Annotated in this window: 55 protein-coding genes (2 of these 55 cut by a window edge); 29 read left to right on the top strand and 26 right to left on the bottom strand. The window is 58.6% G+C overall.

The features are described from left to right. The 3 genes from cysM to ACP7BO_RS03535 all read right to left on the bottom strand — a co-directional run. On the bottom strand, nt 1–822 hold the 5' portion of the coding sequence (gene cysM, locus ACP7BO_RS03545) for a cysteine synthase CysM (protein WP_060691027.1). 81 nt of this gene lie to the left of the window's left edge; only the first 822 of its 903 coding nucleotides appear in the window; its start codon is at nt 820–822; the stop codon falls past the left edge of the window. Nucleotides 823–962: 140 nt separating this feature from the next. Then, nucleotides 963–2,327: a histidine kinase sensor domain-containing protein gene (locus ACP7BO_RS03540; RefSeq protein ID WP_426208637.1), complete on the bottom strand. Its 1,365-nt coding sequence runs from the start codon at nt 2,325–2,327 to the stop codon at nt 963–965. Then, entirely contained in the window at nt 2,317–3,045 is a 729-nt protein-coding gene (locus ACP7BO_RS03535; protein WP_397455954.1) for a response regulator transcription factor, read from the bottom strand. The genes ACP7BO_RS03540 and ACP7BO_RS03535 overlap by 11 nt, the downstream gene beginning before the upstream one ends. 212 nt (nt 3,046–3,257) lie before the next feature. Here ACP7BO_RS03535 and ACP7BO_RS03530 point away from each other — a divergent pair, with 212 nt between their 5' ends. The 4 genes from ACP7BO_RS03530 to ACP7BO_RS03515 are packed head-to-tail and all read left to right on the top strand — an operon-like array spanning nt 3,258 to nt 7,960. Then, entirely contained in the window at nt 3,258–6,023 is a 2,766-nt protein-coding gene (locus ACP7BO_RS03530) for a response regulator (protein WP_397455952.1), read from the top strand. A 58-nt stretch (nt 6,024–6,081) separates the two neighbouring features. Further along, complete coding sequence (locus tag ACP7BO_RS03525; RefSeq protein ID WP_397455950.1) at nt 6,082–7,071, top strand: 2-hydroxyacid dehydrogenase; 990 nt, start codon at nt 6,082–6,084, stop codon at nt 7,069–7,071. 50 nt (nt 7,072–7,121) lie between these two features. Continuing rightward, the gene (locus tag ACP7BO_RS03520) at nt 7,122–7,559 is read left to right on the top strand and encodes a hypothetical protein (protein WP_060691022.1); all 438 of its coding nucleotides are present in this window, start codon (nt 7,122–7,124) and stop codon (nt 7,557–7,559) included. After that, on the top strand, nt 7,556–7,960 hold the full coding sequence (locus ACP7BO_RS03515) for an META domain-containing protein (protein ID WP_060691021.1): 405 nt from the start codon (nt 7,556–7,558) through the stop codon (nt 7,958–7,960). Before ACP7BO_RS03520 ends, ACP7BO_RS03515 begins: the two co-directional genes overlap by 4 nt. Nucleotides 7,961–8,054: 94 nt before the next feature. Here ACP7BO_RS03515 and ACP7BO_RS03510 read toward each other — a convergent pair whose 3' ends face one another. After that, on the bottom strand, nt 8,055–8,519 hold the full coding sequence (locus ACP7BO_RS03510) for a TlpA family protein disulfide reductase (RefSeq protein WP_060691020.1): 465 nt from the start codon (nt 8,517–8,519) through the stop codon (nt 8,055–8,057). 127 nt (nt 8,520–8,646) lie between these two features. On the opposite strand from ACP7BO_RS03510, the gene arsC reads away from it, so the two are divergent. From arsC to ACP7BO_RS03495, 3 genes are read left to right on the top strand one after another with little or no spacing between them, the layout of a single operon-like run. Continuing rightward, nucleotides 8,647–9,000, top strand: a complete 354-nt coding sequence (gene arsC / locus ACP7BO_RS03505; RefSeq protein ID WP_060691019.1) for an arsenate reductase (glutaredoxin) — start codon at nt 8,647–8,649, stop codon at nt 8,998–9,000. Further along, complete coding sequence (gene wrbA, locus ACP7BO_RS03500; protein WP_426208632.1) at nt 8,997–9,602, top strand: NAD(P)H:quinone oxidoreductase; 606 nt, start codon at nt 8,997–8,999, stop codon at nt 9,600–9,602. Before arsC ends, wrbA begins: the two co-directional genes overlap by 4 nt. Continuing rightward, nucleotides 9,595–10,008 carry a DUF2069 domain-containing protein gene (locus ACP7BO_RS03495; protein WP_426208630.1) on the top strand — a complete coding sequence of 138 codons (414 nt, stop codon included), beginning with the start codon at nt 9,595–9,597 and terminating at the stop codon, nt 10,006–10,008. Before wrbA ends, ACP7BO_RS03495 begins: the two co-directional genes overlap by 8 nt. An 83-nt stretch (nt 10,009–10,091) precedes the next feature. Here ACP7BO_RS03495 and ACP7BO_RS03490 read toward each other — a convergent pair whose 3' ends face one another. Then, entirely contained in the window at nt 10,092–10,763 is a 672-nt protein-coding gene (locus ACP7BO_RS03490; protein ID WP_397455946.1) for a DNA-3-methyladenine glycosylase I, read from the bottom strand. A 25-nt stretch (nt 10,764–10,788) separates the two neighbouring features. Beyond that, complete coding sequence (gene ttcA, locus ACP7BO_RS03485; RefSeq protein WP_426208628.1) at nt 10,789–11,613, bottom strand: tRNA 2-thiocytidine(32) synthetase TtcA; 825 nt, start codon at nt 11,611–11,613, stop codon at nt 10,789–10,791. A 268-nt stretch (nt 11,614–11,881) separates the two neighbouring features. On the opposite strand from ttcA, the gene ACP7BO_RS03480 reads away from it, so the two are divergent. After that, nucleotides 11,882–12,484 carry a Yip1 family protein gene (locus ACP7BO_RS03480; RefSeq protein WP_060691014.1) on the top strand — a complete coding sequence of 201 codons (603 nt, stop codon included), beginning with the start codon at nt 11,882–11,884 and terminating at the stop codon, nt 12,482–12,484. 125 nt (nt 12,485–12,609) lie between these two features. Next, a complete protein-coding gene (locus ACP7BO_RS03475; protein ID WP_060691013.1) occupies nt 12,610–13,104 on the top strand; it encodes a SprT family zinc-dependent metalloprotease in 495 nt (164 codons plus the stop codon). Between the two features lie 48 nt (nt 13,105–13,152). On the opposite strand, the gene ACP7BO_RS03470 is transcribed toward ACP7BO_RS03475, so the two are convergent. The 3 genes from ACP7BO_RS03470 to ACP7BO_RS03460 form a co-directional block, all read right to left on the bottom strand. Then, nucleotides 13,153–14,487: a dicarboxylate/amino acid:cation symporter gene (locus ACP7BO_RS03470; RefSeq protein WP_060691012.1), complete on the bottom strand. Its 1,335-nt coding sequence runs from the start codon at nt 14,485–14,487 to the stop codon at nt 13,153–13,155. A 369-nt stretch (nt 14,488–14,856) separates the two neighbouring features. Next, the gene (locus ACP7BO_RS03465; RefSeq protein ID WP_397455945.1) at nt 14,857–16,203 is read right to left on the bottom strand and encodes an ATP-binding protein; all 1,347 of its coding nucleotides are present in this window, start codon (nt 16,201–16,203) and stop codon (nt 14,857–14,859) included. After that, on the bottom strand, nt 16,200–16,877 hold the full coding sequence (locus ACP7BO_RS03460; RefSeq protein WP_060691010.1) for a response regulator: 678 nt from the start codon (nt 16,875–16,877) through the stop codon (nt 16,200–16,202). The genes ACP7BO_RS03465 and ACP7BO_RS03460 overlap by 4 nt, the downstream gene beginning before the upstream one ends. A 135-nt stretch (nt 16,878–17,012) precedes the next feature. On the opposite strand from ACP7BO_RS03460, the gene ACP7BO_RS03455 reads away from it, so the two are divergent. The 4 genes from ACP7BO_RS03455 (at nt 17,013) to ACP7BO_RS03440 (ending at nt 22,405) form a co-directional block, all read left to right on the top strand. Further along, a complete protein-coding gene (locus tag ACP7BO_RS03455; RefSeq protein ID WP_426208624.1) occupies nt 17,013–17,762 on the top strand; it encodes a 4'-phosphopantetheinyl transferase family protein in 750 nt (249 codons plus the stop codon). Further along, nucleotides 17,753–19,507, top strand: coding sequence for an ATP-binding protein (locus ACP7BO_RS03450; protein WP_426208622.1), 1,755 nt, complete (start codon nt 17,753–17,755; stop codon nt 19,505–19,507). The genes ACP7BO_RS03455 and ACP7BO_RS03450 overlap by 10 nt, the downstream gene beginning before the upstream one ends. Before the next feature lie 3 nt (nt 19,508–19,510). Continuing rightward, a complete protein-coding gene (locus ACP7BO_RS03445) occupies nt 19,511–20,845 on the top strand; it encodes a sigma-54-dependent transcriptional regulator (RefSeq protein ID WP_426208621.1) in 1,335 nt (444 codons plus the stop codon). Between the two features lie 237 nt (nt 20,846–21,082). Further along, nucleotides 21,083–22,405 (top strand): MFS transporter, encoded by a 1,323-nt coding sequence (locus ACP7BO_RS03440; protein ID WP_397455941.1) that lies wholly within the window; start codon nt 21,083–21,085, stop codon nt 22,403–22,405. 69 nt (nt 22,406–22,474) lie between these two features. On the opposite strand, the gene ACP7BO_RS03435 is transcribed toward ACP7BO_RS03440, so the two are convergent. Next, a complete protein-coding gene (locus ACP7BO_RS03435; protein WP_426208619.1) occupies nt 22,475–23,230 on the bottom strand; it encodes a hypothetical protein in 756 nt (251 codons plus the stop codon). A gap of 390 nt (nt 23,231–23,620) precedes the next feature. On the opposite strand from ACP7BO_RS03435, the gene ACP7BO_RS03430 reads away from it, so the two are divergent. Together ACP7BO_RS03430 and ACP7BO_RS03425 are read left to right on the top strand one after the other, a co-directional pair. Next, nucleotides 23,621–23,878, top strand: a complete 258-nt coding sequence (locus ACP7BO_RS03430; protein ID WP_426208617.1) for a hypothetical protein — start codon at nt 23,621–23,623, stop codon at nt 23,876–23,878. A gap of 280 nt (nt 23,879–24,158) precedes the next feature. Continuing rightward, a complete protein-coding gene (locus ACP7BO_RS03425; RefSeq protein ID WP_426208615.1) occupies nt 24,159–24,779 on the top strand; it encodes a flavin reductase family protein in 621 nt (206 codons plus the stop codon). A gap of 3 nt (nt 24,780–24,782) precedes the next feature. Here the strand turns inward: ACP7BO_RS03425 and ACP7BO_RS03420 are convergent, their stop codons facing one another. Both ACP7BO_RS03420 and ACP7BO_RS03415 read right to left on the bottom strand, forming a co-directional pair. Continuing rightward, nucleotides 24,783–25,016: a hypothetical protein gene (locus ACP7BO_RS03420; RefSeq protein ID WP_426208613.1), complete on the bottom strand. Its 234-nt coding sequence runs from the start codon at nt 25,014–25,016 to the stop codon at nt 24,783–24,785. 32 nt (nt 25,017–25,048) lie between these two features. Next, nucleotides 25,049–25,363 carry a putative quinol monooxygenase gene (locus ACP7BO_RS03415; protein WP_426208611.1) on the bottom strand — a complete coding sequence of 105 codons (315 nt, stop codon included), beginning with the start codon at nt 25,361–25,363 and terminating at the stop codon, nt 25,049–25,051. A 318-nt stretch (nt 25,364–25,681) separates the two neighbouring features. On the opposite strand from ACP7BO_RS03415, the gene ACP7BO_RS03410 reads away from it, so the two are divergent. Beyond that, entirely contained in the window at nt 25,682–26,611 is a 930-nt protein-coding gene (locus tag ACP7BO_RS03410) for an AraC family transcriptional regulator (RefSeq protein WP_397455936.1), read from the top strand. Here the strand turns inward: ACP7BO_RS03410 and ACP7BO_RS03405 are convergent. Continuing rightward, the gene (locus ACP7BO_RS03405) at nt 26,606–28,237 is read right to left on the bottom strand and encodes a 5-guanidino-2-oxopentanoate decarboxylase (RefSeq protein WP_426208609.1); all 1,632 of its coding nucleotides are present in this window, start codon (nt 28,235–28,237) and stop codon (nt 26,606–26,608) included. The two genes, ACP7BO_RS03410 and ACP7BO_RS03405, sit on opposite strands and share 6 nt — an antisense overlap. Nucleotides 28,238–28,349: 112 nt before the next feature. Here ACP7BO_RS03405 and ACP7BO_RS03400 point away from each other — a divergent pair, with 112 nt between their 5' ends. Next, the gene (locus ACP7BO_RS03400; RefSeq protein ID WP_397455934.1) at nt 28,350–29,234 is read left to right on the top strand and encodes a LysR substrate-binding domain-containing protein; all 885 of its coding nucleotides are present in this window, start codon (nt 28,350–28,352) and stop codon (nt 29,232–29,234) included. Between the two features lie 62 nt (nt 29,235–29,296). Here ACP7BO_RS03400 and ACP7BO_RS03395 read toward each other — a convergent pair whose 3' ends face one another. Beyond that, nucleotides 29,297–29,911 (bottom strand): NAD(P)-dependent oxidoreductase, encoded by a 615-nt coding sequence (locus ACP7BO_RS03395; protein WP_426208606.1) that lies wholly within the window; start codon nt 29,909–29,911, stop codon nt 29,297–29,299. 43 nt (nt 29,912–29,954) lie between these two features. Then, nucleotides 29,955–30,839: an MBL fold metallo-hydrolase gene (locus ACP7BO_RS03390; RefSeq protein ID WP_426208604.1), complete on the bottom strand. Its 885-nt coding sequence runs from the start codon at nt 30,837–30,839 to the stop codon at nt 29,955–29,957. Between the two features lie 112 nt (nt 30,840–30,951). Between ACP7BO_RS03390 and ACP7BO_RS03385 the strand changes: the two genes are divergently transcribed. After that, nucleotides 30,952–31,851 carry a LysR family transcriptional regulator gene (locus ACP7BO_RS03385; RefSeq protein ID WP_426208602.1) on the top strand — a complete coding sequence of 300 codons (900 nt, stop codon included), beginning with the start codon at nt 30,952–30,954 and terminating at the stop codon, nt 31,849–31,851. Nucleotides 31,852–32,228: 377 nt separating this feature from the next. Here the strand turns inward: ACP7BO_RS03385 and ACP7BO_RS03380 are convergent, their stop codons facing one another. Then, nucleotides 32,229–33,122, bottom strand: a complete 894-nt coding sequence (locus ACP7BO_RS03380) for a helix-turn-helix domain-containing protein (RefSeq protein ID WP_073508868.1) — start codon at nt 33,120–33,122, stop codon at nt 32,229–32,231. Between the two features lie 175 nt (nt 33,123–33,297). On the opposite strand from ACP7BO_RS03380, the gene pobA reads away from it, so the two are divergent. Continuing rightward, nucleotides 33,298–34,482, top strand: a complete 1,185-nt coding sequence (pobA, locus tag ACP7BO_RS03375; RefSeq protein ID WP_426208600.1) for a 4-hydroxybenzoate 3-monooxygenase — start codon at nt 33,298–33,300, stop codon at nt 34,480–34,482. Nucleotides 34,483–34,542: 60 nt separating this feature from the next. Next, a complete protein-coding gene (locus ACP7BO_RS03370) occupies nt 34,543–36,060 on the top strand; it encodes an MDR family MFS transporter (protein ID WP_426208598.1) in 1,518 nt (505 codons plus the stop codon). A gap of 74 nt (nt 36,061–36,134) precedes the next feature. Here the strand turns inward: ACP7BO_RS03370 and ACP7BO_RS03365 are convergent, their stop codons facing one another. The 3 genes from ACP7BO_RS03365 to ACP7BO_RS03355 form a co-directional block, all read right to left on the bottom strand. Next, a complete protein-coding gene (locus tag ACP7BO_RS03365; protein WP_426208596.1) occupies nt 36,135–36,956 on the bottom strand; it encodes an ATPase in 822 nt (273 codons plus the stop codon). A gap of 62 nt (nt 36,957–37,018) precedes the next feature. After that, nucleotides 37,019–38,017, bottom strand: a complete 999-nt coding sequence (locus ACP7BO_RS03360; protein WP_397455927.1) for an NAD-dependent epimerase/dehydratase family protein — start codon at nt 38,015–38,017, stop codon at nt 37,019–37,021. 52 nt (nt 38,018–38,069) lie between these two features. Further along, a complete protein-coding gene (locus ACP7BO_RS03355; protein ID WP_060690991.1) occupies nt 38,070–38,963 on the bottom strand; it encodes a LysR family transcriptional regulator ArgP in 894 nt (297 codons plus the stop codon). Between the two features lie 98 nt (nt 38,964–39,061). Between ACP7BO_RS03355 and ACP7BO_RS03350 the strand changes: the two genes are divergently transcribed. The 8 genes from ACP7BO_RS03350 (at nt 39,062) to ACP7BO_RS03315 (ending at nt 48,605) form a co-directional block, all read left to right on the top strand. After that, nucleotides 39,062–39,463 (top strand): ACT domain-containing protein, encoded by a 402-nt coding sequence (locus ACP7BO_RS03350; protein WP_060690990.1) that lies wholly within the window; start codon nt 39,062–39,064, stop codon nt 39,461–39,463. Between the two features lie 5 nt (nt 39,464–39,468). Further along, nucleotides 39,469–40,071 carry a LysE/ArgO family amino acid transporter gene (locus ACP7BO_RS03345; protein ID WP_397455925.1) on the top strand — a complete coding sequence of 201 codons (603 nt, stop codon included), beginning with the start codon at nt 39,469–39,471 and terminating at the stop codon, nt 40,069–40,071. Nucleotides 40,072–40,257: 186 nt separating this feature from the next. Continuing rightward, the gene (locus ACP7BO_RS03340; RefSeq protein WP_060690988.1) at nt 40,258–40,854 is read left to right on the top strand and encodes a superoxide dismutase; all 597 of its coding nucleotides are present in this window, start codon (nt 40,258–40,260) and stop codon (nt 40,852–40,854) included. A 303-nt stretch (nt 40,855–41,157) separates the two neighbouring features. After that, nucleotides 41,158–43,176 (top strand): putative bifunctional diguanylate cyclase/phosphodiesterase, encoded by a 2,019-nt coding sequence (locus tag ACP7BO_RS03335; protein WP_426208917.1) that lies wholly within the window; start codon nt 41,158–41,160, stop codon nt 43,174–43,176. A 147-nt stretch (nt 43,177–43,323) separates the two neighbouring features. After that, nucleotides 43,324–44,670 (top strand): imelysin family protein, encoded by a 1,347-nt coding sequence (locus ACP7BO_RS03330; RefSeq protein ID WP_397455924.1) that lies wholly within the window; start codon nt 43,324–43,326, stop codon nt 44,668–44,670. A 316-nt stretch (nt 44,671–44,986) separates the two neighbouring features. Further along, entirely contained in the window at nt 44,987–46,402 is a 1,416-nt protein-coding gene (locus ACP7BO_RS03325) for a di-heme oxidoredictase family protein (RefSeq protein WP_426208592.1), read from the top strand. Nucleotides 46,403–46,428: 26 nt separating this feature from the next. Then, nucleotides 46,429–47,493 (top strand): imelysin family protein, encoded by a 1,065-nt coding sequence (locus ACP7BO_RS03320; RefSeq protein WP_060690984.1) that lies wholly within the window; start codon nt 46,429–46,431, stop codon nt 47,491–47,493. A gap of 14 nt (nt 47,494–47,507) precedes the next feature. Then, nucleotides 47,508–48,605: a DUF1513 domain-containing protein gene (locus ACP7BO_RS03315; protein ID WP_426208590.1), complete on the top strand. Its 1,098-nt coding sequence runs from the start codon at nt 47,508–47,510 to the stop codon at nt 48,603–48,605. Between the two features lie 79 nt (nt 48,606–48,684). Here the strand turns inward: ACP7BO_RS03315 and ACP7BO_RS03310 are convergent, their stop codons facing one another. The 5 genes from ACP7BO_RS03310 to colR all read right to left on the bottom strand — a co-directional run bounded on the left by ACP7BO_RS03310 (nt 48,685) and on the right by colR (nt 52,466). After that, a complete protein-coding gene (locus ACP7BO_RS03310) occupies nt 48,685–48,912 on the bottom strand; it encodes a hypothetical protein (RefSeq protein ID WP_060690982.1) in 228 nt (75 codons plus the stop codon). Then, the gene (locus tag ACP7BO_RS03305; protein WP_426208588.1) at nt 48,912–49,628 is read right to left on the bottom strand and encodes a lipopolysaccharide kinase InaA family protein; all 717 of its coding nucleotides are present in this window, start codon (nt 49,626–49,628) and stop codon (nt 48,912–48,914) included. The genes ACP7BO_RS03310 and ACP7BO_RS03305 overlap by 1 nt, the downstream gene beginning before the upstream one ends. Before the next feature lie 3 nt (nt 49,629–49,631). Next, entirely contained in the window at nt 49,632–50,312 is a 681-nt protein-coding gene (locus tag ACP7BO_RS03300) for a class I SAM-dependent methyltransferase (RefSeq protein WP_397455920.1), read from the bottom strand. 200 nt (nt 50,313–50,512) lie between these two features. Continuing rightward, nucleotides 50,513–51,793, bottom strand: coding sequence for a sensor histidine kinase (locus tag ACP7BO_RS03295; RefSeq protein WP_060690979.1), 1,281 nt, complete (start codon nt 51,791–51,793; stop codon nt 50,513–50,515). Next, complete coding sequence (gene colR, locus ACP7BO_RS03290) at nt 51,783–52,466, bottom strand: two-component system response regulator ColR (protein ID WP_060690978.1); 684 nt, start codon at nt 52,464–52,466, stop codon at nt 51,783–51,785. The genes ACP7BO_RS03295 and colR overlap by 11 nt, the downstream gene beginning before the upstream one ends. A gap of 203 nt (nt 52,467–52,669) precedes the next feature. Here colR and ACP7BO_RS03285 point away from each other — a divergent pair, with 203 nt between their 5' ends. Then, nucleotides 52,670–54,619: an LTA synthase family protein gene (locus ACP7BO_RS03285; RefSeq protein ID WP_426208585.1), complete on the top strand. Its 1,950-nt coding sequence runs from the start codon at nt 52,670–52,672 to the stop codon at nt 54,617–54,619. Between the two features lie 125 nt (nt 54,620–54,744). Here ACP7BO_RS03285 and groL read toward each other — a convergent pair whose 3' ends face one another. Next, nucleotides 54,745–56,388: a chaperonin GroEL gene (gene groL / locus ACP7BO_RS03280; protein WP_426208583.1), complete on the bottom strand. Its 1,644-nt coding sequence runs from the start codon at nt 56,386–56,388 to the stop codon at nt 54,745–54,747. A 49-nt stretch (nt 56,389–56,437) separates the two neighbouring features. Then, nucleotides 56,438–56,453, bottom strand: the end of a protein-coding gene (locus ACP7BO_RS03275) for a co-chaperone GroES (protein WP_003442977.1). 278 nt of this gene lie beyond the right edge of the window; the window shows 16 of its 294 coding nt (coding positions 279–294); the start codon falls outside the window, past its right edge; its stop codon occupies nt 56,438–56,440.

The following is a 56,453-nucleotide window of genomic DNA, read 5'->3' as shown; positions in this document are numbered from 1 at the left end:
GACTTCTTGCGACAAGCGCAGCATCGCTGCCACTGCCCCGCCGGAAGACACACCGCAGAAAATGCCTTCTTCGCGGGCCAGACGACGCATCACGTCTTCGGCTTCGCGCTGGGCCATATCGACGATCCGGTCAACCCGGTCGGCCTGATAGATCTTCGGCAGATATTCGTGCGGCCACCGACGGATGCCCGGAATGGCAGCGCCTTCCATCGGCTGTAAACCGACGATCTGCACATCCGGGTTTTGTTCTTTGAGGTAGCGCGAAACACCCATGATGGTACCGGTGGTGCCCATCGAACTGATGAAGTGGGTAATCGTGCCTTGGGTCTGACGCCAGATTTCCGGGCCGGTGCTGGTGTAATGCGCCTCGGGGTTATCACCGTTGGCGAACTGGTCGAGCACCTTGCCGCGGCCTTCGGCCTGCATCTTGTCGGCCAGGTCGCGGGCCCCTTCCATGCCCTCCTCCTGACTGACCAGAATCAACTCGGCGCCATACGCGGTCATGGCAGCCTTGCGCTCGGCACTGGAGTTGTCGGGCATGATCAGGATCATCTTATAGCCCTTGATTGCGGCAGCCATGGCCAGCGCAATCCCGGTATTGCCCGAGGTGGCTTCAATCAAGGTATCGCCGGCCTGGATCTGGCCGCGCGTTTCGGCGCGACTGATCATCGACAGAGCCGGGCGATCCTTGACCGAACCCGCAGGGTTATTCCCTTCGAGCTTGAGCAACAAGGTGTTGGTGGTGTCTCCGGCAAGGCGCTGCAGGCGCACCAGGGGAGTGTTGCCGACGCAATCGGCGATAGTGGGGTACTGCAATATCATGGCGTATTCGCAATCCAGACCGCGGGGCCGCACATCATACCGACAAACGCCCACAGCCCATATCACGCAAAGTGCGGTGCTTATGGCTAAAGGCTATAAGACGCTAGGGCAAACCCTGGAAAGCCGGCCCCCACGCGTAATCAGGGATGCCCGGGGCAAGCCGGTAACCGGATGTGCACGCGTAATCCCTGGCCGACATTTTCCGCCCACAAACTGCCGCCTTGCAGCCGCAGCGCATTACGCGCAATGCTCAAGCCCAGGCCAAAGCCGCCGTCGCCGGGGCGCGAGCCGTCCAGTCGGGTAAAGGGAGCAAATATCCGCTCCAGCTCCTCAGGTGCCACACCGCCGCCCTGATCGTCGAGCCATAAGTGCCACTCCTCGCCTTCACGTCGACCATTCAGACTGACCGTTCCTTGAGCCGGTGAATGACGGATGGCATTGCGCAGAATGTTCTCCAGCGCCTGCGCCAGGCTATTGAGATGCCCTTGCACCCAGCAATCGGCAGTGACAAAGCATGGCAACCGCGATTCAGGCCAGCCGCTTTCGAACCGGGCGTTTTCAGTCAGCATCTCCCACAACGCCTGGATCTGAATGTCTTCCACCGGTAGCGGCCCGCGCTCGGCATCCAGCCAGGCCAGTTGCAGGGTGTCTTCAACCAGGCGCTGCATGCCGTCAACTTCACGGCTCAAGCGTTCGCGCAGGGCTTGGAGGTCCTGCTCGCTGTCACACGCCACCCGCAGCCGGCTCAGGGGTGTACGCAGTTCATGGGACAAATCGCGCAGTAATTGTTGCTGCTGGTTCACAGTGCTTTGCAGACGCTCGGACATCTGATCGAAAGCCCGCCCCAGATCGCCGAGCTCGTCCTGGCGACTGGTGGTCTGGCTCGACAGGCGGGCTCCCAGCTGATCGGCACGCCAGGCATTGGCCTGTTGACGCAGATGGTTCAGCGGCACGATCAGCAAACGGTACAGGCCCACGCACAGCAACAAGGTGAACAAGCCCGGAATCAAGCCGTTGGTGACGATGCGCCAGATCAATTGTGAACGCCCCGGCATGAATCGCTGCGGCAGCTCGATCACCAGATAGCCGGCCGACGGATCCTTGGGGAACGGAACCTTGATCCATGGCCGGGCTGTTTTGATATGGCTGACGGGCCAGTCCAGCCCGCGCAAAAAAGTCATGCGCTGGCTTTCACGGTCACTCAGCGGATAACTGCTCAACGCTTGCAGATCCTGACCTATGACCCCGATCCAGCCCGGCTCCCGGGGGCCCATTTGCGCCAGCCACTGATCAACACCCGCTTGCTGGCCGGTGTCCCAGGCGCGCTCGGCCTCCCCGGCATAGCGCACCAGCGTGTTGTGCGCCAGCTCGCTCAAAAAGCCGGTGCGTTTGTCCATGTAGCGGCCCCACGACCAACTGAGCCAGATCATCAGCAAACAAAAGGCCACCAGCAAACAGGCCAGCTTCCAGAACACCGAATGTTTGCCGGGCACTTTATAGGGCATCACTGGCGCTCAAAACGTAACCCTTGCCCCAAACCGTGCGCACTTCATGCGTGTGGTAACCGATGGTCTTGAGTTTTCGCCGGATCTGGCTGACGTGCATGTCCAGGCTACGGTCATGGGCCGCATAGCCTCGCTGCAGCACTTGTTGATAGAGGAACGCTTTGCTCAACACTTCATCAGGATTGCGCTGCAGCGTCTCGAGCAAACGGTATTCGCTGCGGGTCAAACCGGCCCATTGCAGGCCATAGCGGACATCGCCAGCGTCCTCATCGACAAACAGCCCGGAGTCGGCCGGGGCTGAATCCGCGACAGGGGTTGGCCGTGGCATACGGTCCAGGGCGACCCGGCGCAGGATGGCCTGAATCCGCACCCGCAGTTCAGCCATGCTGAAAGGCTTGGGCAGATAGTCATCAGCCCCAAGCTGAAAGCCACTGATACGGTCTGCCTCGGCCCCCAGTGCCGACATTAGAATCACTGGCAGCGCGTGGGTCTGGCGCAATTGCGTGAGGACCTGCAGGCCATTCATGCCCGGCAGCAGAATATCCATCAGCACCACGTCAAACGGCTCTTGCCGGGCAAGCGCCAATCCTTCCTGACCGTTTTGACACCAAACGACATCGAACCCGCAGCGCAGCAACTGCTCATGCAGGTAGGCGCCCAGTACGGGGTCGTCTTCAATCGCCAGCAAGCGGGACGGGGTAACAGCTACGGGATTCATTAGCGTCTGCAAGTCATTCTCAATCGTGGATTATTCAAGATTGAGTCACCACGAGCAACCGCCACAGGGTCAACAAAGTCTGATATCGATCAAGCACCTGGCCTTGACGGCAAATTTTCAGGGATTTGCCGAGCGGCAAATGGCTACACTGGCATCTGACCTGCGCCGCGAGCTCAGGAAACACTTATAAGAATGTAGGGCTGGAGAGTTGCGTGCTTAAGAACCTGGGGATCAAAGGTCGTGTGTTGTTGCTCACGTTATTGCCCGTCACGCTGATGGCGATGGTACTGGGGGGTTACTTCACATGGTTGCAACAGTCGGAGTTGCAATCGCAGCTGTTACAGCGCGGCGAAATGATCGCAGAACAGCTAGCCCCGCTGGTGGCTCCAGCAATGGGCCGCCATGACATCCCGCTACTGACCCGCATCGCCAACGAGTCTCTGGAACAACAAGATGTGCGGTCCGTGGCATTCCTGGACGCCAACCACGAGCTTCTGGTCCATGCCGGCCCGACCATGATCAACCAGCCGCCACTGGGCAGCGGCACTCAATTGCAGCAGCGCTCCGACAACGATGCCACCCGTTATCTGTTGCCCGTGTTTGGCCGGCATCGCAATCTGGCCGGCGATGTCATCCCCAATGAAGCCCATCGCCTGCTGGGCTGGGTAGAACTCGAACTGTCCCATAACAACATGCTGCTGCGCGGTTACCGCAGCCTGTTTGCCAGCTTGTTGCTGATCGCCGGCGGGCTGGTATTTACCACTCTGCTGGCATTGCGCATGAGCCGCACGATCAATGCTCCCCTGGACCAGATCAAGCATGCGGTGTCGCAACTCAAGGACGGCCAGTTGCAAACCCGCTTGCCGCCCCTTGGCAGCCATGAACTGGACGAACTGGCCTCGGGTATCAATCGCATGGCCGAAACCCTGCAAAATGCCCAGGAAGAACTGCAAAACAGCGTCGACCAGGCCACCGAAGACGTTCGTCAAAACCTCGAGACCATTGAGATCCAGAACCTGGAGCTCGACCTGGCCCGCAAGGAAGCCCTTGAGGCAAGTCGCATCAAGTCCGAGTTTCTGGCCAACATGAGCCACGAAATCCGCACCCCGCTCAATGGCATCCTGGGCTTCACCCACTTGCTGCAAAAAAGCGAGTTGACGCCCCGCCAGTTCGATTACCTGAACACCATAGAAAAATCAGCCGACAGCCTGCTCGGAATCATCAACGAAATTCTGGATTTCTCGAAAATCGAAGCGGGCAAGCTGGTACTCGACAGCATCCCGTTCAACCTGCGCGACTTGTTGCAGGACACCTTGACCATCCTCGCGCCCTCCGCCCACGAAAAAAACCTGGAGCTGGTCAGCCTGGTCTACCGCGACACACCGTTATCACTGATCGGCGACCCGCTTCGGCTCAAACAGATCCTCACCAACTTGGTGAACAACGCCATCAAGTTCACCCGTGAGGGAACGATCGCGGTGCGGGCCATGCTCGAAGATGAAGATGACAACACGACCGATGGCTGCGTGCAGTTGCGCATCAGCGTGCAAGACACCGGAATCGGCCTGACCAGCCAAGATGTGCGGGCCTTGTTCCAGGCCTTTAGTCAGGCTGATAACTCCCTGTCGCGCCAGCCCGGCGGTACCGGTCTGGGCCTGGTAATTTCCAAACGGCTGGTCGAACAGATGGGCGGCGAAATTGGCGTTGAAAGCACACCCGGCGAAGGCTCGGTGTTCTGGATCAGCGTCAAGCTGCCCAAGGCCCGTGATGACGCAGAAGATTTGCCTGGCGCAGTGTTGTCGGGCCATCGCGTGGCGTTGCTGGAAAAACACGACCTGGCGCGCCAGGCGTTGCAACACCAACTGGAAGACTGCGGACTTGATGTCACGCCATTTACTACCCTGGAAAAGCTCACCAATTGCGTGACCGGTGCCCATCAGACACCTCTGGCCATTGATCTGGCGGTGCTCGGGGTCACGGCCAACGACATGCCTCCCGAGCGTCTCAACCAGCACATCTGGGACCTCGAACATATGGGCTGTAAAGTCCTGGTGCTGTGCCCGACGACCGAACAGGCGCTGTTCAATACCTCGGTGCCCAACCCCCATAGCCAGTTGCAATCCAAACCCGCCTGCACCCGCAAACTGCGGCGGGCGCTGGCTGATCTGATCAACCCTCGACAAACGCGTACCGAGCCCGGCGAACTGCTGGCCAGCCGCGCGCCACGGATCCTGTGTGTCGATGACAACCCGGCCAACCTGTTGCTGGTGCAAACCCTGCTGGAAGACATGGGCTCCAGGGTAACGGCCGTAGACAGTGGCTATGCCGCCATTGAGGCGGTCAAGACCGAAGCCTTCGATCTGGTGCTGATGGACGTACAGATGCCCGGCATGGACGGTCGTGAAACCACCGAGGTCCTGCGCCAGTGGGAAAGCGGGCAGCACAATGCACCGCTGCCCATCGTCGCGCTGACCGCCCATGCCATGGCTAACGAAAAACGGGCCCTGTTACAGAGCGGTATGGACGACTACCTGACCAAACCCATCAGCGAGCGGCAATTGGCGCAAGTGGTGTTGAAGTGGACCGGGCTGGCGTTGCGCAACCAGGTCCAGGAAAGCGGCTACGAAGCCTCCCGCCCCAACGCCAAGTTGCCGATACTTGATCACGAAGAGGGCCTGCGCCTTGCCGCCGGCAAGGCCGATCTGGCTGTCGACATGCTGGCCATGCTGCTGGCCTCGCTGGAAGCAGACCGTGAAGCGATCCAGCAGGCTCGTAAAGAGCAGGACAACAATGCATTGATCGAACGTGTTCACCGCTTGCACGGTGCTACCCGTTATTGCGGAGTCCCGCAATTGCGCGCCGCCTGCCAACGCAGTGAAACCCTGCTCAAACAGGAAAGCCCGCACGCCTACGCGGCCCTCAACGAACTGGACGAGGCCATTATCCGCCTGGCCAAAGAAGCGCGCAGTACGGCGTAAACAAGATGGTTAAACAACTGAAACTGACCACCCGGCACGCCACTCCAAGGAAGATCTCATGCGCACGATTTTGTTCAGCAGCCAGACCTACGACCGCGACAGTTTTACGGCCGCGGTACGACCCGAGAGTGTCCAGTTGCACTTTCAACCGGCGCGACTGAGCCTCGATACCGCAGCCCTTGCCCACGGTTACGAGGTGGTCTGCCCGTTTATCAACGACGATTTGAGCGCCCCGGTGCTGGAGCAACTGGCTGACGGCGGTACGCAACTGATTGCTCTGCGTTCGGCCGGCTTTAACCATGTCGACCTGCCAGCCGCCAAGCGCCTTGGCTTGAGCGTTGTACGGGTCCCCGCCTACTCGCCCCATGCCGTGGCCGAGCATGCCGTAGCCCTGATTCTGGCGTTGAATCGTCGTCTGCACCGGGCCTATAACCGGACCCGCGAAGGCGACTTCACGCTGCATGGCCTCACCGGTTTTGATCTGGTCGGCAAAACCGTCGGCGTGGTCGGTACCGGCCAGATCGGCGCGACCTTCGGCAAAATAATGGCCGGCTTCGGCTGCAAGCTGCTGTGCTTTGATCCGTATCCAAATGCACAACTGCTGGCGCTGGGTGCACAGTATGTAAGCTTGCCCGAGCTGCTGGCAGGCTCGCATATCATTAGCCTGCACTGTCCGCTGACTGCGGATAACAAGCATCTGATCAACAGCCAGTCGCTGGCGACACTCAAACATGGCGCCATGCTGATCAATACCGGGCGCGGCGCACTGGTTAACACTCCGGCACTGATCGAAGCGCTGAAAAGTGGTCAGTTGGGGTACCTGGGGCTGGATGTATACGAGGAGGAAGCCCAGCTGTTCTTTGAGGATCGCTCCGATTTACCGTTGCAGGATGACGTGCTGGCGCGGCTGCTGACCTTCCCCAACGTGATCATTACTGCGCACCAGGCGTTTCTGACCCGCGAAGCACTCAGCGCGATTGCCAGCACCACGCTGGACAATATCGTGGCCTGGAGAAACGGTACGCCACAAAACCTGATCGAAGGTTGAAAGGCCATACCTCGGCTGCGTGCTAGCATAGCGGCCTATTTGGAGGACCCATGGTCGAACACGATTTCCGCTACAGCCTGCTTAACCCGCAGCACACCCTGATTGAATGCCGCGCCCTGGCGCCAGGCCTGTATCAAGTCACCGGCAACGGTGGCTCGATCCAGACCAGTGACGTACTGATCGTGACGCTCAAGGGCAGCAAGGACTTGTCCATGCGCCTGACGGTCGACAAAGTGCGTCACCTGATCAACCCGCGCGGCCAGTGGGTTGCCGTAACCAAAGGACCGGTTTTCGGTGAATTGGCGATTCATCAATGGCAAGTCAACTGCGATGCCTGTGGCAAAGAGCTGAAGTTCGAGTTCGCGGTCGACGCCAAGCTCGGAACCAAGGCACAAAAACCTGCCGCCAGCGCGCGCATTGCCGAGCTGGGCTGGAGCACAGAAGGCAGCAAGCACCTGTGCCCTCAATGCCAAAAGGCTGCGCTATGAAACACCTGACCCTGTTGGCACTGCTGGGCGCAAGCCTGGCGGGCTGCGCAGGTGATCCGGTGCAATTGCAACACAACCGGGCATACGTTGTGGAATGGATCGGCGAACGTCCATTGATGGACTACAGCCACCTGACCGTGACCTTTGATGAAGGTGGCCGGGCCTATGGCAACGGCGGTTGTAATCATTGGTTTGCGCCCTACACCCTGGACGGCGACAAGCTGAGCTTTGGTGGCGTGGGCAGTACTCGCAAAGCCTGCGCGCCGGCGCTGATGGAGCAGGAGCAGCGGTTCTTCGAAGCCCTGCAAACCGTACAGCGCTGGGACATTTCGCCAATCGAACAGGTGCGTTTCTGGCCTGCAGAAGGCAAGCCTTTGCGGCTGTGGCCTGAAGAAGGCTGATTCGGGCCCGACTGCGGGAGCGAGCTTGCGCGCGGTCTTTTAAGATCAAAAGATCGCGCGCAGGCTTGCCCCTACAGGGAACAGGAAACCGGGCTTAACTGCCGCGTAATTCCTTGATCTTGGCCAAAACCCCGGCGGCGGTCTGCTCGCCCATCATCTGTGCCAGAACCTTGCCCTTTTCATCAATGATGTAAGTCACCGGCAGCGCTTCGCTGCGCGGCAGATCAAAGTGCTCGGCCGGATCTTGTGCCAGCACAGTGAAGGTGATGCCCATTGCAGAACTGGCATCGCTCAGCTCCTTGCCCTGCAAGCCATCGTAGTTCACCCCGAACACGCCCACCGACTGCCCCTGCAACTGCTTCTCCAGCGCGTTGAGTTCCGGTATTTCAATACGGCACGGGCCGCACCACTCAGCCCAGTAATTAATGACCTTCCATTGCTTGTCCAGACGCTCGGAAGCGACCTTCTGCCCATGTTGGTCGACCCCGTAATCATTACCGCAACCCGTCAGCAGTAACGAGGTGGCGACGGCAACTACCGCCAAAAGCCGCTTAAACATGTGTTGATCCTTCTGGGTAAATAGTGTCAAAAAAGTCTTTAGACGGCGGCCAATTAGCGCACACGGTTCAGACACGCCCGTCAGACGGGTAGAATAGCCGCCACCTTACGCAAGATGCGACCCGCACATGACCGATCTGACGCTTTATCACAACCCGCGCTGCTCGAAATCCCGCGGTGCGCTCGAAATCCTTGAAGCCCGCGGCCTGACGCCAACCGTGGTGCGCTACCTCGATAACCCGCTGGACGCCGCGCAACTGCACAGTCTGCTGGTCAAACTCGACATCAGCCCGCGCCAGCTATTGCGCACCGGCGAAGAGGAATACAAAACCCTCAACCTGGGCGATGCCGGCCTCAGCGACGAACAATTGATCGGCGCAATGGCCGCACACCCCAAGTTGATCGAACGCCCGATTCTGGTGGCAGGTGACAAAGCGGTCATTGGCCGTCCACCTGAAAAGATTCTGGAGATACTGCCGTGAGCACACCCTACGTTCTGGTGCTGTATTACAGCCGTAATGGTTCGACCAGCGAAATGGCCCGGCAAATTGCCCGTGGCATCGAGCAAGGCGGCCTTGAAGCACGCCTGCGCACCGTGCCTGCCGTCTCCAGCGAATGCGAAGCCGTCGCTGCGGACATTCCGGCCGAGGGCGCGCTGTATGCCAGCCTGGATGACCTGAAAAACTGCGCCGGCCTGGCACTCGGCAGCCCGACCCGTTTCGGCAACATGGCTGCCCCGCTCAAGTACTTTCTGGATGGCACCAGCAACCTGTGGCTGACGGGCGCCCTGGTCGGCAAGCCGGCTGGTGTCTTCACGTCCACCGCCAGCCTGCACGGCGGCCAGGAAACCACCCTGCTGTCGATGATGATGCCGTTGCTGCACCACGGCATGCTGGTCACCGGCCTGCCGTACAGCGAAACATCCCTGCTCAATACCACAGGCGGCGGCACGCCTTACGGCCCTAGCCATCACGCCGGTGCCGATGGCAAGCGCAAACTGGATGAGCACGAGACAGCCCTGTGCCGAGCACTGGGTCAGCGGCTGGCGACTATTGCCCTGAAACTGGAGAACACCCGTGGCTAAAAAGCCAAAAGTGCTGCCCTCCATCGCGTGGTTGGAACCCCGGGTAAGGCTGATGCGGGTGCTCAGCCTGGTGTGCTTCTTCGGGTTGATCGGTTTGCTCTGCGTCTATTACCTTGCATTTGCCAACCTGCATGGCGCCCGCCCCTGGGTGATTTTGCTGATCGAGCTGGTGCCTTTGATGTTTCTGGTGCCGGGCATGCTCATGGGCAGCGCACGCGGGCACTCGTTCACCTGCTACGTGGTCAACCTGTACCTGATCAAGGGTGCACTGGCCGCGTTCGACCCGAACCGTCAGGTGTTCGGTTTGCTGGAAATCGCAGCCAGCGTGGCGGTGTTTTGCAGTGCCATGCTGTATGTACGCTGGCGCTATCAGCTGGATCGCCGGCTGGCGGGTGAAGGCGCTTGAATCCATCGCTGGCAAGCCAGCTCCCACAAGGTGAGTGCACTCTCTGTGGGAGCTGGCTTGCCAGCGATGAAAACGCCTGAATGTCAGTGATTAACCGTGAACGCCAGCATCTGTGACAACTGGCACATCGGCCGACCGCTTTCGGCGTGCCACTGATTGAAAGCGTTCTGCACAATCGCCAGGTCGCGCAAGCTGGTCGGTGCCTTGTCCACCAGCTTTTGTGCGTTCAGTGCGGCCACGACGTCATAGCTCGGCACAAAAGTGTCTTTGCCCACCATGCGTAAAAAGCGCGGCGCCGACAGCCCGCCCAACTGGTGCCCGTGCTTGGCCAGGTACTTCCAGAGCCCCACGATATCGGTCACCGGCCAGTCGGCAATAAAAGCGCCGAAACTGCCGTGTTCATGGGCTATGTCGAGGACCATCTGCGCGTTGCGCGGCACGCTTTTGAGCTTGCCCAGGTGGCGGATGATCCGCGCATCCTGCATCAGGCGTTCAAGGTGCTCGGCGCCCATCAACACCACTTTTTCAGGATCGAATCCGAAAAAGACCTGTTCAAATACCGGCCACTTGGCGTCCACCACGCTGTGCTTGAGCCCCGCGCGAAATACGCGCAAGGCCAGGGTCGACAGGTAGCGATCGTCGCTGATCCGGCGCAACTGCTCAGCCGTTTTGGGAACGGGCAATTCGGCTTCCAGGGCGGCTGACGAACCAAAGCGATTCAAACAATATTCATGCAGCCATTTGTAGTCGCGCATGCCCTCTCCTATTTGGCTATCAGGCTTACAAATTCAGCAGGTTGACGAACCGCGGTGCGGCGTTGTCGTCAATCTTCAGATTCTTGAAGTCGTACAGGTTACGGTCCGCCAACTGCGAGGGCATCACGTTCTGCAAACTGCGCAAGATACTCTCGGTGCGGCCCGGCGTCTTGCGCTCCCACTCCACCAGCATGTCTTTGACCACCTGACGCTGCAGGTTCTCCTGGGATCCGCACAAATTGCACGGGATGATCGGGAATTGCTGCAAATCGGAGTAAGCCTGGATGTCCTTCTCGTTGCAGTACGCCAACGGCCGGATCACCACGTTGCGACCGTCATCGGAGCGCAGCTTGGGCGGCATCGCCTTGAGGGTGCCGTTGAAGAACATATTCAGGAAGAACGTTTCAACGATGTCATCGCGATGATGCCCCAGCGCCATCTTGGTCGCGCCGATTTCATCGGCAAAGGTGTACAGGGTGCCGCGCCGCAAGCGGGAGCACAGCGAACACGTGGTCTTGCCTTCCGGGATCAGTTCCTTGACCACCGAGTACGTGTCTTTTTCAACGATGTGGTATTGCACACCCAACGACTTGAGGTAGGCCGGCAAAACGTCTTCGGGGAACCCCGGCTGTTTCTGATCCATGTTCACGGCCACGATTTCAAACTGGATGGGCGCGACCTTTTGCAGGTGCAGCAGCACATCGAGCAGGGTGTAGCTGTCCTTGCCGCCCGACAGGCAGACCATCACCTTGTCGCCGTGTTCAATCATGTTGAAGTCGGCCACAGCCTCACCGGTCAAACGACGCAGGCGTTTCTGGAGTTTATTTTGAGAGACCGAAAGAGTGCCCATAGCGCTTCAAATCCGCGAGTTAAGACGAAAAACCGGGGATTTTACTGAAAAAACCCTGCCATACGAAGCCCCGTACCGGGCTAAAGACTTCAACGCGATAAGCGCAGTTCTGACAGCGCAATATGCTCTAACGGGCCGGGTTCATTGGGTAGCAGGTTTCCTATACTGCGAATTAGGCCGCATGCCTACGTACTGGACACATGATCTGGCTGCGCGACCGGCACGTGTCCCACTGGGGGGCGATGCGTCTTTTACAGGAGCGACAGCCATGATCCATCACGTTGTAGGGCTTTTCACCCACCCCGATCAAGAGTGGCGTGAAATACGTGGCGATGCAGAAGAAAGCATTGGCCATATGTACTTCACTCACACACTTATTCTGGCCGCCATACCGGCCATTTCAGCGTTTATTGGCACCACCCGGGTCGGCTGGTCCATCGGCAGCCGTGCAGCGGTGATGCTGACCACCGACAGCGCGCTGTGGATGACCTTGATGTCTTACATAGCGATGCTGGCAGGCGTAGGCGTAATGGGCGCCTTTATCCACTGGATGGCACGTACTTACGATGCTCAACCGAGCATGGCGCGCTGTATCGCCTTTGCCACCTATACCGCCACACCCCTGTTTATTGGCGGGCTGGCAGCTCTGTATCCGCATATGTGGCTGGGCATGTTGGTCGGTACCGCAGCCATTTGTTACACCGTGTACTTGTTGTACGTCGGCTTGCCGACCTTTATGAACATCGACCCGGATGAAGGCTTTTTGTTTTCCAGCTCAGTACTGGCAGTCGGCCTGGTGGTGCTGGTGGCGATCATGGCATTTACCGTGATCATCTGGGGCCTGGGCGTAGGACCGATCTATACAAACTGAAAGACCACCCCTCTGCAGGAGCTCGCTCCTGCAGAGACCGGATGGTTGCATGACCATTGGGCGCTATCAGCTTCGGAACCCCTCCCGATTGCGGCATAATCGCCGGCTCTGGAGAACCGAACCGCATGCCCGAGTTGCTCAATACCCGCGTCGAAGACTGTTTCCAACAGGCCGAAGTATTTTTCAAACGCCCTTTCAAACGCCCCGTAGTCAGCCTCAAGCTGCGTGGACAAAAAGCCGGTGTCGCGCATTTGCACGAAAACCTGCTGCGCTTCAATCCACAGCTGTACCGCGAAAACAGCGAAGACTTCCTCAAGCAGACTGTCGCTCACGAAGTCGCGCACCTGATCGCCCACCAGCTGTTTGGCGACCGCATCACGCCCCATGGCGAAGAATGGCAATTGATCATGCGCGGGGTGTACGAACTGCCGCCCAATCGCTGTCATACCTATGCCATCAAGCGCCGTAGCGTCACGCGCTACATCTACCGCTGCCCTTGCCCGAACAGCGATTTTGCGTTTTCAGCCCAACGCCATGGACTGGTCAAGCAAGGCCGCGGCTATCTTTGCCGTCGCTGCCGAAACACCCTGGTGTTCAGCGGTGAAACCCGAGTCGAATAAACGGTCATAAAAAACCCATCCGAAGATGGGTTTTTTATGCGCCTGAATTTACTTCGACAGCTCCGGGGCCGGGCCTTCAGCCACCCCCAGATCGTCGGCAGGACGCATGTCATTCAACGGGCTGCCACCGGAGTTGAGCTCGATCTGGAGCTTGTCTTCGTCCAGTTCTTTGACCCACTTGGCAACCACCAGCGTGGCGACCGCGTTACCAATCAGGTTGGTCAGGGCACGGGCTTCGGACATGAAGCGGTCGATACCCAAAATCAGCGCCAGACCGGCAACCGGCAAGTGGCCTACAGCCGACAAGGTCGCAGCCAGCACGATAAAGCCACTACCAGTCACGCCAGCAGCGCCTTTGGACGATAGCAACAACACCAGCAGCAGAGTGATCTGGTGGGTGATGTCCATGTGCGTGTCAGTTGCCTGGGCAATAAACACTGCAGCCATTGTCAGGTAGATCGAGGTGCCATCAAGGTTGAACGAGTAGCCGGTCGGAATGACCAGACCCACAACCGACTTCTTCGCGCCCAGACGCTCCATCTTCACCAGCATGCGTGGCAGGGCCGATTCGGACGAGGAGGTGCCCAGGACGATCAGCAGTTCTTCACGGATGTAGCGAATCAGCTTGAGTACGCTGAAGCCGTGAGCGCGAGCGATGCTGCCCAGAACGACCAGCACGAACAACACGCACGTGATGTAGAAACAGATCATCAACTGACCCAACTGCACCAGCGAACCCACACCGTAGGCACCGATGGTGAAGGCCATGGCACCCAGCGCTCCCAGGGGCGCCAGTTTCATGATCATGTTGATGATGTTGAACATCACGTGGGCGAAGCGATCGATGAAGTCCAGCACCGGCTTGCCGTAAGCACCCAGGCGGTGCAGGGCGAAACCGAAGATCACCGAGAACATCAGCACTTGCAGGATGTCGCCGTTGGCAAACGCGCCCACGATGGTCGAAGGGATCACGTTAAGGATGAAGCCAACGATGCTCTGGTCCGCACCGGCAGTCACATAGGCCGCTACTTTGGAGGCGTCCAGGGTGGCCACATCGATGTGCATGCCAGCGCCCGGTTGAACCACGTTCACCACAACCAGCCCGATCAACAGGGCGATGGTTGATACCACTTCAAAGTAGAGCAAGGCATAACCACCGGTCTTACCGACCGACTTCATGCTCTGCATACCGGCGATACCGCTCACCACCGTACAGAAAATAATTGGCGCGATAACCATCTTGATCAGTTTGATGAAGCCATCACCCAAGGGTTTGAGCGCTACGCCGGTTTCCGGGTAGTAATGGCCCAGCAAAATACCGATAGCAATCGCTACGATCACTTGCAAATACAGGGATTTGTACAGTGGCTGACGAGTCGTCATTGCAAAGTTCCTCAAGTGCATCACTCAGTCGTCATTCCATCTGAGACCGGTGATACCCAAAGCGCGAACCCTCCTGTACTTGGAGGGATTTGTTGTGTTGAGCTGCTCTAACGGCAGACCTCTCGCAACACACTTTGCAAGGCGCGGGCCACATTGGGCAAAAGCCCCGCATGGCTGTGGAGCCTGGCTCTGGGGGGGAAGTGCGGACAGGTTTTGCAGAACAGGAGTTGGCGGGTTTCCGCCTTATCGAAGGGGTATGACGGGGTAGATGGCGGATATCCGCCTTAAACAGAACACATCTACCTGCAGGAGCGAGTTGCTCGCGATCTTTTCAACCCGTTAGCAGACTGCCCGCCCCTGCAGGATGTATCACAACGCCGGAAAATGAATCCGGAATGCCGCCCCGCCCAGCGACGAGTCATCCAGAGTCAGTCTGGCGTCGTAGCTTTCGATGATGTCCTTGACCACTGCCAGCCCGATACCTTGCCCGGGATGCTGGCGATCCAGACGTTCACCACGGCGCAAGATGCGGGCGCGCTGATCAGGAGGGACGCCGGGGCCATCGTCTTCAACGCAGACTTCAACCCCGTGAGCGTTGCGATGCAGGCTGATGCGAACTTGTCCAAGACACAACCGATAGGCGTTTTCCAGCAAGTTACCCAGTAACTCCAGCAGCGCATTCTGTTCAATGGGTACATGGCTCAGAGGCGGTATGTCACAGCTGACCTTGACCTGTTTGTCGCGGTATACCTTGTCCAGGGTGTTGCACAGGCTTTCAACCACCGGCAGCAGTTCCACCTGATGACGCACCAGACCGCTCTTGCGCAAGCTGGCGCGCTGCAACTGGTAGCTGATTTGCTGGTTCATGCGCTCGATCTGGTTTTGTAGCACCCAGGCCTGCTCACGATCCTCCGGGCGCTGGGCCATGCTTTCACTGACCCCTTGCAACACCGCCAGCGGGGTTTTCAGACTGTGGGCCAGATCGTCGAGAGAATCGCGGTAACGGGTACGCTGCTCGCGCTCACTTTGCAGCAAGCGGTTTAATGAGCCGGTCAGGCGCAACAGTTCGCGGGGATGTTGTTCGCTGAGGCTATCGCGCTCGCCGGTTTCAATCTGGTCCAACTCCTGACTCAAACGTCGCAAGGCACGTAACCCCCAAGTCAATCCAATCCAGAGCAGCGCCAGCAGCACAACCAAGGCTGCGCCAAACCCCATATAGAGGTTTTCTCGCAGCCCGGCCAGCGTCAGGTTGTATTCACGCATCGGTTGCAGGGCTACAAAACTGAAAGCCGCACTTTTGCCACCCAGCAACTTGACCTCGACATCGTAGACAAAAAACTCTTCGCCATTGTCTTCACGAATACTCGCAAACTCGTTACCACGCCCATCGTAGCGTGGTTTGTAGTTTATGGATTCTTCTTGCGTGGCCCGCGAGCGCCAGACCAGATGGCCCTCGCGGTCATAGATATAGCCGAGCATCCTGCTGTCAGGCAGGTTGAGTTCCTCGTCCGGAAGCAGAGCCGGCATTTTCAGATGGTTTTTTTCAACCCTGGCCGCCGAGATCAGCGTGCTCACATCGGATGCCAAGCGTTGCTCGATGGCATCCTTGAGCGCCAGGCTGAACGCCCCTTGCATCGCCGGTAATAACGCGAGCATAAAGAGAACGGCCAACAGTGTGGCCGCCAGCATCAATCGAACCCGAAGCGAACGGATCAACGACAACGCTCAGTAAACAGGTACCCCAAACCGCGTACCGTATCGATTGGCTTAAAGCCGTTTGCCCCCTCAAGCTTGCGTCGCAGGCGCCCGACCAGCACCTCGATCACATTCGGATCACGCTCCTCGTCATCCGGGTACAGCTGTTCCATCAGTCGGTCCTTGGCCACCACCTGCTGGTGATGGCGCATCAGGTATTCCAGTATCCGGTACTCATAGGCAGTCAGCGCCAGGGGTTCGCCCTCCAGCACTGCTTGCTTGCGATTGATGTCCAGCACCAGTTCGCCAGCGACAATGGTTGACTGGGTAAAACCACTGGAACGACGCAGCAAAGCATTCAGACGTGCTTCCAGCTCTTCGAACTGGAACGGCTTGACTACGTAATCGTCAGCGCCGGCAGCCAGCCCTTCAACCTTGTCTTGCCAGTTGCCACGTGCAGTGAGAATCAGGATCGGGAAAGTCTTGCCCCGCTTGCGCAGCTCGCGAATCAGCTCAAGACCGCCCAGACCCGGCAATCCAAGATCAATCATCGCCAAATCATGATTGAACTGCCCGGTCTGGTACAACGCCTCTTCGGCATTGGCCACTGCCTCGACCACATGGCCATTTTCGGTCAGACGGGTTTGCAAGTGATGGCGCAACAACGCCTCATCTTCAACCACCAGCAATTTCATTGCGCTCTCCCAAGCAAAATCCGCGTCTTGAAGGACGTTTGTCCTATATAGCTTAGCCACACACAGTATGTCGTGCGCCCTGAACATACTCTGAACAATTGCACAGCATGGCCGCCAGCCTGCAAAATGCCCGGCATGAACCGACTCCCCGCATTGCCTGCCTGCTGCACCCCCCTGCGTGACGAATGGCCCTTGCCCCAAGCGCTGCCCGGCTGCGTGTGGTTCAGCACCGGTTTCAACCCCGCCCAACTCACGCCTGACGATTTTGCGCACAGTGCCATTGAGATCCCCGCAAGTATTCAACGCTCTGTGGCCAAACGCCAAACCGAATTTCTGGCCGGCCGAGTGTGCGCCCGCGCCGCTTTGCTGCAGTTGGACGGCACCAGCGCCATTCCGCCGATAGGCGAAGATCGCGCCCCGATATGGCCTGCACACATCAGCGGGGCAATCACTCACAGCCATGGCACAGCGGCTGCCATTGTTGCGCTTAAAAGCGAGTGGCAAGGGTTGGGTATGGACTTGGAAAACATGCTCAGTACCGAGCGCGCCCAGCGCCTGGCCAGGGAGATCCTCACCCCTGATGAGCTTCAGGCCATGGCTGACGGGGCTGTTGAAGACATTGCGCTACTGGTGACGCTGACTTTTTCGGTCAAGGAAAGCCTGTTCAAGGCGCTCTTCCCTTTGGTACAAAAACGCTTTTACTTTGAGCACGCGCAAGTGCTGAGCTGGACACGTGAAGGCCATGTGCGCCTGCGTCTGCTCACTGACCTGTCGCCTGAATGGCATGAGGGTCGTGAGCTGGATGCGCAGTTCGGCCTGTATCAAGGGCAATTGCTGAGTGTGGTGGCGATCAGCGCTGCACACGACTTGCCACCATGCCGGTAACCTCTCGTGCCCTGCGTCTGGCGCTGTACTGCGCGTTGATTCTGGCCGGAGCCGCGGTAGCTGGCGGCTGGGCTATGCATAAGGCCGAGCAGCATGCTCTGGAAGAAAGCGTGCTGCGTGGCCCCGAGCAACTGAGCCTGTATGCCAATTCGCTGCATACCCTGATTGAGCGTTATCGGGCGTTACCCGCAGTGCTGGCGCTGGATTCCGAACTGGTGGCAGCCCTGAGTGCTCCCATCACCCCCCAAGTGCAAGCAGCGCTCAATCAAAAACTCGAACGCATCAATGGCGCGGCACAGTCCTCGACTCTGGAGCTGCTCGACAGGACCGGACTGGCGGTGGCAGCCAGCAACTGGAACACCTCCAACAGTTATGTGGGCCATAACTATGGCTTTCGACCTTACTTCAGCCAGACCCGCAGCCAGGGCTCCGGACGTTTTTATGCGGTGGGCGTGACCAGCGGCATTCCGGGGTATTTTTTGTCCAGTGCGGTACTCGATGCCAACGGTCAATTCTCCGGGGCGATGGTGGTCAAGCTGGAGTTCCCGCAGCTGGAGCGGGAGTGGAATCACGGTAACGACACCCTGCTGGTCAGCGATGCCCGGGGCATTGTGTTCATCGCCAATCAGCCGGGCTGGCGTTACCGCATGCTGCGGCCGCTGAATGACAGTGATCGCAGCGAAATATCCATCACCCGCCAGTATCACAACCAGCCGCTGACGCTGCTCAAAACCCGCACCTTGCGCAGTTTTGCCGAAAACAGCTTTCTGACCCGCGTCGACGCCCCCAATGGTCCGGCAGATTACTTGTGGGAATCTTTACCGCTGAGCGCTGAAGGCTGGACCTTGCACCTGTTACGACGCCCTGTGGTCGCAGCTGAGGACAGCCGCAATGCCGCCCTCGCGGCCGTCGGCCTGTGGTTGACGCTGGTATTTTCGGGCCTGTTTTTACTTCAGCGCTGGCGCCTGGGCCGTTTGCGCCAGCGTAATCGTGAAGAACTGGAGCAACTGGTAGAAGCCCGTACCCGGGATTTGCGCACCGCCCAGGATGGCCTGGTGCAATCGGCCAAGCTCGCGGCGCTGGGGCAAATGTCGGCGGCGCTGGCCCATGAAATCAATCAACCGTTAACCGCTCAGCGCATGCAGCTGGCCTCCTTGCGCCTGTTGCTCGAGCACGGCCGGATCGACGATGCCTATAAAGCACTGGTGCCTCTGGAGCAAATGCTGACGCGTATGGCCGCCCTCACCGGCCACCTCAAAACCTACGCCCGACAAAGCCCAAGCGGTTTGCGCGAACGACTTGATCTGGCCGCCGTAGTGGATCAATCCCTACAGTTGCTCGAACCGCGTCTGAAAGACGAAGAGATTGATTTACAGATTGATCTGGTGCGCCCGGCATGGGTACGGGGCGATGCCATTCGCCTGGAACAGGTGTTGATCAACCTGCTGCGCAACGCACTGGATGCCATGCGCGACAAACCCCGCAAGCATCTGCACATCCGCATCGAAGCAGATCAGCAGCTATGGAAACTGACCGTCAGCGACAGCGGTGGCGGCATCAGCGAGGAGCATCTGGGCAAAGTATTCGATCCTTTTTTCACCACCAAACCCGTGGGAGACGGTTTAGGCCTGGGGCTGGCGGTGTCTTACGCCATTGTTCACGAAATCGGTGGTCGCCTGACTGCCTGCAATCAGGCTGATGGCGCGCTCTTCACGCTGACGCTGCCCATCGCACAGGAATCTTGAAACATGCTCAATTCGGTGATCGTGGTCGATGATGAGGCCAGCATTCGCACTGCCGTTGAACAATGGCTGAGCCTTAGCGGCTTTAACGTTCAGTTGTTCAGTTGCGCGGAAGATTGCCTGAACCAGTTGCCCGCACATTTCGCCGGAGTGATTGTCAGTGATGTGCGCATGCCGGGGATGGGTGGCCTGGCCCTGTTGACCCGCTTGCAGCAACTGGACCCGGACCTGCCGGTCATTCTCCTGACCGGGCATGGCGATGTGCCAATGGCGGTCGAAGCCATGCGTGACGGGGCTTATGACTTTCTGGAAAAGCCTTTCAGCCCCGAAGCGTTGCTGAGCAGCCTTGGCCGCGCACTGGAAAAGCGCCAGCTGGTACTGGAAAATCGCCGGTTGCACGAACAGGCAGACCTGCGCCAGCAGATCGACGGGCGCCTGCTCGGCGTGTCCCGCAGCCTGCAAACCTTGCGCCGCCAGGTGATCGAACTGGCACCGCTGCCGGTCAACGTGCTGATCCGCGGCGAAACCGGCAGCGGCAAAGAGCTGGTCGCCCGCTGCCTGCATGACTTTGGCCCACGGGCCGATAAACCTTTTGTCGCGCTCAATTGCGCGGCGATCCCCGAACAATTGTTCGAGGCCGAATTGTTCGGTCACGAAAGCGGCGCGTTCACCGGCGCACAGGGCAAACGCATCGGCAAACTGGAGTATGCCGATGGCGGCACCTTGTTTCTGGATGAAATCGAAAGCATGCCCCTGGCTCAGCAAGCCAAATTGCTGAGGGTGCTACAGGAGCAAAAACTCGAGCGCCTGGGCTCCAACCAGAGCATCAAGGTTGATTTGCGGGTGATTGCCGCCACCAAGCCCGACTTGCTCGAAGAAGCCCGTGCCGGGCGTTTTCGCGAAGACCTGGCCTATCGCCTCACAGTGGCCGAGCTGCGCCTGGCACCTCTGCGCGAACGCCGTGAAGATATTGCGCTGTTGTACCAGTACTTTTCCCACACCGCGGCCGAACGCCTGGCGCGCACACCGCGGCCACTCAGTGGGCCACAGCTGTCACGCCTGTTGAGCCACGACTGGCCGGGCAACGTGCGCGAACTGGCCAACGTTGCGGAGCGTGACGTCCTGGGCCTGAGCGAACCGCAGTTTGAAGACATCAATGCTGGCCAGTCACTCGTGGCGCAGCAGGAAGCCTTTGAAGCGCAATGCCTGCGAGCCGCCCTCACCCGGCATAAAGGCGACATCAAGGCGGTACTCAACGAACTGCAACTGCCACGCCGCACCCTGAATGAAAAAATGCAGCGTCATGGACTGGTACGTGAGGCATTCACACAACCTGTGTAGGAGTGAGCTTGCTCGCGAGCTGTTAGTTGCCGCGCTGAAAAACGCGCGCCGACAGCAGGCACGCCATATAGGCGGATTTCCGCTCATTCAAACTTGCAGCTCGGCGGATACCCGCTCACCCAGAGTCGCCACCCCTTGTAAACCGGGGCTTCCAGCCTTGGCACAACTCCTGCTATAGCCCTGCAAGCTCGCGTTTTGACGCGCTATAAAAAAACAAATAAAAGAAGGATCCATTTAATGGATAACTCAAGCACCCTGCCTGCCGGGTCAGCTGCTGCAAGCCCGAAAGTGAAGACCACCTCCAGCCGTATCAAATCCATCTTCAGCGGTTCCGTCGGCAACATGGTCGAATGGTACGACTGGTATGTTTACGCCGCTTTTTCGCTGTACTTCGCCAAAGCCTTTTTCCCGAAAGGCGACACCACTGCCCAATTGCTCAACACCGCCGCGATCTTCGCCGTCGGCTTTTTGATGCGTCCGATCGGCGGCTGGCTGATGGGCCTGTACGCTGACCGCAAAGGCCGTAAAGCCGCGCTCATGGCTTCGGTATTGCTGATGTGCTTCGGCTCGCTGCTGATTGCCCTGTCACCCGGCTACGAAACCATCGGCGTCTGGGCACCGGTCCTGCTGGTCTTCGCCCGCTTGCTCCAAGGTTTGTCGGTCGGTGGCGAGTACGGCACCTCGGCGACCTATCTCAGCGAAATGGCGACCAAGGAGCGTCGCGGTTTCTTCTCCAGCTTCCAGTACGTAACCCTGATCTCGGGCCAGCTCATCGCGCTGGGCGTGTTGATCGTGCTGCAGCAAACGCTTACCGAAGAGCAGCTGTATAGCTGGGGCTGGCGGATTCCGTTCGTGATCGGCGCCCTGTGCGCAGTGGTCGCGCTGTACCTGCGTCGCGGTATGGAAGAGACCGAGTCTTTCAAAAAGGTCAAAACCGAACCGAAAGAAAGCGCCATGCGCACCCTGATGCGTCATCCAAAAGAGTTGATGACCGTTGTCGGCCTGACCATGGGCGGGACGCTGGCGTTCTACACCTACACCACCTACATGCAGAAATACCTGGTGAACACGGTCGGGATGAGCATCTCCGACTCCACCACTATTTCCGCTGCCACGCTGTTCCTGTTCATGTGTATCCAGCCCCTGGTGGGCGGCCTGTCGGACAAGGTAGGCCGACGCCCGATCCTTATCGCCTTCGGTGTGCTGGGCACCCTGTTCACCGTGCCGATCCTGACCACACTGCACACCATCACCACGTGGTGGGGGGCGTTTTTCCTGATCATGGCGGCGCTGATCATTGTCAGCGGTTACACCTCGATCAACGCTGTAGTGAAGGCTGAGCTGTTCCCGACCGAAATTCGCGCCCTGGGCGTAGGCCTGCCTTACGCACTGACGGTCTCGATCTTCGGCGGCACGGCTGAATACATTGCCCTGTGGTTCAAAAGTGCAGGTATGGAAACCGGCTACTACTGGTACGTGACAGCTTGTATCGCCTGTTCGCTGCTGGTGTATTTGACGATGAAAGACACCCGCAAACACTCGCGTATCGAGACCGACTAAACGTCCCTGATTCTGTAGGAGCGAGCGTTTAACAGATCGCGAGCACGCCCGCTCCTACAGGTTCATCGTTTAAGACAACCCGGCCACCGCAGGCCGGGTTTGTTTGTTTTTGGCATACGCGGCCCCCGCGATCATCGCCACCAGTATCCCCGCCAGTACCAACGACGAACCGATGGTGCCGAAGTCCAGCCCGCCCTTTTCATGGGGTTTGGTCAGGAAGTCGCCCAAGGTCGCGCCAAATGGGCGCGTCAATACGAAAGCGACCCAGAACAACACCACCGACGAGATTTTGCTGAAGTAACGCGCCAGCACCACAACCGCAATGGTTGCCCCGATGAACAAGGCACCTCCTGCAAAACCCAGCCCTGAATCATCCGCCAGGTAATCGCCCAGAGCGGTACCCAGGGTGTTGGAAAACAGAATCGCCATCCAGTAGAACATCTCGCCGCGCGGGGTTTGCACCTTGCTGACGTTGAGCGATTCACCGCTCCATTTCCACAGCGCAAAAATCGCCACCAGTATCGACACCAGAATCAATGAGCCTGTGGCGTAACCCAGGCCCAGGCTGCGGTCCATAAAATCCGACATGGTGGTGCCAGCCGTACTGGTCGACAGAATCACCAGCCAATACAGCACAGGGTTGTAGGTTTTGGAGAACAGCTGGGTCAGCAGGGTGAGAACGAACACACTGATCAGGATCATCGAACTAACGGCATAGCCCACATCAAGGGTCATGGACAACAAGTCGCCTGCGGTCTCGCCCAGGGTCGTGGCGCAGATTTTCATCACCCAGAACGCAAGGGTGATTTGGGGAAGTTTATTCATTCGGTGAAGGCTCCAGGTCTCAAGGGTGCAAAGCCGTTGTAGTTGTCGGCTTTTTTGCCCGTAGAAGCCTGCTACCCACGCGGTGAAAAATAGGTAACGCGCAGATGAAAAGCCTGTCTGCACATAAGAATTTTCCGAATTAATTATCAGTTAATGCTGATAGATCACTATCAACCCTAGCGAAAACCGGCCCACAGCTGATTCGACCCGTTATCGAACGGGAGGCAAAACAGCTTGTAGAGCTTGTTTTCGAACGGACCTATATATCGAATAAGCTGATTATTTAGTGCTATTTTTTGCGCTTTTTAATCAGATTAATAGGCGTAGTCTTAAACCCATAGCAACGAAACATCCCGCTCTGCACAAGAGCCCGTAACAAGGAGCACGACCATGAACACCAAATTGATCCTCGCCGCCGCCCTCTCCGTCCTGGCTTTCAACGCTTTTGCCGGTGATGGTTTTGATCGTACCCAGTCAGCAACCTTTGCTGAAGACGGCTACAGCCGCACAGGTTCTGCCGCAGTTGCTGGCGACGGTTACGACCGTACCGGTTCTGCCACTTTTGCCGAAGACGGTTACAGCCGCACCCAGTCGGCGACTTTCGCCGCTGATGGCTATGATCGCACCCACGGCGCCCGCTTCAGCTAACACCTGAAACTGGCACTCCAGCCCGGCTTCGGCCGGGCTTAGTCGTTTCTGGAGGATGGTAAATGGCAATGGCCTTCTACCTGTAGCAGCGAGCTTGCTAGCGAGCTGTATGATGGCTGCGGCGCTGCGTTGAAAATGCTCGCGAGCAAGCTTGCTCCTACAGGGTTCAGGGGTGTTCCAATCACGCCCAAAATCTGAAAAAAACAATCTTGTTTTGTCATTCAACAAAATGGCTTGCACTATGTTGCCCCTCTATCTCAGCCGTTTGCGGACTCTTGCCATGCATGACGACATCCATTTCTACGAACCGTCCAAGGGCCACGGCCTGCCCCATGATCCGTTCAACGCCATCGTCGGGCCGCGGCCGATCGGCTGGATTTCGTCGCAGGATGCGCAGGGCCGGCTGAACCTTGCGCCCTACAGCTTTTTCAATGCGTTCAACTACATCCCGCCAATCATCGGGTTTTGCAGTGTGGGCCGCAAAGACAGCCTCAATAACATCGAGCAAACCGGCGAGTTCGTCTGGAACCTGGCGACCCGGCCTTTGGCCGAGGCGATGAACCAGAGCTGCGCGATGGTCGCGCCAGAAGTCAATGAGTTCGAACTGGCAGGGTTGACGACTGCGGCCTCACGCATTGTGAGTGTGCCCCGGGTGGCTGAAACCCCGGTGTCGTTCGAGTGCAAGGTGACGCAAATCATCCAGCTGCAACGGGCCGATAAAGAACTAGTGCCAAGCTGGCTGATTCTGGGAGAAGTGGTGGCGGTACATATCGCCAGACATCTGCTTAAAGACGGGATTTACGATACCGCCGCCGCTGAACCCATTTTACGCGGCGGCGGCCCGGCGGATTACTTCCAGCTGGGGCCTGAGGCACTGTTCAAAATGCATCGCCCCCGCTGACCGTTACCAGACCAGTTCGGCGTCCTCAGTGACGCCTTGCAGGGCTTCAAGCTTTTGGGCGGCTGCGGCGTCGGCTTCGGTCGCTGTTTTAAAGGTCTGTTCGATCAATACTTTGTGAAAACGCGGCGCTCCGCCTTCGTACAAGGCCTTGACCGCAATCGCCGCGTGGTAAGTCCCGGGTTCTACCGGAACTACCGCTGATACCGCCTCGAACTGTGCAAACTCTTTACGCGCCATGCTGAAAACTCCGGCCACAAAAAACCGGCATTCTACCTGCTCGGCACGCCTGCATCGCTGAAGGTTTTGAAATCGATACGTTCGACTACCTGCCGGTGTACCAGCACGGTGTAAATGTCCATCGCTGCTGAGTTGAAATAGGCCTGCATCGAGGGCTCATCCTGCCAATAGCCCGCGACATGCCATAACAGCGGGTCACTGTCGCAATGCTGCAGGGCAAAGTGCAGGCACCCGGCAGTTTTGCGGGTGGGCTCGAGCAGTTGGTTGAGACAGGCTTGCACTTGGGCCGAGCACCCGGCGCGAGCGCGAACCAAGGTCATATGACTGACGGCATTGGACTGGGGCATGGTGGCCTCCACAAAATAAAGTGGCACAGGAGAGAGGTTCAAAGCTTATAGCCCGGCACTCCTGGCCGTTAGTCGATTCCTGCCCCTGGCTTGCACGATTCTGCAAAACCTTGCAGCTCTCCCTCCTCCGCCCGGATACGCAGCAAACTGACAGGGCACTATGCTTTCAAGCAATCCTCAGCCTCTGCGACGGCTTCGCCAGACTGTTCAGACCTGGCGCTGACAGAATCAGGCAAGCCTTCAGCAGAAATCGACTACCCCTGTGCCTTGCACAAACTTAAGCTGTGTCCACCCTGGCGCTTTAATAAGGATGCTCCCATGTCACTGCTGGAACCGCCGCGACCCGCGCTCGACCCCGCGCTAGAAACACAGCGTGTGGAACTGGCTGACCTGATCTACCGCCACGCCTGTAAAGACGGCACATTCACCACGCCCGTCGAGGCGTTGTTTGTGTCGCGTTACAGCCAGCCCAGCGACTTTGCCCCCAGCCATCCAAAACCGGCGCTGTGCATCATGGCCCAGGGTCGAAAAGAGGTGCGGCTGGCAGATGAGTACTTCGCCTACGACCCGCTGAACTACCTGGTGGTATCGGTCTCGATGCCCATCAGCGGCCGGGTCCTGGAAATCTCCCCCGAACGGCCGGTTCTGGCCTTGCGCCTGGATATTGACCCGGTGGAAATCACCACGTTGATCAGCGACGCCGGGCCCATGGGCGTACCGTCGCGACCTGCGGGCCGGGGCCTGTATGTCGAGCCCATCGACCAGCCGATGCTCGATGCGTTGCTGCGCCTGACCCGCCTGCTCGACACCCCGAAAGATATCGCCATGCTGGCGCCGCTGATCCGCCGCGAGATTTTGTATCGCCTGTTGCGCAGCCCGCAGGGCTACCGGCTGTATGAAATTGCCAGCGAGAACAGTCAGACCCATCGCGTGAGTCGGGCCATTTCCTGGCTCAACGGCAACTTCGAACAACCTCTGCGCATCGACAGCCTGGCCCGCGAGGCCAATCTCAGCGTGTCGACCCTGCACCACCGTTTCAAGGCGATGACAGCCATGAGCCCGTTGCAGTACCAAAAACAGCTACGCCTCAACGAAGCGCGGCGGCTGATGCTCAGCGAAGGGCTGGATGCATCGGCCGCCGGTTATCGCGTGGGCTATGAAAGCCCGTCGCAATTCAGCCGCGAGTACAGCCGTCTGTTTGGCGCGCCACCGGTACGGGACCTGGCACGCCTGCGAATGAGCTTATAGCCCGAGCGATTGCTGCCAGTTGTGCTCGTCGATTTCGATCACGGTCGGCCCCTGACGGTCGGCGGCACTGGCCAGTGCGGCGCGCAATTGCCCTTCCCCCTCAACCGCCAGTGCGGTACAGCCCATGGCTTTGGCCACAGCGATGAAATCCGGGGTGTAGATGTCGACGCCGACCGGCTCGATGGCGCGATTGAGCATGTACTTCTTGATTTCGCCGTAGCCCTGATTGTTCCACAGCAACACGATGACCGGCGTGCGTGCTTCAACCGCGCTGGCCAGTTCCGCCAGGGTAAATTGCAAGCCGCCATCGCCAATCAGGCATAGCACCGGACCACCCGCCCGACCGCCACTACGAAGCCCCAGCCAGGCACCAACGGCCGCCGGCAAGGCATATCCCAGGGTCCCGTAGCCCGTCGAAGAGTTGAACCAGCGCCGCGGCTGATCGGGATTGAAGGTCAGGTTGCCGGTGTACACCGGCTGGGTTGAATCGCCGACACACACGGCATCCGGCAACACGTCGAAGACCGTCTGCAAAAAGTGCGTTTGCGCGCGGGTGGGCGCATCCCACTCACTTGCCAGCTGTGCCTGCAAACGACTGACCCGCGCCGCGCCCCATTCGGTGCAGCGTGCCGGCAAGGCGCCAAGATCGGCCAGCAAGGCTTCGGCGGCCAGTCTGGCATCCGCCACCAGGGCCAGCGCCGGGGCATAGTTGCGCACCGTCTGGTCGGGGTCGATATCGACCCGCAGCAAGGCGCCGGGGATCTCAAAACCACCGGCAAAGGTCACGTCGTAATCGGTCTCGGCCAGCTCTGTGCCAATGGCCAGCACTACGTCTGCCTCGGCCACCAGGGCGCGGGTGGCGACCAGCGACTGGGTGGAACCGATCAGCAGCGGGTGGGTGGCAGGCAGCATGCCCTTGGCGTTGATGGTCAAGGCTACTGGCGCTCCCAGCCGTTCGGCCAGTTGCAGGAGAGCCGGGGCCGCGTCAATTGCACCACCGCCTGCCAGGATCAATGGGCGTTTGGCCTGGGCCAGGCGCTGGCTCATCTGCTCGATGGCTGCCGGGGCGGCGCCAGGTCGCGCGATGCTGACGGGCTGGCTGTCGAGCAGCGCGTCGGCGTTTTCCACCAGCACATCCAACGGGATTTCGATGTGTACCGGCCGTGGTCGGGCGGCCTGAAACACGGCAAATGCACGGGCCAGTACGGCCGGCAGCTCAGCCGCCGACATCAGGGTATGGGAAAACGCAGCCACTGCGGCCACCATCGCACTCTGGTTCGGCAACTCGTGCAGCTTGCCGCGCCCACCGCCCAACTGACTGCGCGACTGCACACTGGAGATCACCAGCATCGGGATCGAATCCCCATAGGCCTGGCCCATCGCCGTGGTGATATTGGTCATGCCCGGGCCGGTAATGATGAAACACACCCCGGGTTTGCCACTGGTACGGGCATAACCATCGGCCATAAAGCCGGCACCTTGCTCGTGACGGGGGGTCACGTGGTTGATCGGCGACCCCGCCAGCCCGCGATACAACTCAACGGTGTGCACGCCGGGAATGCCGAATACCTGCTCAACCCCGTACGCCTCCAGCAATTTGACCAATACTTCGCCGCACGTCGCCATCTGTTCTGCCCCTCTTCTTGTTCTCAAATGAACCATTGAAGCGGTCGAGTGTGGCGTGCACAACGCAAACCTGCACATACTAGCCATGTCCTGTGCTCATGGCTGACTTCTGATGAAACGCCTTCCGCCACTCCCTGCGCTGCATACTTTTTTAATCACGGCCCAATGCTGCAATTTCACCCGGGCCGGGGAGCAGTTGCATATCTCCCAGGGCGCCGTGAGCCGGCAAATAGCCGGGCTTGAGGATCACCTGGGCTATGCGCTGTTCCACCGCCAGGCACGGGGTTTGAGCCTGACCGAACAGGGCCAGGCACTGTACCCGCGCATCGAGCAGGCGTTCGACTTGATCGGTGAAGCGGTCGAGCAAGCCAGCGTGCGTCGCACCCCGCTGCAGATCAAAGCGCCTACCTGCATGTTGCGCTGGCTGCTGCCCAAATTGATGCAATGGCAAAAGCTGCGCCCGGACGTACCGGTCGAACTGACCAGCAGCGTGGAGCACGGGGTGGATTTTCGCCGCGAGGCGTTCGATGCCGCAGTGATATACAGCGCCACCCCAGGGCCAAAACGCCAGGGCCAACACCTGCTGGACGAGCAACTGACGCCCGTTTGCGCCCCGCAGTTGCTGGAAGGCAGCGATGCTATCAATAGTCTGAGCGACCTTAAGCACCACAGGCTACTGCACCCCAGCCGTGATCAACGGGACTGGACCAACTGGCTGAATGCCGCCGGGGGCGATGTCTCCAGCATCTGCCAGAATCAGTATTTCGACACCCTCGACCTGGCCATGACTGTGGCTGCCCAGGGCAACGGTGTTGCGATCGGCGACTGGGCGCTGATCGGCGACGACCTGAAAGCGGGCCGTCTGGCTCTGCCCTTTGACCTGAAAGTGCGCACAGGGGCGGTGTATCAACTTGTATGCTCGCCGCGCAGTGAAGACTCGACGCCGCTGCGCGAATTGATGGCGTGGCTGGTCAAGCAGGCAGCATCAACTTTGTAGGAGCGGGCTGGCCTCGCGATGAGGTTATCGCCAGACCCGCTCGCCCCTGCAAAAGCCGCTAATCAGTAACCGACTGTAAACCGCTGACGCGAATGATCGGGATGCTCTACTTCATCGAGCATGGCAATGGCGAAATCGGCGAAAGTGATCCAGCTTTTGCCTTCAGCACTGACCAGCAGATGATCTTTGCCCAGGCGGAATTTGCCGGTGCGCTCGCCTTCTACAAACTCGGCAGAGGGTGACAGGAAGCTCCAGTCCAGGTCCTTTTCAGCACGCAAGGTATCCAGGTAAACGCCGCCAGCGCTGGCTTCCGGCTTGTACTCCTCGGGGAAGCCCGGGCTTTCGATGACTTTAGTATCGTCGGGCGACAACAACGAACCCGCGCCACCGACAAACAGCAGGCGTTTGATCCCGGCTTTTTTAACCGGTTCGATGATTGCCGCAGCCGGCTGGGTCGAGAAGTGTGCGGCACTCAACACCACATCGTTGCCTGCCACTGCGTCTTGCAAAGCCCTGGCGTCGTTGATATCCACGTCTTTGGTCACGACCCCGTCCCGGGCACCGATTTTCGAAGCATGACGGGCGATGGCAGTAACGCTGTGGCCTCGGCGCAGGGCTTCTTCCAGCAATTGGCTACCCGCGCGACCGGTAGCTCCGATAATTGCAATTTTGCTCATGACGTTCTCCGGTTGGATTGCTTGGCGTGAGGCAAATTTCGCATCACCACTTCATTTCGCCCTTGGCGACTTTAGCGCTCAGTTCCAGAGAGGACTCTTCGCCCAGATCCGGGTAGCGCTTTTTCATTGCCGCGATCAATTCGCCCGAATTGCGGGCCTTGAGGGTTTCTTCGTCAAACGCCTTGATGTAGTCGCGAGTAAAATGCACGGCGTTCAGGGAGCGGTCGTTCTCGCCCAGATAATGGCCTGGCACGACCACTTGCGGTTGCAGGCTGTCGATCCGTTTGAGGGTAGCCAGCCAGTGTTTGTGGGACTGCGGCGTCTGGGTGTCAGCCATCCAAACGTGCAGGTTGTCAGCCACCACTACCCCGCCGACCACCGCCTTGAGCGAGGGAATCCAGACAAAGGTGCGGTCGGGTTGTCTGCCGCCAAGACCGACAATGTCCAGTTCATGCCCTTCAAGACTGAGGGTGTTGCCCTTGAGAACCTGGGGCACGATCAGCTTGCCCGGTACATCCTTGCCCATCTGCGGTCCCCAGAACGCCAGCTTGGCATCCTTGGTCTTGTTGATGTGCTCAACGGTCGGCCCCGAAGCCAGTACTTTGGCGTCCGGAAAAGCCTGGGTCAGGGTCTCCAGACCGAAGTAATAATCCGGGTCGCCATGGCTGATGTAGATAGTGGTCAGGTGCTTGCCGCTGGCGCGGATCTTGTCGACTACTTGCTGGGCCTGAGCTTTGGCAAATTGGGCATCGACCAGAATGGCGTCTTTTTCACCGCTGACAAGTACTGAGGACACCGGGAATATTGCCGCAGCCCCCGGGTTGTATACATCCAGGGTCAAAGGCCTCGGGGCAGCCGCTGCGTGGGCAGTAAAGCCCAGCACAACGGCACTAAGAACGAAACGGCGCAGGGTCGAAAATCCAGGCATGAGGGTATCCAGAGTCGTGGGACGGTGTAAGCGATGGACAGAGCTTAGTAGCACCACAGCCAACTAAAAATGCGATGCTTGAACATAGTCTGTTTCGGATATCGGGCAAATCATGGATCGTCTTACTGCAATGCGGGTGTTCACCACTGTCGTTGACCTTGGCAGCCAGTCGGCGGCGGCCGATCATCTGGACCTGTCGCGCCCTGTCGTTTCGCGCTACCTGGCTGAACTCGAAGAGTGGGTGGGCGCCCGCTTGATGCACCGCACCACGCGCAAACTGAGCCTGACCGCCGCCGGTTTCGAAACGCTGCCCCGCTGTCGGCAATTACTGGAACTGGCTGATGACCTGCAAGCCACAGTCAGTGTTCCCGGTGATGCGCCGCGGGGCTTGTTGCGCATCAGCGTCAGTACCTCGTTCGGCCAGGCCCAGCTGGCTTGTGCCGTTACTGATTATGTAAGGCTCAATCCACAGGTCAGCATCGATCTGCAAATGCTCGACCGCACAGTGAACCTGGTGGATGAACGTATTGATCTGGCGATTCGTACCAGCAATGACCTGGACCCGAACCTGATTGCCCGCAAGCTGACGGTCTGTCGCTCCGTGCTGTGTGCGTCCCCGGCCTATTTGCGTGAACATCCGGCACCGCAGCAGGTTGAAGAACTCAGCCGGCACAACTGCCTGACCCACTCCTATTACGGCAAAAGCCTGTGGCATTTCACCCGGGGCGGTGAAGACGTCGCAGTGCCGGTGCAAGGCAATATCAGCGCCAATGAAGCCAGCACGCTGTTGAGCGCCACACTGGCGGGGGCCGGTGTTTCGTTGCTGCCCACGTATCAGGCCGGGATTCATGTGCAACAGGGCACGCTGGTACGTCTGCTGCCGCAAGCTGAGCCCCGGGTATTGAACATTTACGCGGTGTACGCCTCGCGCAAACACATGCCCGCCACGTTGCGCAGCATGCTCGACTTTCTCGCCGAACGGTTTACCGAAGAGCCTGCGTGGGACATCTGAAAAACCACTTTGCACGTGGCCAAATAATCATGCGAGTAGTCCATTTGGAGGATGAAGCGCTGCATGACCACTCGTACAAATAGCATGGCAAGTAATAGGGTCTATTGACGTTTGGTTGTGGCCGCGACAACTAAATGTCAACAGACCCTTGGGTCTGAACTAGCCTCAAGGGTGTGACGTCTAGGAGATGAATGCCATGACCACTAAAACAAAAACCAGATGCATGACCTTGTTTCTCATTTTTGCTGCCGCTGTCCTGTTTGCTGGCGCCTGCTACCGCGCCGAACAAACCCGGCAAGCAGTCGGATATACCGTCAGTTGCAATGGCGGGCACTGTAATTCTGCGTTTAGTGCTCTGAGGTAAGGAAGCCCCGGAGTCAGACCGGACTGCTGTTGTCAGTCCGGTCTGTGCGAAACGCGCTGGGCGAAGTCCCTGTCAGACGCCGGAAAAAACGCGAAAAATACGCCGGGTCTGCAAAACCCAGGCTCTCGGCCACTTCGCTGATGGTCATCGGTGTGTAAATCAACTGCCGCTTTGCCTCCAGTAACTGGCGCTGATGAATGATCTGCAGCGCCGACCGCCCCGCCAGCTCGCGACAGATGCTGTTCAAGTGCGCCACCGAAATGCCTACCTGGTGCGCCAACTGCTCAACCGACGGCTGCTCGCGAAACAATGTCTCGACCCGTTGATTGAACTGGCTCAAATACTCTCGGCCGCGTTGTGGCAACTGCCGCGATTCATGACGCACCATCACCTGACGCGTGACCCACACCAAAAGCACACTGATCAGCGATTGCAGGAGCATGTCGCGGGCAGGCTGTGCGCCCACATATTCGCTTTGCAGCACACTGAACAGATTATTCAGGTAATGCCGGTCCTTGCCTGCCGGGTAGCTGGCAACCCGTTGCAAAGCACTTATCGAACCGCCCAGCCGGGCTTGCAATTGCGCCACCAGCGGTGCCGCCAACGTCAGCACAAACCCTTCAACGTTGGGCGAAAACTGAAAACCGTGGACGCACAACGGCGGGATGACCTGAATCGCCGATTGCTCGAGTACATGCAGCTGGCCTTCGACTTCAACCTGCGCCCGCCCCTTGTGCACGTACAGCAACTGGCACAAATCAGCATGCCGGTGCGCACGAATCTCCCAGTCGTGGACGCGGCTGCGCAGCGAGATGGTTTCGCAGTGCAGCAGGTCGGGGCTGAGCCAGTCGTGCTGCTCACCGTAAAGCTTGAAGACCGGAATCGACGAATAGGCAGAAGGATTCATTGCACCAGAGTCTAAATAATTTTCCGGAGACCGATAACCGCACCGATTAGCGAAAAGTACCGGTAATGACGCTGTTATCACCTTCTATTGCCCGTCTCGCAAGCGAAAAATACAAGCACAAACTTATAAGAACGACCTCGCCCTTAACGGCCGGGGCTTGCCGGAGACCATCATTATGAGAACTCAAGTCGCCATTATCGGTGCTGGCCCTTCAGGCCTGTTACTCGGTCAACTGCTGCATGGGGCGGGTATTGATAACGTCATTATCGAACGCCAGACGGGGGATTACGTACTGAGCCGAATCCGGGCGGGGGTGCTCGAACAAGGCATGGTCGACCTGCTGCGCCAGGCCGGGGTCAGTCAGCGTATGGACGCTGAAGGTCTGGTGCATGACGGTTTCGAACTGGCGCTGGAAGGGCGCCAGGTCCATATCGACCTCAAGGGTCTGACCGGCGGCAAGAGTGTGATGGTTTACGGCCAGACCGAAGTCACCCGGGACCTGATGGCTGCACGTGCGCAGACAGGCGCGCAAACCCTGTACAGCGCCAGCAATGTGCAGCCTCATGATATGAAAACCGACGCCCCCTACCTGACCTTCGATAAAGACGGCGAAAGCTGGCGCCTGGATTGCGATTACATTGCCGGATGCGACGGGTTTCACGGCGTGGCACGTCAGTCGATTCCCGAGGACGTACTGAAAATCTTCGAACGCGTGTACCCCTTCGGCTGGCTCGGAGTGCTGTGTGATACCCCGCCCGTCAACCACGAACTGGTTTACGCCAAACACGAGCGTGGTTTTGCCCTGTGCAGTCAGCGCTCGGCAACGCGCAGCCGTTATTACCTGCAAGTGCCGGCCGAAGAAAAGGTCGAGGGTTGGTCCGACCAACGCTTTTGGGACGAACTCAAGGCCCGCCTGCCAGCCCCCTTGGCTGAACGCCTGGTGACCGGGGCATCGATCGAGAAAAGCATCGCGCCGCTGCGCAGTTTTGTGGTCGAGCCCATGCAATACGGACGCATGTTCCTGGTGGGCGATGCCGCGCACATCGTGCCGCCTACCGGAGCCAAAGGCTTGAACCTGGCCGCCAGTGACGTCAGTACGCTGTTCAATATTCTGCTAAAGGTTTACACACAAGGTCGCACCGATTTGCTGGAGCGCTACTCCGAGGTCTGCCTGCGGCGCGTGTGGAAGGCCGAACGTTTTTCATGGTGGTTGACCTCGATGCTGCATCGTTTCCCTGACAGCGACAGCTTCAGCCAGCGGATTGCCGACAGTGAGCTGGGATATTTCGTCGACTCCGTGGCCGGGCGCACGACCATCGCAGAAAATTACGTGGGCCTTCCTTACGAGGCTATCGAATAGCAAGCTATCGAGTAGACTGAGCGGCATTCCACCACAGGCATGCCGCGCACAGGTGTTGTAGTGACCAATCTGAATCAGCCCCCCCAAGCCAAACCTGCCATTCGCAGCATTCTGGTCGCCCTGATGCTGGCGATTTTTCTCGGCGCGCTGGACCAGACCATTGTGGCCGTCTCCATCCCCGCCATCTCTGCCCAGTTCAAGGACGTCAGCCAGTTGGCCTGGGTGATTTCGGGCTACATGGTGGCCATGACCGTGGCCGTTCCCATCTACGGCAAACTCGGCGACCTGTATGGGCGCAGGCGCCTGATGCTGTTTGGCATGGGCCTGTTTACCCTGGCCTCGCTGTTTTGCGGCCTGGCCCAGAGCATGGAGCAACTGGTGCTGGCGCGGATCATTCAGGGGATCGGCGCCGGCGGGATGATTTCGGTAAGCCAGGCGATTATTGGCGACATTATTCCGCCGCGCGAGCGTGGGCGGTATCAGGGCTATTTCAGCGGCATGTACGCGATTGCCAGCGTTGCCGGGCCTGTTCTGGGCGGCTACATGACCGAGTACCTGTCATGGCGCTGGGTGTTTTTGATCAATTTGCCGCTGGGCCTGGCGGCGTGGTGGATCTCCTATCGCACACTGGTAGGGCTACCCGTCCCGCAACGCAAACCGATCATTGATTATCTGGGTACGGTCCTGATGATTGTCGGGCTGACCTCATTGCTGCTGAGCATCACCTTTATCGGTCAAGGTCATAGCTGGCGTGATAGCCAGGTGCTGGGGCTGCTGGTGGCTGCAATAATCGCGCTTGGCCTGCTCGTGTGGCATGAGCGCCGCACGCTGGAGCCATTGCTGCCGATGCACCTGTTCGCCAATCGCAGCGCGGTGCTGTGCTGGTGCACGATCTTTTTCACCAGCTTTCAGGCGATTTCGCTGATCGTGCTGATGCCGCTGCGCTATCAGAGCATCACCGGCGCCGGCGCTGACAGCGCCGCCATGCACCTGCTGCCACTGGCCATGGGCTTACCGATGGGCGCTTACTTTGCAGGGCGCATGACCTCGGTTACCGGCTATTACAAACCGATGATTCTGGCAGGTGCGGTGCTGATGCCTCTGGCAATTTTCGGCATGGCTTTCAGCCCGCCAAGTGCGCAGGTGTTGAGCGGCGTCTTTATGTTGTTCGCCGGGATTGCAGCCGGGATGCAGTTTCCGACCTCACTGGTGGGCGCGCAAAACTCGGTACAGCAGCACGACATTGGCGTGGCCACCAGCACCACCAACCTGTTCCGCTCACTGGGCGGTGCAGTAGGGGTGGCGCTGATGTCGGCCTTGTTGCTGGCACTGTTGCACGACTCCTTGCTGGCCCCTGCTGCCGGGCAAGTGATGCTAGGGGAAGGCAGCTCGGGCAACGTATTGCTGGACAGTCTGAATGCGGTACAAGGCCCCGCACTGGCCAGTCTTCGCGCAGAACTGCTGCAGACCTTCCGTCACTTGTTGATCATCAGTGCGGTGATCTCACTGCTGGGGCTCAGTGCTGCGATCGCCATGCCCAATCAGGTATTGCGCGGGCGCGAAGACAAGGCTCAATAGACAGTCCGGGCACCAGGTGCAGTGTGCACCGGTGCCATCGCGAACAAGCTCGCTCCTGCAGCTTTTGCAGCCCATCAAGGCCTGGCGCTGATTTGCTTCTGCAGGTTCTGGATCTGGCTTTGCAGGGTGTTGATGTTGCGCGTCACCTGGCCGCGGAATACGTCAAACTCTGCGGTGTTGGTGCCCTGGGCAGGGGCCGGGCGGTTCTCGAGCTCACTTTTGAGCACCATCAAGTCCTGCTCCAGACGCTCCACCGCCGCGCCCGGGTTGCCTTGTTTTTTCAGGGCCGCTACGTCTACCGCTTGCTGCGCGACACTGGCTTTGAGCGTGGACAGTTCACTGGCCAGACTTTTCATATCGGTTTCGAGCCTGGTCTGGCTTTCTTTCTGAGCCGTCACCTGCATCAACATGGCGGCATTGATTTGCTCAAATCGGCTGTCCAGCTCGCCCTGCTGCCCCGTCACCAGACCTTGCTGGCGCTTGCCCTGCTCCAGCAACTGTTCCTCAAGCTGCTTGATCTGCAACTTCAAGGCTTCGCTACCGTTGTTAATACTCGACTCGCTGGCCACCACCTTCCCCGAAATGGCCTGCAAGCGCCCCGCCGCCTCTTCACTGATACGGGCAAAGCTTTCCTGGGTCGCCACCAGTTGCTGCTCCATCAACGAAATCTGCTGAAAGCTCCACCACGCCAGCCCCGCCACCGACAGCAACAAAGCACCGATCAGGACCCATAAAGGCCCGGTGCTCGGCCCCTTGACCTGGATGACAGGCGTGTTGCGCGAGTACACCGTGGTGCGCTCACGAGCACCGCCTGCCGGCTCCGGTTCGTCCTGATCATCCACCGTAGCGCGCAGGGTCGGAACATCGTGAAAGTCGTCGCGGGCATCATTACGCATGGCAAAACCTTTTGTTGAATCCTGAAAATAGCCTCAAGGTACAAGCTTCAGGCACCAGAGGGTTAACGGTAAGGCGATTCCTGGGCTTTCCACCAGCCGCAAAACTCATCAAGCGCCGCCCATAGACTGACTTTAGGGTCGTAGTCCAGGTAGTGCCGGGCGCGGCTGATGTCGAGGGTAAAGTCCTTGTCCATGATCTGCACGCCCAAACGCGAGAGCGTCGGCTCGGGCTGACCCGGCCACATTTTACAGGCAGCCTCGCTGAGTGCTCCCAGGCTGTAGGCCAGGCCGTAGCCACGATAGCGGGTGACTTGCGGCACGTTCATTTGGCGCATCACGTAATTGATCACGTCCCACAGCGGGATCGGTGTGCCATTACTGATGTTGTAGGCCTTGCCCACGGCCGACCCCGTGGTCAGCAGACTGCTCATCAACGCTTCGTTGAGGTTTTGGATGCTGGTGAAATCGACCTTGTTCAGGCCATTGCCCACGATTGCCAGACGACCTTTGCGCTGCAGTTTGAGCAAGCGCGGGAAGAGGCTCATATCTCCCGCTCCGGTGACGAATCGCGGACGCAGGGCAATCACTTCAAGGCCAAACTCCTGAGCACCGAAAACCTTTTGTTCGGCCAGGTTTTTGGTCGCGGCATAGGGATGCCGGAAACGCCTGGGCAACTGGTCTTCCGTCAGGTCGGTATGTGAACGGCCATCGAAATACAGTGATGCCGAAGACAGGTGCACCAGACGTCGCACGCGTTGCTTCAAGCAGGCTTCCACCACGTTTTCGGTGACCAGCACGTTGTCGCGGTGGAAGTCCTGATAACGACCCCAGGCGCCCGTGTGGCCAGCACAATGCACCACGGCATCGACATCGACACACAAATCGCGCACCAGCAAGCCATCGGTCAAATCACCCGGGATAAATTCAGCCCCACGCCGCACCAGGTGTTCAACACCTTCGGCCCGTCGCCCGCTGACCCGTACGTCAAAGCCCTGCTCCAGGGCTGAACGCGCGAAGCGTCCGCCTATAAAGCCGCTCGCGCCGGTGACCAGAATCTTCATCAATCACTCCAAATGCTGTAATTCTTGTTGCCTGCTGTTTAAACGCTGGTTGTCAGGCCAAAGGCACTAACCAGCGGGGCGCCGAGCGAGTTAAATGTTCGGTCAATTGCCCCAGCAGTTGCCCACCGTTGCGCCAATGATGCCAGTACAGTGGCACGTCGATCGGTTTATCTGGCAAAAGCTCCACCAGCCCCCCGCTTGCCAACTGCTCGCGCACCTGTAATTCGGGGACCAGCCCCCAGCCAAGTCCGGCTTCGGTTAGGCGAATAAAGCCTTCGGAAGACGGACACAAATGGTGCTCGAATCCGCCGTCTACCCCAAGCATTGCCAGGTAGCGATGTTGCAAAAAGTCATCCGGGCCGAATACCAGCGCAGGTGTTTTGGGCAATAACTCAGCACTCACGCCGCCGGGAAAATGCCGGGCAATAAATGCCGGGCTCGCCAGCGCCCGGTAACGCATGGCCCCCAGCAATACACTGCGGGCGCCGGCCACCGGGCGTTCGCTGGCACACAGGCAGGCAGCCACTTCACCAGCCCGCATCCGCTTGAGACCCACGTTTTGATCTTCAACCACCAGGTCCAGCAACAGGTGCTGGTCGGCACAAAAGTCACCGACCGCCGTGGCCCACCACGTTGCCAGGCTGTCGGCATTCAAGGCAATCCGCAGGCGCTCGGGCAGACCTTCATCATCGAGTGCCGGTACTGCACTCTGCAAATCGCGCTCAAGTAAACGCACTTGCTGGACGTGGTTGAGCAAACGCCGGCCAATTTCGGTCGGGCTCGGCGGCGTCGCGCGAATCAGCACCGGCTGGCCGATTCGCGCCTCCAGCAGTTTGATCCGCTGGGAAATGGCCGATTGTGACAGTCCAAGCACCTGCGCTGCACGCTCAAAACCGGCCTGTTCTACCACTGCGGCAAGCGCAGAGAGCAATTTATAGTCGAACATCAGTTTTCCTAATGAGCGATCAGCAATATTGGTTTTTCTTATACAGCTTCAGCCCCGAGAATAGCCAGCATCACTTTCCATTCTTCAAGGATCCCTCCATGGCTGGCGAAACCGCCCTGGCAACTTTGTTGCGCAGCATGAGCCCGCATCTCAATGAGGGCGACTATGTGTTTTGCACCCTCCCCGACCATCGCATCCCGGACGGTTGTGAGGTGATCGGCAGCTTTCGGGAACAGGAAGGCCTGACGGTGATTGTCGAACGCCAGCAGGCTGAACAGGCCGGGCTTGGCTATGACTACATCGCCGCCTGGATCACGCTGAACGTGCATTCGGCGCTGCAGGCAGTGGGTCTGACAGCCGCCTTCGCCAGTGCTTTGGGCCAGGCCGGGATCAGTTGCAACGTGATTGCCGGTTACTACCACGACCATCTGTTTGTCGGGCGCAGCGATGCCGCCCGCGCCATGGCAGTTCTGGGTCAATTGGCAGCCAGCGCGGAGTAAAGACGATGTGGCAAAGTTATGTGAACGGCTTGCTGGTAGCCCTGGGTTTGATCATGGCCATTGGCACTCAAAACGCCTTTGTTCTGGCACAAAGCCTGCGCCGGGAACATCACCTGCCGGTGGCGGCCCTGTGCGTGGTATGTGACGCTCTGCTGGTCGCTGCCGGGGTATTTGGCCTGGCGACGGTGCTGGCCCAGAACCCTTTGTTGCTGGCCATTGCCCGCTGGGGCGGGGCAGCGTTCCTGCTGTGGTACGGCACCCTGGCGCTGCGCCGGGCCTGTTCGAAACAAAGCCTGGGTCAAGGTGAAAACCACAAGGTGCGCTCGTTGCGCGCAGTCATGCTCAGTGCCCTGGCAGTCACTCTGCTCAACCCCCATGTGTATCTGGACACGGTGCTGCTGATCGGCTCCCTGGGCGCCCAGCAAACCGAACCCGGCGCTTATGTCGCAGGGGCAGCCAGTGCTTCACTGCTGTGGTTCTCCGCCCTGGCTCTTGGCGCCGCCTGGCTGGCGCCGTGGCTGGCACGTCCGGCGACCTGGCGTTTGCTGGACTTGCTGGTGGCGGTGATGATGTTCAGCGTGGCGTATCAATTAATAAGTGCTGCTTGATGCTGGCCAGAGCGCTTGCAAAATCTTTGGAACCTCTATCCCACACAGTTGTTGCGTGGTTTTGCCGCACCCCCGGTGCTATGATCCAGCCCCTGCGCCGCTAAGAGTAAAAACTCGTCGGCGCGTGTTTGGCCGCCCGTGATCGGCCTTGCGCTCATCGCAACTGACCTGATTAGGAGAATCATCATGGCTTTCGAATTGCCGCCGCTGCCCTACGCACACGATGCCCTGCAGCCGCACATCTCCAAAGAAACCCTGGAGTTTCACCACGACAAGCACCACAACACCTATGTCGTGAACCTGAACAACCTGGTGCCAGGCACCGAGTTCGAAGGCAAAACCCTGGAAGAGATCGTTAAAACCTCTTCGGGCGGTATCTTCAACAACGCCGCTCAGGTCTGGAACCACACTTTTTACTGGAACTGCATGACGCCAAACGGCGGCGGCCAACCTACCGGCGCGCTGGCTGATGCCATCAACGCAGCTTTCGGTTCGTTCGACAAGTTCAAGGAAGAGTTCAGCAAGACTTCCATCGGCACTTTCGGCTCCGGCTGGGGCTGGCTGGTGAAGAAAGCTGACGGCTCCCTGGCCCTGGCCAGCACCATTGGCGCCGGCAACCCGCTGACCAGCGGCGACACCCCGCTGCTGACCTGCGACGTTTGGGAACACGCCTACTACATCGACTACCGCAACGTACGTCCGAAGTATGTTGAAGCGTTCTGGAACCTCGTTAACTGGAAGTTCGTTGCTGAGCAGTTCGAAGGCAAAACCTTTACTGCATAAGCCTGACTCCAGGTAAAAAAAACCCGGCATGCCGGGTTTTTTTTTGCCTGTTTAAAAGCGCCGAAGCGCACACGGCGGGACATTTCGGCAAGCCGGTATCAAGGGCCGGATTTATTTTGTTCAGCCACTCAAGTTAACCAAGCAATATACCGACACAATAGCCAGTGTTGACCTTGCGCAATTGCTGCCTCGAACATCCGCAACAGTCATTCAGCCCCATGGCAAAAGGCATTATCGGCAGAAACAAGGAAGAGCGCTTTGAAGCAGGAAGTCAAACACAGCTTATCGGTCAAGTTGCTGCGAATGGTGCTGCTGTCGGCGCTGGCCGTAGGAGCAGTGCTTGGTTGCGCGCAAATCGTTTTCGATGCCTACGAAACCCGCCAGGCCGTGGCCAATGATGCCGAGCGCATCCTCGACATGTTCCGCGATCCCTCAACGCAGGCGGTATATAGCCTGGACCACGATATGGCCATGCAGGTCATCGAAGGCCTGTTCCAGGACGATGCCGTACGCCAGGCGTCCATCGGACACCCCAATCAAGCCATCCTTGCCGAAAAATCACGCCCCTTGCACAACTCGTCAAGCCGATGGCTGACCGACCTTATTTTGGGCCGGCAATACACGGACAGCATTGCGCTGATGAACCGTGACCCGGGCAGCGAGTATTACGGCGACTTGAACATAACGCTCGACACGGCCACGTACGGCAGAGATTTTGTTACCAACGCCGTGATCATTTTCATCTCCGGTGTGTTGCGCGCATTGTTGATGGCACTGGTGCTGTATCTGGTTTATCACTGGCTTCTGACCAAACCCCTGTCCAAAATCATCCGGCACCTGACCAGCATTAATCCTGACCGCCCCGGTGAGCAATTAATGGCACCACTCAAAGGCCACGAGCACAATGAACTGGGGCTGTGGGTTAACACCGCCAACCAGCTGCTGGCCTCCATCGAGCGCAATACCGATTTGCGCCGCGAAGCGGAAAACTCGTTGTTGCGTATGGCTCAGTACGACTTTCTGACCGGCCTGCCTAACCGACAGCAACTACAGACCCAGCTGGGGAAAATTCTGCTGGAAGCCCGCCGTTCGCAACGCCGAGTTGCCGTCTTGTGTGTGGGGCTCGACGATTTCAAAAGCATCAACGAACAGTTTGGCTATCAAACCGGCGACCGGCTGTTGCAGGCCCTGACTGATCGTATTCGTGCCCACAGCGCCAGCCCGGGGGCTCTGGCACGCCTGGGCGGTGACCAGTTCGCGCTGGTTCAAGCGCATATCGAGCAACCCTACGAAGCCGCCGAGCAGGCCCAGGGCATCCTTGATGAACTCGAAACGCCCTTCCATATAGACGGGCAAAACATCCGCTTGCGCGCCACGATTGGCATCACCCTGTTTCCCGAGGATGGCGACACCTTCGAGCAGTTGCTGCAAAAAGCCGAGCAAACCATGACCCTGGCCAAAAGCCGCTCGCGCAGCCGTTATCAGTTTTACATCGCCAGCGTCGACCGCGAGATGCGGCGCCGGCGCGAACTGGAAAAAGACCTGCGCGAAGCACTGCCCAGAAACCAGCTCCACCTCGTCTACCAGCCCCAGATCCGTTACAGCGACCATCGGGTGGTCGGTGTCGAGGCGTTGCTGCGCTGGCAACACCCGGAGCACGGTATGGTCCCTGCAGACCTGTTTATTCCGCTGGCGGAAAAAAACGGCAGCATCATTGCCATCGGCGAGTGGGTGCTGGACCAGGCCTGCCGCCAACTGCGCGAATGGCACGATCAGGGCTTCAGTGAGCTGCGCATGGCAGTCAACCTTTCTACCGTACAACTCCACCACGTCGAACTGCCGCGGGTGGTCAATAACCTGATGCTGGACTACCGTTTGCCGCCACGCAGCCTGGAGCTGGAAGTCACGGAAACCGGCCTGATGGAAGACATCGGCACTGCCGCCCAACACCTGCTGAGCCTGCGCCGCTCCGGAGCCCTCATCGCAATCGATGACTTTGGCACCGGCTATTCATCGCTGAGCTACCTCAAGAGCCTGCCGCTGGACAAAATCAAGATTGATAAAAGCTTTGTCCAGGACCTGGTTGACGATGACGACGATGCCACTATCGTGCGGGCGATTATTCAGCTGGGTAAAAGCCTCGGCATGCAGGTGATTGCCGAAGGCGTCGAGACCCTCGAACAAGAAGCCTATGTGATCAATGAAGGTTGTCATGAGGGCCAGGGCTATCTGTACAGCAAACCCCTTGGTGCGCGGGAGCTGAGCGTTTACCTGAAACAGGCGCAGGCGACCGGTGTCCTTGGTGGGCAGGGCGGTGTTTGATTATTGAGCCTGAATCCGGCCCGGGCTCATGTAAATAAGAAATATTTACAACACTACCCTTTACACAAAATGCATATCTTTCGCATCATGTCGCAGTTTTGTGTGCAGCCGCACGCTTGTCCCACCTCTCGAAGCAGGATTTTCGCCATGATTCGTATGCCCCTGGCTACCGCCAGTCTGCTGGCCATTGCTATCTCACTCGCCGGTTGTGGCGACAAGGACAAGGAAAAAACTGCGGCGGCTCCTACGCCGGCAGCAGCGACCAGCACCGCAACGCCAGCGACCGACATCACAGCGGCGAAAGTCGATGAAGCAGCCGCCAAAGCTGTTGTCGCGCATTACGCCGACATGGTTCATGCGGTGTTCAGCGACGCCGAGTCCGGTGCGAAAAAACTGCAAACGGCTATCGATGCATTCCTCGCCAAGCCAAACGATGACACCCTCAAGGCCGCCCGTGCAGCCTGGGTTGAAGCGCGCGTACCTTACCTGCAAAGCGAAGTGTTCCGCTTCGGCAACACCATCATTGATGACTGGGAAGGTCAGGTGAATGCCTGGCCACTGGACGAAGGCCTGATCGACTACGTTGACGCCAGCTACGCCGGCGCATTGGGTAACCCGGGCGCCAACGCCAATATCATTGCCAACACCCAGATCCAGATCGGCGAAGACAAGGTCGACGTGACCGAAATCACTCCCGAAACCCTGGCCAGCCTGAACGAGCTGGGCGGCTCCGAAGCCAACGTGGCGACCGGCTACCACGCGATCGAATTCCTGCTCTGGGGCCAGGACCTCAACGGCACCGGCCCAGGCGCGGGCAACCGCCCGGCTTCGGACTACCTTGAAGGCGAAGGTGCCACCGGCGGCCACAATGAACGCCGTCGCGCTTACCTCAAAGCGGTCACCCAACTGCTGGTCAACGACCTGAACGACATGGTCGGCAACTGGGCCCCGGACGTAACCGATAACTACCGCGCCACACTGCAAGCCGACACCCCGCAAAACGGCCTGCGCAAAATGCTGTTTGGCATGGGTAGCCTGTCGCTGGGCGAACTGGCAGGCGAGCGCATGAAAGTGTCGCTGGAAGCCAACTCCCCTGAAGACGAGCAGGACTGCTTCAGCGATAACACCCACAACTCGCACTTCTACGACGCCAAAGGCATTCGTAACGTGTACCTGGGCGAGTACGTGCGCACTGACGGCAGCAAAATGACCGGCCCAAGCCTGTCGTCGCTGGTAGTGGCGGTTGACCCGGCTACCGACGCTACGTTGAAGTCCGATCTGGCCGACACTGAAGCCAAGATCCAGGTCATGGTTGATCTTGCCAACAAGGGCGAGCACTACGACCAGTTGATCGCTGCAGGTAATGACAAAGGCAACCAGGTGGTACGCGACGCCATCGCTGCACTGGTCAAGCAGACCGGCGCTATCGAACAGGCAGCCGGCAAGCTGGGCATCAACGACCTGAACCCGGACAACGCCGATCACGATTTTTGATCTGCCGCGTTTGAGTGAATGATGAGGCGGCCCCCGGGCCGCCTTTTTTATTCGACACCACATACCTCTGTAGGAGCGAGCTTGCTCGCGAGCTTTTTATCGAGCTCATATAGATGGGCGAGTAAACGCAACGTTCTTGAAAAGCTCGCGAGCAAGCTCGCTCCTACAGGGTCGGGGGAACTCCCCTCAACCCTGGAATCTTGCGCACCGACGCACACCTGTTCCAAATCAAACCAAATGCTAATCCCTCTTATTTCAATTCACCTTCCCTGATAAACTTTGCGCCCTCGATTTTGCTCGCTGAACTGGACGCTTGATGCCTTTGTTGCCTCTTCGCCTGTCTCTGCTGCTATTGGCCCTGGGCCTTGGCGGCTGTGATGATGCCCCGCGTTTTACCAAACCAGAGCCCGGCGAAGCCCGCTCCGGCGGGGATGCGACAGTGCGTAAAAGCGACCGGAATGCGTTCTCCATGCCCTCTGCCAATCTGTCGCCAAGCCGGCGTCTGGATTTCAGCGTCGGCAACAGCTTCTTTCGCAGCCCGTGGGTCATCGCCCCCTCTACCACCACCGCGCGTGATGGTCTGGGCCCGCTGTTCAACACCAATGCTTGCCAGAACTGCCATATCAAGGACGGGCGCGGCCACCCGCCAGCGCCTGACGCCATCAATTCGGTATCCATGCTGATACGCCTGTCGATTCCCGACCAGCCCGCCTATGCCAGGCTGATCGAGCAAACCGGGATCGTCCCGGAACCCGTTTATGGCGGCCAGTTGCAGGACATGGCCGTGCCCGGCGTTGCCCCCGAGGGCAAGGTACGGGTCGATTACCAACCGGTCCTTGTACAGTTCAAGGACGGCACTGAAGTCGAGTTGCGCAAACCGACGCTGCAAATCACCCAGCCGGGGTATGGCCCGATGCACCCGGATACGCGTTTCTCGGCACGGATTGCACCGCCGATGATTGGCCTGGGTCTGCTTGAGGCCATCCCCGAAGAGGCGATTCTGGCCAATGCCAACAAAGGCAAGGGCATCGCCGGACATCCGAACCGGGTTTGGGATGACGTACAACAAAAAACTGTTCTGGGGCGTTTTGGCTGGAAAGCCGGCCAACCGAATCTCAATCAACAAAACGTTCACGCCTTTTCTGGTGATATGGGGCTCACCACGTCCCTGAGACCGTTTGATGATTGCACCGCGGCCCAAACTGACTGTCTTCAAGCTCCCAACGGCAATGGCCCGGATGGCGAGCCCGAGGTCAGTGACAACATCCTGCGCCTGGTCGAGTTCTATACCCGTAACCTTGCCGTGCCTGCGCGACGCAATGTCGGTTCGCCCCAGGTGCTGGCCGGCAAAAACCTGTTTTATCAGGCAGGCTGTGCGTCGTGCCATACGCCGACGTTTACCACCTCGCCCAATGCCGCCGAACCCGAACTGGCCAATCAGGTGATTCATCCTTACAGCGATCTGTTGCTCCATGACATGGGCGACGGTCTGGCCGACAATCGCACCGAGTTCGCCGCCTCTGGCCGCGACTGGCGTACGCCGCCACTGTGGGGTATTGGTTTGACGCAAACAGTCAGTGGTCACACCCAGTTTTTGCACGATGGACGTGCCCGCAACCTGCTCGAAGCTGTGCTGTGGCACGGTGGTGAGGCCGAACCGGCCAGGCAGCAGGTGCTGCAATTCAATGCCGGGCAGCGCGCTGCGCTGCTGGCGTTCCTGAACTCTCTTTAACGCCTTACAAGATCGGGGACCCCGACATGTTTCGACCCAAGCTTTTGTTCACCAGCCTTGCGGCAATCGCCCTGGCCGCATGCTCGCCACAAGACCCGCAAGCCGTCACCTCGGCTGCGATTGCCAAACAAGTGATTTTGCCGACCTACAGCCGTTGGGTCGAAGCTGACCGCCAACTGGCGGTCAGCGCTCTGGCCTTCTGTCAGGGCAAGGAAACACTGGAAACCGCCAAGGCTGACTTCCTGCACGCACAAAAGGCCTGGGCCGAGCTGCAACCCTTGCTGATCGGTCCGCTGGCCGAGGGCAACCGCTCGTGGCAGGTACAGTTCTGGCCGGACAAGAAAAACCTGGTCGGCCGTCAGGTTGAGCAACTGGTAGTTGCCCAGCCCCAGATCGATGCCGATGCACTGGCCAAGTCCAGCGTGGTGGTACAAGGCCTGTCGGCCTACGAATACATTCTGTTCGACAGCAATATCGACCTCGCTGACGCTGCGCAAAAAGCCCGTTATTGCCCGCTGCTGAGCGCAATTGGCGAGCGCCAGAAACAATTGGCCGAAGAGATTCTGGCCAGCTGGAACAGCACGGACGGCATGCTCGCGCAAATGACCAAGTTCCCGAACCAGCGCTATGCCGACTCCCACGAGGCCATTGCTGATTTGTTGCGGGTACAGGTCACGGCACTCGACACCCTGAAGAAAAAACTCGGCACGCCCATGGGTCGCCAGAGCAAGGGTATCGCCCAGCCATTCCAGGCGGATGCATGGCGCAGCCAGTCTTCGCTGCAAAGCCTGGCGGCCAGCCTCGCGGCCGCACAGACCGTCTGGGTCGGTGTCGACAACAAAGGCCTGCGTGGCTTGTTGCCCGCTGATCAAAAGCCGTTGGCCGACAAGATCGACGCGGCCTATGCCGCTTCTCTGAAGCTGTTCAATGACAACCAGCGTTCGCTCAATGACATGCTGGCTGACGACGCCGGTCGTGCCCAACTGAACGCCATCTACGACAGCCTGAACGTGGTTCACCGCCTGCACGAAGGCGAACTGGCCAAGGCGCTGGGCATTCAGCTGGGCTTTAACGCCAACGACGGCGATTGATGAACGAGGGGTCGATGATGCGCAGGCAAGCTCTCAAGCTCGGTGGATTACTACTGAGCGCCGTCACGCTAGGCGGCTGGTCACTGTTTAAACAAAAAGGCCAGAGCCCGCTGCTGCTAAGTGCACGCGACGATGTGGACGGCAATCACTTTGCCGTCGGCTACCGTCTGGATGGCACCCTGGTGTTCAGCACCCGGGTCGGTCAGCGCTGCCATGACATCATCAATCACCCTTCGCTGCCTGTTGCGCTGTTTGTGGCACGACGCCCCGGCACCGAGAGCTACCTCATCAGCCTTGCGGACGGCCAGCTGCTGCAAACCCTGAAGTCGCAGCCCAATCGGCATTTTTATGGCCACGCGGTGATCCACAAGGACGGCGAATGGCTATACACCACTGAAAATGACACTACCGATCCGGGGCGTGGTTTGCTGGGGGTTTATCGCTTTGAAGGCGAGCGCCTGATTCACAGCGGGGAAATCCCTACCCATGGCGTTGGCCCGCATCAGGTGTCGTGGATGCCCGACGGCGAGACGCTGGTGGTGGCTAACGGCGGCATTCGTACAGAAGCCGAAAGTCGGGTCGAGATGAATCTCAATGCGATGGAGCCCAGTCTGGTCCTGATGCAGCGCGACGGGAGCTTGCTGAGCAAAGAAACCTTGAGCCAGCAGATGAACAGCGTGCGTCATCTCGCGATTGCCACCGACGGCACCATCGTTGCCTGTCAGCAATTTATGGGCGACGCCCACACATTGTCCGAGTTACTGGCGATCAAGCGGCCAGGTCAGCCATTCGAGCCTTTCCCGGTGGCGGAGCAGCAACTGCGTGCCATGGGCCATTACACGGCCAGTGTGGCGGTGCATAGCACCTTGCGGCTGGTCGCACTGACAGCGCCACGGGGAAACCGGTTCTTTGTCTGGGATCTGGACAGCGGTGACTTGCGGCTGGATGCGCCACTGCCCGACTGTGCGGGAGTTGCGGCCGTGAAAGATGGCTTTGTAGTTACGTCCGGCCAAGGCCGTTGCCGTTTCTATGATTGCCGCCAGAGTGAACTGACAGCCACGCCGCTGGATTTGCCATCGGGGCTGTGGGACAACCATTTGCATGTGATGTAAACCTGCCGATTGCCGCTGGGGCAGGCCCCCGAAAGATCTTGGGGGGCTTGGCCATGCCTGCAGCAACAATTCGAAAACTTCACCCCTGAGACTTCATTCCCTGGGTCATACCAAACATGAACAGCAACAGGTCGTGATCCGGCGTTGCTGCTCGGGATACTTTCGCAACGCGCGGCAGCGGGCAACTGTCCCCCCCGCCTGCTCCGCTCAATACCTGAGTAACAGGCTGCTCCCATGCGGCCAGCGCCACGGAAGCAATGGCCAGAGCGCCCAGTAAAAACAAACCTCGTGCTATTTCTCGCTTCATCACCGTAACCCTTTGATGGCGCTGCCAAACACCTTCTCGTAAAAGTAGATCAATTTGCTCCATTCAGCGGCGCTCCACGACGAATGGCGACGCAGTTGCTTGAGATCGTGCGAAGCAGCTTTGTGTTGAGTCAGGCGTTGTCGGCTTTTTTCAAGGTCAAGCAGCGCTACATCGACCTTTGCACTTTCACCGCTCCCGATGACACGCACAAAGACGTGTTTGGGGTACAGACAACCATGCTGCCAACGCCCCAGGTGCATGCGCGCCAAGGTCCGGGCAATGGTTTCAAGCACCCGCTCATGGATCGCTTCACCATGGCGCTCGTGCTCACCGGCGGCGTACCAGCTGTCAATTTCAACAAAACCGTCCAGGGCTGCGGTTACCAGCAGTGCCCGCCATTGCTTGTCCGCCCCCTGTTTAGCCCCGCAGTAAACCAGTTCCGGTACACCTACCGATAAACGGTTCATGGCCAGCAGCGCATCGCGCTCACGCAATACCGTCGGCCGACCCAGCGGGTATCGCCAGCTGCGATAAATATGGCCCACCTGGCGTTTGGCATAGAGCAAGCGTCCACTGGCATCTTGAATTCGCTGCACACCACTCTCACCGCCACGACGCTGATTCGGCTCTTCAACCCACTCGCCTTGCTGCTGCCAGTAGTACTCAAAGCGGTCTTCAGTTGCAGCTTGGGGTGGAGATACAAATTCAACGGCCATGGGTTACCTCTTACGTAATATGTAAACCCGCCACATTGCATACAGCGGGATAAAATCCAAATGATTCTGAATCGTGAAACCGGCTTTTCTAAACTCGGCTTCAACAGTCACAGCCGGTAACACAAAGCGATTTTGGTAACCGTCTGACCCGCCATCCGCTTCACGCTGAAGTTGCAGGCGCTTGCGTTTCCAGGCTTTGAAGTTGCCATCGACCCATAACGAGACAATCACGCTGTCTCGGCTGACACGATGAAACTCCCGTAATAAAGCCATCCGGTGACTTGCATCACCAATGTGGTGCAGCAGGCGCATGCTGAAAATACTGTCGACCGCGTTATCTGGCAGATCGATATCAAATGCAGATGTCTGCAAGCGCCGTACCCGTTTGACCACTTTCTCGGGCTGTGCCAGCGATGCCACTTGCAGCATGGATGCAGAGTAATCCGCACCAATTATTTCGCGGTTGGTCTTTTCGGCCAGCAACGGCCAGAAACGCCCTGCACCACAAGGCAGATCCAGTACCAGGCCCGGCTCGCCGGCCAATGCCAGGGCCTTGCGCGCCAACTGCTCATCACGCTTGTGCGACAGGCGTCGGGCGAGCCCGTCCTGATGTTTTTCCAGGTACTGGGCGGCGTGCTGCTGATCGTACTTTTCAGAAAACTTGAGTTTGATTGTGGAGCTCATGACGGCTCTCCTGAAGCTGGTAAGCGCTACCTTAATCAGGAGAACGTATGCATCAGGTCATCAGCGGGTGAAAATTTCGTGCCATGCCCCGAGCAAACGTTACAGGGTTTTACAGACCGCGAATGATGGCTCTGGGCCACTTTAATGACTAAACCCGAAAAGGGAAATGGCCTGCAGAACGCAGGCCATGGCAAGACGTATCAGATATCTGCCGGATTCAATTCAACGTGAAAGCGGCAACCGTTAGGTTCCATGGTGGTCAGTGTTACGCGCCAGCCCTGGCTGTCACAGATCCGTTGCACTAGGGACAGCCCCAGGCCCAAACCTTCTCCGCGTTTTTCGCTGCCTCGTACAAAAGGCTGGAACATGGCCTGGCGTTTTTCTTCGGGGATCCCTACACCGCTGTCTTCCACCACAAATCCGGTGGGTTCAAGGCTCAGCCGGATAAATCCGGTGTCGGTGTAGTGCAGGGCATTTCGCAGCAGGTTGCCCATGACGGCGTGCAGGAAGGTCGCGTTATAGAGCGTATCCAGTGGATGCCCCGGATCGTAGATCAGGGTCAGGCCTTTGGCTTCAATGGGGCCGCGCCACAAACTGATCAGGCCTTCGGCCACGGTAGTGAGGGTAACTTTGGGCGACATGCTGGCGTCTTCGTGCTGCGCCCTGGCCAGCATCAGGAAGGTCTGCACCAATTCGCGCATTTCTTCACAGGCGCGCGAGATTCGCTCGACTTGCGAGCGGCTGCGCGGGTCCAGCGCCGGATTTTCCAGCAGAAGTTCGCAGGAACTGGCCAAGACCATCAGGGGGGTACGCAACTCATGGCTCACGTCACTGGTGAACAGCCGCTCCCGGGTCAGGGTGTCGCGCAGACGTCCCAGCGTCGCGTCGAACGCCACCGCCAACTCGCCCACTTCATCGGCCGCGTAGTCCGGAGCCAGAGGCGGAGCCAGGCCCAACAACTGATCACGATGTCGTACTTGACGCGCCAGACGCACCACGGGGGCCATTACCCGACGGGCCAGGATCCAGCCTAAAAAGACCGCCAGAGCCAATGCCAGTACAAAGCCGACCACGACCACGGCAAACAACACGCGCTCACGTTCTTCAAAATCACTTTGGTCTTGCAGCAGCACATAGCGCCGACCATCGACCACTTCAACCATGGCGTGATACGACAGCTGGTCGCGAAACACTTCATGAAAGCCCGGATCAAGATGGCGCAAGTCTTTGGGTAGAGCGAAATCGCCGCGCCCGCCACTGTAATAAAACAGCTGGTCAGGCTCGGGACGATGGTTCCAGTCGGCAATGTTGTCCATCAGCAGCAGACGCTGCAGGTCACCGCCCAGGCCCGCTGAAATGAGTTTTTCTTCAACCAGGTGAACGGTGGCGACAATGCCCAGGGCGAACGTCCCCGCCACCAGCGCACTCATCAGGGCAAAGGCAATGATGATCCGCTGGGCAAGGCTTTGCTTAAACTCCATCACGGCTCTCGGCGAGGCGGTAGCCCACACCATGTACGGTTTGCAATAAAGGCTTGTCGAACGGTTTGTCGATCACTTGACGCAACTGATGGACGTGACTGCGCAAGCTGTCGCTATCAGGACAGTCGTCCCCCCACAATGCCTCTTCCAGCACTTCGCGGCGCAACACGTGAGGACTTTTCTGCATTAATACGGCCAACAACTTGAGGCCCACCGGATTGAGCTTGAGCAAACGCCCTTCGCGGGTCACTTCAAGGGTGTCGAGGTCGTATTTCAGATCGCCCACTTGCAGCTCGCGTCGCCCGCCGCCTTGAGCGCGGCGCAATACGGCTTCAATGCGTGCCGCCAGTTCCGACAATGCAAAAGGTTTGAGCAGGTAGTCATCCGCGCCGGACTTGAAACCCTGAAGGCGGTCGTCCAGCTGGTCACGGGCGGTCAACATGATCACCGGGGTGTCGCGTCGAGCATCTTCGCGCAAGCGCTTGCACAGGGTGTAACCGTCAATGCCGGGCAACATGATATCGAGCACGATCAGGTCGTAATGCTCTGTAGCCGCCAGGTGCAGACCTGACAAACCGTCCTGCGCACAGTCAACGGTATAGCCTTTAAGCCCCAGGTAGTCCGCCAGATTGGCAAGGATATCGCGGTTGTCTTCAACCAGTAGAATTCGCATGGGCACTTTCTCCGTACGCAGTTACGGCCGTCTTGGCCCGCGCAGCTTAAGTCTTAGCACGACCGAGAGCCAGCGCCGCAAGGCCAACACTCTATTTAGTTAAAAAACGCCCAAATCTGACATTTTTTTTACTAACGGTTCACAAAGCCAATACAGTGGCGCCCGCACACTCACGCCCCCCACGGGTTTAAGGAAAAACACTAATGCGTTTGCTGTACACCGCGCCAATGCGCTATCTGCTCCTGTTGACTGGCTGCTGGCTGGCGACCTTTTTAATCACCCGAGGCGTTTTACTGTTCACCCATCTGGGCGAGGCCGGTAATAGCTGGTTGCCGGTGTTTGGCATTGGTCTGCTCTACGACCTGGGCTTTTTGACCTACGCCGCCTTGCCGCTGGGCTTGTATTTACTGCTGTGCCCGCCCGCCCTGTGGCGTCGTCCTGGTCATCGCTGGTTCCTGCAAGGCCTGCTGACCGTGAGCCTGTTCGCCATGCTGTTCACCGCAGTGGCCGAATTCCTGTTCTGGGACGAGTTCGGTGTGCGCTTTAACTTTATCGCCGTGGATTACCTGGTTTACTCCGATGAAGTCCTGAACAACGTGCTCGAGTCGTATCCGATCGGCCTGTTGCTCAGTGCCATCGGCGTGGCTGCCATTGTTCTGAGTGTTGCCCTGCGCAAACCGTTCAACGCCGCCATGAACGCACCGCTGCCGACCTTTCGCGGGCGCCTGGCCACCTTCGCCGGGTTGCTGCTGGTTGCGGGTTTGAGCCTGCAAGTACTTGATCAGGATGGCCCGCGCGGCCAGGGCGGCAACGCCTATCAGCATGAGCTGGCGAGCAACGGCCCTTATCAGTTCTTCGCTGCCTTTCGTAACAACGAACTGGATTACCAGCAGTTCTACGCCAGCCTGCCTGCCGACGTGGTGGCCAAACAGTTGCGCGCCGAGCTGACAGAGCCAAATGCAACGTTTGTCGGCAAGGACCCGCTGGATATCCGTCGCAACATCGACAACCCGGGTACTGCGCGCCAGCCAAACATCGTGCTGGTGACCATTGAAAGCCTGAGCGGCAAGTATCTGGGCAGCAACGGTGACGGCCGCAACCTGACGCCGAACCTGGATCAGTTGCGTAAAGAGAGCCTGTACTTCAATAACTTCTATGCCACCGGTACCCGCACCGATCGGGGCCTCGAAGCAATTACCCTGGCCATTCCTCCTACGCCGGGCCGCTCCATCGTCAAGCGTATCGGTCGCGAAAGCGGCTTTGCCAGCCTTGGCCAGCAACTCAATGCAGTGGGCTATGACAGCGTGTTCGTCTACGGCGGGCGCGGTTATTTCGACAACATGAACGCATTCTTTAGTGGCAACGGTTACCGCGTTGTTGACCAAAGCAGCGTGAATGAAGCCGATATCCACTTCAAAAATGCGTGGGGCATGGCTGACGAAGACCTGTACCGCGAAACCCTGAAGCTGGCCGATGCCGATTACGCCCAGCAAAAGCCTTTTTTGCTGCAGTTGATGACCACCTCGAACCATCGTCCCTACACCTATCCGGAAGGCCGAATCGACATCAAGTCGGGTAATGGTCGCGACGGTGCGGTGAAGTACACCGATTACGCCATCGGCCAGTTCCTCAAAGATGCGCGCCAAAAGCCGTGGTTCGACAACACGATCTTCATTTTCGTGGCTGACCACACGGCTGGCAGCGCCGGCAAGGAAGACTTGCCGATCGCCAACTACCAGATCCCGTTGTTTATCTATGCGCCAAAACTGATCGAAGCCCGCGAGAGTGCACAACTGGCCAGCCAGATCGACCTGGCGCCGACCTTGCTCGGCTTGCTGAACATGGATTACCAGTCGACCTTCTTTGGCCGCAACCTGCTGCAGGAAAACCCTCTGCCACCGCGCGTGGTCGTGGGCAACTATCAGCACCTGGGCTTGTTTGATGGTAAGGACCTGGCGATTCTGAGCCCGCGTCAGGGCCTGCGTCGTCACGACGAAGCACTGACTGCCAGTATTGAATCCCGCGTTCCGGCCACCGATGCATTGATTGAACGGGCGATCACCTACTACCAGGTCGCCAGCTACGGCTACAAGCAGCAGTTGCTGAGCTGGAAACCGCTAGTCGAAGCACCGGTGCAGATTACGCAGAAGTAACCCACCCTTGTTTGTAGGAGCGAGCCTCAAAAGCTCGCTCCTACAGAGTTTCATGTTTCTTCAGACACAAAAAAGCCCCGCCTGATTACTCAGGCGGGGCTTTTGCGTTTCGGGGTAAAGCCGGCTTACATCATGCCGCCCATACCACCCATGCCGCCCATGTCTGGCATACCGCCGCCAGCTGCCTTGTCGTCCTGGATCTCAGCGATCATCGCCTCGGTGGTGATCATCAGGCTGGCAATCGAAGAAGCTGCCTGCAGAGCCGAACGAGTCACTTTGGCCGGGTCAAGGATACCCATTTCGATCATGTCGCCGTATTCGCCAGTGGCAGCGTTGTAACCGTAGTTACCTGTGCCCTGCTTCACTTTGTCGACAACTACGCTTGGCTCGTCGCCGGAGTTGGCAACGATCTGGCGCAGAGGTGCTTCAACAGCACGACGCAGCAGAGCAATACCGACGTTCTGATCAGCGTTGTCGCCTTTCAGGTCAGCGATTGCTTGCAGAGCGCGAACCAGTGCCACGCCACCGCCAGGTACCACGCCTTCTTCAACGGCTGCACGGGTAGCGTGCAGGGCGTCTTCAACGCGGGCTTTCTTCTCTTTCATTTCAACTTCGGAACCAGCGCCAACCTTGATCACTGCAACGCCGCCGGACAGTTTGGCCAGACGCTCTTGCAGTTTTTCACGGTCGTAGTCGGACGAAGTGTCAGCTACCTGGGCACGGATCTGAGTCACGCGAGCCTGGATGTCTGCTTCAACGCCAGCACCGTCGATAACGGTGGTGTTTTCTTTGGTCACGGTTACGCGCTTGGCATTACCCAGGTGTTCCAGGGTAGCGCTTTCCAGGCTCAGGCCGATCTCTTCGGAGATAACGGTACCGCCAGTCAGAACAGCGATGTCCTGCAGCATTGCCTTGCGACGGTCACCAAAGCCAGGTGCTTTGACAGCAACTACTTTAACGATACCGCGCATGTTGTTCACAACCAGAGTCGCCAGGGCTTCGCCTTCAACGTCTTCGGAAACGATCAGCAGCGGACGACCGGCTTTGGCAACAGCTTCCAGAACTGGCAGCAGTTCACGGATGTTGGAGATCTTTTTGTCTACCAGCAGGATCAGCGGACCGTCGAGCTCGGCAGTCATGGTCTCTGGCTTGTTGACGAAGTACGGGGACAGGTAGCCACGGTCAAACTGCATGCCTTCAACAACAGACAGTTCGTTTTCCAGGCCCGAGCCTTCTTCAACAGTGATCACGCCTTCTTTACCGACTTTTTCCATGGCTTCGGCAATGATGTCGCCGATGGAGCTGTCGGAGTTGGCAGAGATGGTACCTACCTGAGCGATTGCCTTGCTGTCAGCGCATGGCTTGGCCAGGGACTTCAGCTCTTTGACAATGGCGATGGTCGCCTTGTCGATACCGCGCTTGAGGTCCATCGGGTTCATGCCGGCAGCGACGGCTTTCAGGCCTTCGTTGACGATCGACTGAGCCAGAACGGTTGCAGTGGTAGTACCGTCACCGGCGTCATCGTTTGCACGGGAAGCAACGTCTTTAACCAGCTGCGCGCCCATGTTTTCGAAACGATCTTTGAGTTCGATTTCTTTGGCTACAGAAACGCCGTCCTTGGTGATGGTCGGAGCGCCGAAGCTTTTCTCGATGATCACGTTACGGCCTTTAGGGCCAAGGGTCGCTTTAACTGCGTCAGCCAGGACGTTTACACCGGCGAGCATTTTTTTGCGGGCGGAATCGCCAAATTTAACTTCTTTAGCAGCCATGTTCGTTCTTCCTTAAATACTTTGTAGTAACGGGAAAAGGAGCGGTAAATCAGCCTTCGATTACA

The sequence above is a fragment of the Pseudomonas sp. TWR2-1-1 genome (genome assembly GCF_049897045.1).
GTDB classification, from domain to species: domain Bacteria; phylum Pseudomonadota; class Gammaproteobacteria; order Pseudomonadales; family Pseudomonadaceae; genus Aquipseudomonas; species Aquipseudomonas versuta.
Note: the sequence above shows the minus strand (reverse complement) of the source record. Positions and strands in the feature narration are given on the sequence as shown.

Coding starts and splice junctions, on each gene's coding strand:
- ACP7BO_RS03525 (WP_397455950.1), top strand. CDS start 6,082: ATGCGCACGATTTTGTTCAGCAGCCAGACCTACGACCGCGACAGTTTT.
- ACP7BO_RS03350 (WP_060690990.1), top strand. CDS start 39,062: ATGGCTGGCGAAACCGCCCTGGCAACTTTGTTGCGCAGCATGAGCCCG.
- ACP7BO_RS03450 (WP_426208622.1), top strand. CDS start 17,753: ATGCCGGTAACCTCTCGTGCCCTGCGTCTGGCGCTGTACTGCGCGTTG.
- ACP7BO_RS03395 (WP_426208606.1), bottom strand. CDS start 29,911: ATGAGCAAAATTGCAATTATCGGAGCTACCGGTCGCGCGGGTAGCCAA.
- ACP7BO_RS03455 (WP_426208624.1), top strand. CDS start 17,013: ATGAACCGACTCCCCGCATTGCCTGCCTGCTGCACCCCCCTGCGTGAC.
- ACP7BO_RS03535 (WP_397455954.1), bottom strand. CDS start 3,045: ATGAATCCCGTAGCTGTTACCCCGTCCCGCTTGCTGGCGATTGAAGAC.
- groL (WP_426208583.1), bottom strand. CDS start 56,388: ATGGCTGCTAAAGAAGTTAAATTTGGCGATTCCGCCCGCAAAAAAATG.
- ACP7BO_RS03330 (WP_397455924.1), top strand. CDS start 43,324: ATGATTCGTATGCCCCTGGCTACCGCCAGTCTGCTGGCCATTGCTATC.
- ACP7BO_RS03510 (WP_060691020.1), bottom strand. CDS start 8,519: ATGTTTAAGCGGCTTTTGGCGGTAGTTGCCGTCGCCACCTCGTTACTG.
- ACP7BO_RS03335 (WP_426208917.1), top strand. CDS start 41,158: ATGGTGCTGCTGTCGGCGCTGGCCGTAGGAGCAGTGCTTGGTTGCGCG.
- ACP7BO_RS03490 (WP_397455946.1), bottom strand. CDS start 10,763: ATGCGCGACTACAAATGGCTGCATGAATATTGTTTGAATCGCTTTGGT.
- ACP7BO_RS03380 (WP_073508868.1), bottom strand. CDS start 33,122: ATGAATCCTTCTGCCTATTCGTCGATTCCGGTCTTCAAGCTTTACGGT.
- ACP7BO_RS03315 (WP_426208590.1), top strand. CDS start 47,508: ATGATGCGCAGGCAAGCTCTCAAGCTCGGTGGATTACTACTGAGCGCC.
- ACP7BO_RS03400 (WP_397455934.1), top strand. CDS start 28,350: ATGAAACGCCTTCCGCCACTCCCTGCGCTGCATACTTTTTTAATCACG.
- ACP7BO_RS03440 (WP_397455941.1), top strand. CDS start 21,083: ATGGATAACTCAAGCACCCTGCCTGCCGGGTCAGCTGCTGCAAGCCCG.
- ttcA (WP_426208628.1), bottom strand. CDS start 11,613: ATGGGCACTCTTTCGGTCTCTCAAAATAAACTCCAGAAACGCCTGCGT.
- ACP7BO_RS03405 (WP_426208609.1), bottom strand. CDS start 28,237: ATGGCGACGTGCGGCGAAGTATTGGTCAAATTGCTGGAGGCGTACGGG.
- pobA (WP_426208600.1), top strand. CDS start 33,298: ATGAGAACTCAAGTCGCCATTATCGGTGCTGGCCCTTCAGGCCTGTTA.
- ACP7BO_RS03325 (WP_426208592.1), top strand. CDS start 44,987: ATGCCTTTGTTGCCTCTTCGCCTGTCTCTGCTGCTATTGGCCCTGGGC.
- colR (WP_060690978.1), bottom strand. CDS start 52,466: ATGCGAATTCTACTGGTTGAAGACAACCGCGATATCCTTGCCAATCTG.
- ACP7BO_RS03300 (WP_397455920.1), bottom strand. CDS start 50,312: ATGAGCTCCACAATCAAACTCAAGTTTTCTGAAAAGTACGATCAGCAG.
- ACP7BO_RS03520 (WP_060691022.1), top strand. CDS start 7,122: ATGGTCGAACACGATTTCCGCTACAGCCTGCTTAACCCGCAGCACACC.
- ACP7BO_RS03295 (WP_060690979.1), bottom strand. CDS start 51,793: ATGGAGTTTAAGCAAAGCCTTGCCCAGCGGATCATCATTGCCTTTGCC.
- ACP7BO_RS03305 (WP_426208588.1), bottom strand. CDS start 49,628: ATGGCCGTTGAATTTGTATCTCCACCCCAAGCTGCAACTGAAGACCGC.
- ACP7BO_RS03285 (WP_426208585.1), top strand. CDS start 52,670: ATGCGTTTGCTGTACACCGCGCCAATGCGCTATCTGCTCCTGTTGACT.
- ACP7BO_RS03340 (WP_060690988.1), top strand. CDS start 40,258: ATGGCTTTCGAATTGCCGCCGCTGCCCTACGCACACGATGCCCTGCAG.
- ACP7BO_RS03360 (WP_397455927.1), bottom strand. CDS start 38,017: ATGAAGATTCTGGTCACCGGCGCGAGCGGCTTTATAGGCGGACGCTTC.
- ACP7BO_RS03475 (WP_060691013.1), top strand. CDS start 12,610: ATGCCCGAGTTGCTCAATACCCGCGTCGAAGACTGTTTCCAACAGGCC.
- ACP7BO_RS03415 (WP_426208611.1), bottom strand. CDS start 25,363: ATGCCCCAGTCCAATGCCGTCAGTCATATGACCTTGGTTCGCGCTCGC.
- ACP7BO_RS03320 (WP_060690984.1), top strand. CDS start 46,429: ATGTTTCGACCCAAGCTTTTGTTCACCAGCCTTGCGGCAATCGCCCTG.
- ACP7BO_RS03470 (WP_060691012.1), bottom strand. CDS start 14,487: ATGACGACTCGTCAGCCACTGTACAAATCCCTGTATTTGCAAGTGATC.
- ACP7BO_RS03430 (WP_426208617.1), top strand. CDS start 23,621: ATGAACACCAAATTGATCCTCGCCGCCGCCCTCTCCGTCCTGGCTTTC.
- ACP7BO_RS03365 (WP_426208596.1), bottom strand. CDS start 36,956: ATGCGTAATGATGCCCGCGACGACTTTCACGATGTTCCGACCCTGCGC.
- ACP7BO_RS03445 (WP_426208621.1), top strand. CDS start 19,511: ATGCTCAATTCGGTGATCGTGGTCGATGATGAGGCCAGCATTCGCACT.
- ACP7BO_RS03420 (WP_426208613.1), bottom strand. CDS start 25,016: ATGGCGCGTAAAGAGTTTGCACAGTTCGAGGCGGTATCAGCGGTAGTT.
- ACP7BO_RS03425 (WP_426208615.1), top strand. CDS start 24,159: ATGCATGACGACATCCATTTCTACGAACCGTCCAAGGGCCACGGCCTG.
- ACP7BO_RS03385 (WP_426208602.1), top strand. CDS start 30,952: ATGGATCGTCTTACTGCAATGCGGGTGTTCACCACTGTCGTTGACCTT.
- ACP7BO_RS03390 (WP_426208604.1), bottom strand. CDS start 30,839: ATGCCTGGATTTTCGACCCTGCGCCGTTTCGTTCTTAGTGCCGTTGTG.
- ACP7BO_RS03355 (WP_060690991.1), bottom strand. CDS start 38,963: ATGTTCGACTATAAATTGCTCTCTGCGCTTGCCGCAGTGGTAGAACAG.
- ACP7BO_RS03460 (WP_060691010.1), bottom strand. CDS start 16,877: ATGAAATTGCTGGTGGTTGAAGATGAGGCGTTGTTGCGCCATCACTTG.
- arsC (WP_060691019.1), top strand. CDS start 8,647: ATGACCGATCTGACGCTTTATCACAACCCGCGCTGCTCGAAATCCCGC.
- ACP7BO_RS03410 (WP_397455936.1), top strand. CDS start 25,682: ATGTCACTGCTGGAACCGCCGCGACCCGCGCTCGACCCCGCGCTAGAA.
- ACP7BO_RS03435 (WP_426208619.1), bottom strand. CDS start 23,230: ATGAATAAACTTCCCCAAATCACCCTTGCGTTCTGGGTGATGAAAATC.
- ACP7BO_RS03480 (WP_060691014.1), top strand. CDS start 11,882: ATGATCCATCACGTTGTAGGGCTTTTCACCCACCCCGATCAAGAGTGG.
- ACP7BO_RS03515 (WP_060691021.1), top strand. CDS start 7,556: ATGAAACACCTGACCCTGTTGGCACTGCTGGGCGCAAGCCTGGCGGGC.
- ACP7BO_RS03540 (WP_426208637.1), bottom strand. CDS start 2,327: ATGCCCTATAAAGTGCCCGGCAAACATTCGGTGTTCTGGAAGCTGGCC.
- ACP7BO_RS03345 (WP_397455925.1), top strand. CDS start 39,469: ATGTGGCAAAGTTATGTGAACGGCTTGCTGGTAGCCCTGGGTTTGATC.
- ACP7BO_RS03310 (WP_060690982.1), bottom strand. CDS start 48,912: ATGAAGCGAGAAATAGCACGAGGTTTGTTTTTACTGGGCGCTCTGGCC.